Here is a 57,671-nt window from a genome sequence, read left to right as displayed (position 1 = left end):
GCCTGATGGACCTGGGCTGCTATCGCGGTTTGCGTCATCGTCGCGGCCTGCCGGTTCGTGGTCAACGCACCCGTACCAATGCTCGTACCCGTAAAGGTCCGCGCAAGGCAGCGCAGTCGCTGAAGAAATAATCCAGTCGCAGTTTGACTCGTCGGATTCAAGGAAAGAATTATGGCAAAAGCATCTAACAACGCCGCAGCAGCACGTGCGCGTAAGAAAGTTAAAAAGAACGTTGCTGAAGGCATCGCACACGTGCATGCTTCTTTCAACAACACCATCATCACGATCACCGATCGTCAAGGCAATGCCTTGTCGTGGGCTACGTCGGGTGGCGCTGGCTTTAAGGGTTCGCGTAAATCGACCCCGTTTGCTGCGCAGGTTGCCGCTGAAGCCGCCGGTAAAGTTGCGATCGAATACGGTATCAAGAATTTGGAAGTGCGTATCAAGGGCCCAGGCCCAGGCCGTGAATCGGCTGTGCGCGCACTGAACAATCTGGGCATCAAGATCACCCAGATCCAGGACGTGACGCCTGTTCCACATAACGGCTGCCGCCCTCCAAAGCGTCGTCGTATCTAATTGCTGTTCCTGCGACAGGTTTTCCTGTAGCATATCTGGCCCGCCAATGTCCTTGGCGGGTTTTGTTCTTAAGCCCACTGTCTGATTGCACGCTGATCAGACTAGCGCCTGATGAATTGTGTTTTCGCAAGAAGATTCATTCCGAGGCGTCATCGATAAATAAAGGAAAAACTCGTGGCACGTTATATCGGACCTAAAGCCAAACTCTCCCGCCGTGAAGGCACTGATCTGTTCCTGAAGAGCGCACGTCGCTCGCTGGATTCCAAGTGCAAACTGGATTCCAAGCCAGGTCAACACGGTCGCACTTCGGGTGCACGTACTTCGGACTACGGCAACCAGCTGCGCGAAAAGCAAAAAGTGAAGCGTATGTACGGCGTCCTCGAGCGTCAGTTCCGCCGTTACTTCGCTGAAGCAGAACGTCGCAAAGGCAACACCGGTGAAACCCTGTTGAAATTGCTGGAAGCCCGTTTGGACAACGTCGTCTATCGCATGGGCTTCGGCTCGACCCGCGCTGAAGCGCGTCAGCTGGTGTCGCATAAGGCGCTGACCGTCAACGGTATCGTTGTCAACATCGCTTCGTACCAAGTCAAGGCTGGCGACGTGGTTGCCATCCGTGAAAAAGCCAAGAAGCAAGTGCGTATTGTTGAATCGCTGTCGCTGGCTGAGCAAGTCGGTTTGCCATCGTGGGTGTCGGTTGATTCCAAAAAAATGGAAGGCACCTTCAAGGCTGCTCCTGATCGCAGCGAAATCGCTGGCGACGTCAACGAATCGCTGATCGTCGAACTGTATTCGCGTTAATCCCCCGTTTCTCCGGCCCACCGTCTGGTGGGCTTTTTTCGTAATGCCGTCAGCCTTATCGGTGTAATGAGCCGAGGGTATTGAAAAGGACATTTCATGCAAAACAGCTTGTTGAAGCCTCGTATTATTGAAGTTGAAGCACTCGGTGCCGGTCACGCAAAAGTCGTGATGGAGCCGTTCGAACGTGGTTATGGCCACACGCTGGGCAATGCACTGCGTCGCGTACTGCTGTCGTCGATGGTTGGCTACGCGCCGACCGAGGTGACGATCGCGGGTGTCGTGCACGAATACTCGTCGCTCGATGGCGTGCAGGAAGACGTTGTTGATCTGCTGCTGAATCTCAAGGGTGTGGTGTTCAAACTGCACAACCGTGATGACGTGACGCTGACCCTGAAGAAGGAAGGCGAAGGCGCCGTGTTGGCGTCGGACATCGAATTGCCGCACGACGTTGAACTGATCAACCCGGATCACGTGATCGCTCACCTGACTGCCGGTGGCAAGCTGGACATGCAGATCAAGGTTGAAAAAGGCCGTGGCTACGTTCCAGGTAACGTGCGTCGTCTGTCGGAAGATGCAAACAAGACCATCGGTCGCATCATCCTCGACGCATCGTTCTCGCCAGTCCGTCGCGTGTCGTACGCTGTTGAGTCTGCTCGTGTTGAACAACGTACCGATCTGGACAAACTGGTCATCAACATCGAAACCAACGGTGTGATCACGCCCGAAGAAGCGATCCGTCAATCTGCTCGCGTGCTGGTGGATCAACTGAATGTGTTCGCTGCCCTGGAAGGCACGGAAGCGCCTGCAGATGCACCATCGCGTGCACCGGCTGTCGATCCGATCCTGCTGCGTCCAGTCGACGATCTGGAACTGACGGTTCGTTCGGCAAACTGCCTGAAAGCCGAAAACATCTACTACATCGGCGATCTGATCCAGCGCACCGAAAACGAACTGCTCAAGACGCCAAACCTCGGCCGCAAGTCACTGAACGAAATCAAGGAAGTGTTGGCATCCCGCGGTTTGACGCTGGGCATGAAGCTCGAAAACTGGCCACCAGCCGGTCTCGACAAGTAAGAAATCAAGGGAGCGGTTTGTGCTGCTCCCTGATGCCGTACCAGGGTAGTGCAGTGTGTGCCATCCTGTATAATTCGCAATTCACCGGTCCGCGTTGCCCGCAAGGGTAACGATAGAAGAACTGGATACAAACTAACTGAAAGGAAATACCATGCGTCACCGTCACGGCCTTCGCAAGCTGAACCGTACTTCTTCCCATCGCCTTGCGATGCTGCGCAACATGACCGTTTCCCTGCTGCGTCATGAAGCCATCAAAACCACGTTGCCAAAAGCCAAGGAACTGCGTCGCGTCGTCGAACCGATCCTGACTCTGGGCAAGACCGATACGCTGGCAAACAAGCGTCTGGCTTTCAACCGTCTGCGCGATCGCGAGATCGTCGGCAAACTGTTCTCGGAACTGGGCCCACGCTACGCAAACCGCAACGGCGGCTACCTGCGTATCCTGAAAATGGGTTTCCGCGTTGGCGACAATGCACCAATGGCTTTCGTTGAACTGGTCGATCGTCCAGAAACCACCGAAGCAGTGGAAGACAACAGCGCAGAATAATCGGGTTACTTACCGATCATGAAAAAGCCAGGCATTGCCTGGCTTTTGTTTTTTCGGAGCGCCCGGTTTCTTGTGGCAAGATAGTTCGTGCATTCGCGCTGCTATGAACCGATAGCGTGTTTGCTCATCTATCCACAAAGACTGTCTCCACCGAGGAAATCCATGCCGGCTGATACTGCCACGCTGCTTGTTTTGACCACGATGCCGGATCGCGCTGCGGCAATGCAACTGGCACGACACTTGGTTGAACAGCGCTTGGCGGCGTGCGTGAGCCTGGGCGCCCCCATGCAATCGATCTATCGCTGGCAAGGCGTCGTGGCGGAGAGTGCGGAAACACCTGTGCAAATCAAGACCAGCAGTGTCGCTTATGCTGCCGTGGAAGCGGCGATTCGAGCCTTGCATCCCTACGAACTACCAGAAATTATTGCTGTGCCTGTCGTCGCCGGATTGCCGGCTTATCTGAACTGGGTACATGAAGAGAGTACACCGCCAAACAATGCCTGAAAGTCGCCATTTGCTTTGTCTTTTAGAAGCGCGTTTTTACATACATAACTTGCACATGCCAGTCATGAAGTTCGCAAAAGTTCTTGTTCTGCACCTGTTGGCTATCGTGACACTATGCTTGGGATTTTCTGCAGCGCAGGCGGAGGATTTTCTTGCGCCGGAAAAGGCATTCGTGTTGTCGGCGCGCATGAGTGATGCGCAAACCGCCACGATCACCTACCGTATTGCGGACGGCTATTACATGTATCGCGAGCGTTTCGATTTTCGCTCGACCGATGCCGTGCTCGGCGCACCCGTCATTCCGCCGGGGAAAATCAAATTCGATGAAACCTTTCAAAAGGACGTGGAGACGTATCGTGGCGAAGTGACGATACGCGTACCGGTGCAAACGTCCGCGCCTTTCACCTTGATTGCGACTAGCCAAGGGTGTTCGGATCAGGGATTGTGTTATCCGCCGATGGATACGGCTGTGCGTCTGACGCTAGACGGCAGCCCTGCGTTACTGACGACAGCAGATGCGTTGCCGGCCGGTATATCGGCCAGCGAAGCAGCGATTGCGGAAACGGATATGGGGCGCATTGAGCGCTCCTTGCAAAGCGGTCGTTTGCTGGTAATCGTGCCGCTGTTTTTCCTTTTGGGTCTCGGATTGGCCTTCACACCATGCGTATTGCCGATGCTGCCTATTCTGTCGAGCATCATCGTCGGCGAAGGCGCCACTGTCAGCCGCCGTCGCGGCTTTACATTGGCGCTGGTGTATTCGTTGGGCATGGCGATTGTCTACACGGCGCTGGGCACGGCGGCAGGCTTGATTGGTGAGGGATTGGCCGCGACATTGCAAAAGCCCTGGGTGCTGGCGACATTCGCGCTGATGATGGTTGGGTTGGCATTGGCAATGTTTGATGTCTACCAACTGCAGATGCCGAGCGCGATTCAATCACGGTTGAGTGGCGCCTCGGGACGCCAATCGGCCGGTAAATTGCCGGGCGTATTTGTGATGGGGGCGCTGTCGGCGCTGATCGTTGGGCCTTGCGTCGCAGCGCCATTGGCAGGTGCGCTGGTATATATCAGTCAAACGCGTGACGTTCTCATCGGCGCCAGTGCATTGTTTGCCATGGCGATGGGGATGAGCGTGCCGTTGCTATTGATTGGTTTGTCGGCTGGTACCTTGCTGCCGCGAGCCGGGGCGTGGATGGATGCGGTGAAACGTCTCTTTGGTGTACTGATGCTGGGCGTCGCCTTGTGGATGATTTCGCCCATTATTCCAGCCGCGGTTTTCATGCTGGGCTGGGCCGCACTGGGCATGGCTTATGGCGGCTATTTGTTATGGGGAATGAAAGGTGCCTGGTTCGCCAAGGCGGTCGGGGTATTTTTGCTGGCCTGTGGTTTATTGCAATTGGTCGGGGTGGCAACCGGTGGACGCGATGCTTTGTCGCCATTTGCCCATTTGAGAGAGTCATCGCATGAGGAAGTGCGCTTTGTACGCGTCAAAACGGTGGACGATCTTGATCGTGCCCTGCAGCAAGCTGCAGGCAAAAACGTGATGCTGGATTTTTATGCGGATTGGTGCGTCTCATGCATCGAGATGGAGAAATTCACATTCACCCACGCCGACGTACGTGCGCATCTGGACCAGATGGTGTTGTTGCAAGTCGATGTCACAAGGAACGATGCCGATGACAAAGCGATGTTGCGTCGCTTCAATCTGTTTGGGCCGCCGGGCATCATCTTCTTCGACAAGTCAGGGCAGGAAATTCGTGGCGGTCGTGTGATTGGGTTTCAGAATGCAGCAAAATTCACGCAATCGCTGGAGCTGGTCCGTTCGTTCTGAATCGGGCGGTGATCATAGCCAGTCGTTATTTGTTTAATGCATATTTGTTGTTGGGAAAAGCGTCCAACGCTTCTATAGTCAAACATTCATCAAACCAAAGGAGAACGCGATGACATTACGTTTAGGTGATACTGCCCCTGATTTCGAGCAGGATTCGTCGATTGGCAAGATCAAGTTTCACGAATGGGCTGGGGATTCCTGGGTCGTGCTGTTCTCGCATCCAGCAGATTTCACGCCAGTTTGTACCACCGAACTTGGCCTGACGGCCAAGCTCAACCCCGAATTTGACAAGCGTAACGTCAAGGCGATCGCGCTGTCTGTCGATCCAGCTGACAAGCATGTATCCTGGATCAAGGACATTGAAGAAACGCAAAAGACTGTGGTCGGCTTTCCGATCGTGGCCGATGCCGACAAGACAGTGGCAACGGCGTATGACATGATTCATCCGAATCAATCGGCGACGGCAACAGTGCGTTCGCTGTTCGTGATCGATCCGCAGAAAAAGATTCGCCTGACGATCACGTATCCAATGAGCACCGGCCGCAATTTCGATGAAGTGTTGCGTGTGATCGATGCGCTGCAACTGACCGATGGCTATTCCGTTGCTACACCTGGCAACTGGAAGGATGGCGATGACGTCATCATCCCGCTCACGATCCAGGATGAAGAGGTGATCAAGCAGAAATTCCCGAAAGGTTACAAGGCCGAGCGTCCGTATCTGCGTGTGACGCCACAGCCGAATAAGTAATATCGGTTGGTAAAACAAAAGCGCCCGGCAGTTTTGCCGGGCGCTTTTGTTTTAAGTCTTCACTTTCGATCGAGAATGCGGTCTTCCAGATAGTGTTTTCGCCGAAAGAAAATCAGCAAGCCGATCATGATCGCGAGCATGCAGCCAACTGTGATCCAGAAGCCGTAATGGTCCTGCAGCAAAGGCATGGTGATGAAGTTCATGCCGAAGATGCCGGTGATGAGCGTTAGCGGCATGAACAGGGCGGTGATGACTGTCAGTGTGCGCATGATCTCGCTGGTCCGATGCGCCATCGCGGAAAAGTGGATCTGCACGGCGGACTCCAGCGACGATTCGAGCCGCCTTGCATGATTGAGTGTACGGGTGATGTGTTCCATCACGTCATGCACGCGGACCAGCAGCAAATCCTTGGCGCGGCCATGTATGCCGTCCCCGGTACTATCGACAAAATAATCACGTAGTTCTTGCAGGGCATCATGTTGCTCTTCACACAGGTGGTCGAGCTTGCGCAATTCGATGCGTGCATCGAGCAGCGCATTCCAGTCGCGAAACGGGCGGCGCGGGTGCAGCAGGGCACGTTGCCAGCGATCGATCTGTGCTGTCAGTGGTTGTCGCAGATCCAGATACTGATCAACCATGGCATTCAATAAGCGCAAGGCCAGTTCGGCAGGCGAGGCGGGTGGACGATTGTATTGCGTGCCGTTCTCCGGGCGATAACGATAATCGAGCAAGCGTGTGCGCATTGCTTCGATGGTGCGGCTATTGGCGGCATGGACGGTGATGACGACGTGATCGGCCAGTACGAAGGTGACAGGTTGCGTGCGCAACTTGTCGAGAATCGGGACGCTGTCGTTTGCGCTTGCGGTGCTATTTGCGGTTGTCGCTTGCTCGACCGGCAGCGCAAGTTTGCGGAACACGACCATTGCATAATCCTGCGTCGAATCGAAGTAGGACGGATGCTTCTGATTCAGCGCGTCCTGCAAATGCAGATCGTAGGGACGAATGCCGGTGATCTGTTCAATCGCACTGCGCCAGCCTTCAGGATCGGCACCGATTTCGTCGTGCGTCGAAGTAATCCATAGATAACCTTGGGTCGGCGGAGCGATGTGGGCACTGTCGAGTACGGAAGTCTGGCGCTCTTCGATGTGATAGATGTGCATGTCGGGCGATCCGTTTGGGCGACGCAAGCGGTCGCCGCCATTTGACAAAAAACAGTCAGCCTTGTTTCAGTCGTCGCGCGATGTCGAGTGCGAAATACGTGAGTACGCCATCGGCACCGGCACGCTTGAACGCAATCATGGATTCCATCATCGTGCGATCGTGGTCGAGCCAGCCATTCTGAGCTGCCGCCTTGATCATCGCGTATTCACCGCTGACCTGATAAGCGAAGGTCGGGACGCGGAATTCATCTTTCACGCGGCGCACGATATCCAGATAAGGCATGCCGGGTTTGACCATCACCATGTCCGCACCTTCGGCGATATCGAGGGCGACTTCACGCAGTGCTTCGTTGCTGTTGGCCGGGTCCATCTGATACGTCATCTTGTCGCTCTTGCCGAGCGTGGCGGAGGAGCCGACGGCATCGCGGAACGGTCCGTAAAAGGCCGACGCATACTTTGCCGAGTACGCCATGATGCGCGTGTGAATGTGATGATGCGCTTCCAGCGCGTGGCGGACCATGCCGATGCGGCCATCCATCATGTCCGATGGCGCGACGATGTCCACGCCGGCTTCGGCTTGCGTCAGCGCCTGGCGCGTCAGGATGGCGCAGGTTTCGTCGTTGAGGACATAACCATGCGCATCGAGTACGCCATCCTGGCCGTGACTGGTATAGGGATCAAGCGCGACATCGGTCAGGATACCAAGTTCGGGAAAGCGCTTTTTCAGTTCGCGCACGGCGCGCGGCACCAGACCATCGGGATTGGTGGCTTCGATGCCGTCCGGCGTTTTCAGCGATGCCTGAATGACAGGGAACAGGGCCAGCACAGGAATTTTCAACGCCACACACTCTTCGGCGACGCTCAACAGTTCATCAATGGAAAGGCGCTCGACACCAGGCATCGAGGCAACTTTTTCGCGATGGTTCTGGCCTTCGGTAATGAAGACGGGATAAATCAGATCGGCCGGTGACAATGTATGTTCGCGCATCATGGCGCGCGAGAACGCATCTTTGCGCATGCGACGCATGCGGACGGCGGGAAAGGCAGGAGAAGTCGGTTTGGTCATGGCGTTGTCGCAAAGGAAAGGAACATGAAGAACAGTGGAAAGCTTGGTATCGATGGTAATTCGATCACAAAAAATATGCGAAAAAGCCGAAACTTTTTTGCAGTAGCTTCATCCTAGTAGCAGATGCTTTGCATCTCCCGCTTCTCCTCCCTGAGCGGGGCCAGATCGCACTGCGAAATGGCGTTATTGCCCTGGAGATACTCCCCTTTCTCCAGGGCCTTTTTTTATCCGGCGTCGGAATCGTGGTCCGGCTCGCGGGACGCCGCCATATCGGTCGTAGTTTCCGATTCGTCTTTATCCAATCCCAGCAGCGACAGGATTTTTGCATCGGCTTCCTCAATCCCGGTTCGCTTGAGCGAGGAAAATAGTTGTGCCGTGAACGGGAAGGGCTGGCCATCCTGATCGACGTAGCTCTTCAACAGGTCGCGCGCTGCACGCAAGGCATTGGTGCCATCGTTGCGATTGAGCTTGTCGGCCTTGGTCAGCAGGCAGTGGATTGGCTTCCCGGTTGGTGCAAACCATTCGAGCATCTGGATGTCGAGATCGGTAAACGGCCGGCGTGCGTCGACGATTAGGATTAATGCAGCGAGTTGTTCGCGACGTTGCACGTAATCGCCAAGCAGAGCTTGCCAGTGCAGTTTGGCGGAACCGGACACTTCGGCGTAGCCGTACCCTGGCAGATCGACCAGCAAAGCCTGAATCTCGTCGACACGCGTGGCATCCTTGCGATGCTGGCCGACGTGTGCGCCGCCGATCGAAAAGAAGTTGATGTGCTGCGTACGGCCCGGTGTTTTCGACGCGAACGCGAGTTTCTTCTGGTTGGCGAGAATGTTGATGGCCGTCGATTTGCCGGCGTTCGAGCGCCCGGCGAAAGCGATTTCGGGAACTTGCGTATTTGGCAAATCACGCAGATGATTGACTGTAGTGAAAAAGCGGGCTTGCCAAAGTCGGGACATAGGGACGGGGATAAAAAGCTGCGGGCTGGCAAAAATGCCGAAAAGCTATTGTACAATGCGGCGTTACATCGCGTAGCTCAGGAGAACCAGTCGCACCTAAGTAGTTGCTAAAACGGTTGCCAACTTGGCAGATTTTAATAATAAGTCTTCAAGGTGTCCGAATGAATCGTGTTTGCCTACCGGTCGTACAGTCTTTCTTTTTCGCCCTCTTGACGGTGTTTTCTCTGGCGCATGCCGCCGAGCCGAAACCTGCCGTCAAGCCAGACCCCGCCAAGGGCGAAATGCTTTACAACATGGGCGACAATGCCCGCAACGTGACTGCCTGCATTACTTGTCACGGCCCTTCCGGTAATGCCTCTCTGCCAGAAAACCCCAAATTGTCGGCCCAGCATGGTGCCTACATTCATAAGCAATTGCTCAATTTCAAGAATGGTGACCGGCACAGTCCCATCATGGAGCCGATTGCCAAGGGCATGACCGAAGAGGATATGCAAAACATCGCTGCCTATCTGGTGAAATCCTCCAAGCCTTCTCCTGGCGCCGCACATAACAAGGATACGGTCGAGCTGGGCAAGAAAATCTTCCGTGCCGGCATCGCCGAGAAGCACGTGCCAGCGTGTGCTGCTTGTCATAGCGCCAATGGCGCCGGCATTCCTGCGCAGTTTCCGCGTTTGGCCGGTCAGCATCAGACCTATACCGAAGCGCAGTTGATGGCATTTCGCTCCGGTGCCCGCAAGAATAGCGAGCAGATGACGCAAATCGTGCAGCGCATGTCGGATGCCGAAATCAAGGCAGTGGCTGATTACGTGGCCGGTCTCAAGTAAGTTTCCCCTCGGATCAATCAAGGGCAGCGATGCTGCCCTTTTTTGCGCCCTTTCCATGTTGAGGCGCGTGACAAGCCAGTAAAATGCATCGGCATAACGAAGCGGCAGGCAGCATCAGAGGAGTGGCATAGCGGATGACGATGGAAACGGAAACGAATACCGGCGGCTGGCAACTGAATACGCAACGTCGCTGGCTGGCGGAGAGCGTCGAATTGTTGTCCTCGATGCGTTTTGCCATCAGTCTGCTGACGCTGATTTCCATCGCTTCCGTCATCGGTACCGTGCTCAAGCAGGGCGAGCCGATGACCAACTACGTCAACCAGTTCGGCCCGTTCTGGTTTGCGCTGTTCGGCAAGCTGCATCTCTACAATGTCTATTCGGCATGGTGGTTCATGGTCATCATGGGCTTCCTCGTCATATCGACTTCCTTGTGCCTGATCCGCAATACACCCAAGATGCTGCGCGACATGCGCAGTTGGCGCGACAATGTGCGCGAGCAATCATTGCGCAACTTCCCGCATCGCTGCGAATGGCAGGAAAGCACGTCGCGTGAGGTGCTTGTGGCACAGACCATTGCTCGCATCGGTCATCACGGCTATCGCGCCAAAGTTGTCGAAAAAGAGGGCGCTACCTTGATTGCCGCCCGAAAGGGGACAAGCAATAAATGGGGCTACATTTTCGCGCATGCCTCCATCGTCATCATCTGTATCGGCGGTTTGCTGGACTCCGACTTGCCGATTCGCGTACAAAAGATGTTGTTCGACAAGACGCCATTTGCCGGCAATGGATTGATTGCCGAGATTCCGGCGACACATCGTCTTGGTGCTGGCAACCCCAGCTTTCGCGGCAACACCATGATTCCGGAAGGCGGTGCCAGCAGCACGGCGATCATTCCGCAGCAGGATGGCGTGCTGATTCAGGATCTGCCTTTCTCAATTCAACTGTCGCGCTTCATCATCGAGTACTACTCGACTGGCATGCCGAAGTTGTTTGTTAGCGAAGTGAGCGTGACCGATCATGAAACCGGCAAGCGTTTTCCCGCAACCATCAAGGTGAACCAGCCGCTCATCTATCGCGGCATCGCCATCTATCAGTCGAGTTTCGAAGATGGCGGCAGTCATCTGCAGGTGCGTGCTTTCCCGATGCGTGGCAGTAGCGAGAAAGCCTTCGAATTAAAAGGCGAAGTAGGCGGTGCAACGCCTTTGGACAAGCGTGCAGGCGGCGATTACACCATCGAGTGGTCGGGCTTCCGACCTTTCAATGTCGAGAACCTGGCGCATCAGGGGCAGGATGTGCGAGCCGTGAATCCGGCACAAGGTTTCAATCAGCGTTTCTCTGCGAGTCTGGATCGTCATCTGGGTTCTGCTGCCAAGATGGCCGATGTGCGCGAGTTCAAGAATGTCGGCCCCAGCGTGCAATACAAGCTGCGCGACCGTAACGGTCAGGCACGTGAATATCACAACTACATGCAGCCGGTCGAAGTCGATGGTGCCTATGTGTTCCTGGCAGGCATGCGCGAATCGCCTGCTGAGCCGTTCCGCTTTTTGCGCATTCCGGCTGACGACAACGATTCGGTCGAAGAGTGGATGCGCTTGCGTGCCGCGCTCATGACGCCGACCATGCGCGAGCAGGCAGCGGCGGCCTATGCACGTCGTGCCTTGCCGGATGTGCGTTCCGGCAGTCATGGCTTGCGCGAACAGTTGCAGGCATCGGCATTGCGCGGTTTGACGATCTTTGCCGGCGATGGTGACAGCGCCGGTTATCTGGCGGTATCGCAATTTCTTGAACGCATCCCGGCAGCGGAGCAGGAAAAGGCTGCCGACATCTTCATGAAGATCCTGAATGGCAGTCTCTGGGATTTGTGGCAATTGGCACGGCAAAAGGATGGCTTGCCAGCCATGCCGATAGATGAGCGACACGGCCGCTTCCTGCAACTTTCCGCCAATGCGTACTCCGATGCCTTTTTCTATGGTTCCCCCGTGTATCTGCAATTGCAGGGTTTCGAAGAGGTAAAGGCTTCGGTATTTCAGATCACGCGCTCGCCCGGGAAAAACATTGTCTATCTTGGCTGCCTTTTATTGACGCTCGGGGTATTCTCGATGTTCTATATCCGCGAGCGTCGCATGTGGATCTGGATTCGTGCCGCAGGCGAACACCAGAGTCATGCTTTGATGGCCATGAGTACGCAACGACAGACCCTGGATTTCGAGAAAGAATTTGCTGTGCTGCAAACACAATTGCAACAACCGCCAGCATCGTGACGTGTTGTCATGCCAGGATGAGCGGGTAGCACCGGAGTTACCAAAAAATGCGCGCTGCACGAAGCGCAATAAGGCAGGTGTCGCAGACACGTTACCGAAAGGAGATGGCATGGATGTCGCACAGAAACAGGCTTATGCACAGCCGGCAGGATTTTTCAAAAGGCTGACGGCATTCGACTGGCTGTATGCATTTGCATGGCTTGCCGGCGCGCTGTTTGCCTTGCGTCGGTATGGACATCACATGGATGTCTACGAAGAGGCGATCCTTCTGTGCGCCGTGCCGACTTTTACGTGGCTTGGCTGGCACTGGAAATCGGTGCGCTGGCTGACGGCGATGATGGCGGTGCTCGCCCTGTTTGCGATTTCACTGTACGACGGCTCGCTGGCGGCGGCCGAGCAGAAATTCTTTCTCAAGTATCTGTTTTCGAGTCAGTCCGCGATTCTGTGGATGAGCATGCTGTTCATCCTGTCCACCTTGTTTTACTGGGGCGGTTTGATTGCGCGTTCGCAAACTGGTGGGGCCATTGGTAGCCGGTTGTGCTGGGCGGCGGTCGTCATGGGCTTTACGGGCATGCTGGTGCGCTGGTACGAGTCGTATCTGATTGGTCCCGATATCGGCCACATTCCAGTATCCAACCTGTATGAAGTTTTCATCCTCTTCTGTCTGGTAACGGCACTGTTCTATCTCTATTACGAACAGGAATACGCCACGCGTCAGCTTGGTCCGTTTGTCTTGCTGGTGATTACCGCCGCCGTGGCATTTTTGCTGTGGTACATGGTGTCGCGCGATGCCGGTGAAATTCAACCTCTGGTGCCAGCCTTGCAAAGTTGGTGGATGAAGATTCACGTGCCGGCCAACTTCATCGGTTACGGCACGTTTGCCTTGGCGGCGATGGTGGCGATTGCCTATCTGCTCAAGGCCAAGGGAATTCTGGCCGATCGCTTGCCTTCGCTCGAAGTGCTGGACGACATCATGTACAAGGCGATCGCCGTCGGGTTTGCCTTCTTCACGATTGCCACGATTCTCGGTGCCTTGTGGGCGGCCGAGGCCTGGGGGGGCTACTGGTCATGGGATCCCAAGGAAACCTGGGCGTTGATCGTCTGGCTCAACTATGCGGCATGGCTGCACATGCGGCTCATCAAGGGCTTGCGCGGACAGGTCGCAGCATGGTGGGCCATCGTCGGCTTGCTGGTGACGACGTTTGCTTTCCTTGGCGTCAACATGTTTCTCTCCGGCTTGCATTCCTACGGTGAACTCTAGTCATCCGGCAAGCGTTCAGCGGACATGGGAATGTGGGCGCATGATGGGAGCGATGGCTGCGTCACAATGAACTTCCGTTCCGCGCAGCAAGTCTGAAGCATATTGTCTTGTCTTCTAAAAGGTGGCGCCATGCTGATCCCACGTAGACCCAACGGAATCGACCTTCCGTATGCATCCGAAATCACGCCGCGTGCCATTGTCGAATCGCGCCGTGCCTTCATGCAGAAAATGGCAGTCGGGGCTGTGGCTGGCACCGGCTTGATGGAAATGTTGTCACGCGAAGCTTTTGCCCAGACAACGGCGACCAAGCTGGCCGCTAAAAGCAACACTGTCTATCAGGTGGCCGACAAGCAGACGCCCTACAAGGACGCGACCACTTACAACAATTTCTATGAATTCGGCACCGACAAGGAAAGCCCGGCGCGCTATGCCAAGGCAATGAAGACACGGCCATGGAGCGTGCGCATTGAAGGCGAAGTCGGCAAGCCGATGACGCTGGATATCGATAGCCTCTTGAAACTGGCGCCTCTCGAAGAGCGTATCTATCGGCTGCGTTGCGTGGAGGGCTGGTCGATGGTGATTCCCTGGATCGGTTATTCGTTTTCCGAAATCATCAAGAAAGTGCAGCCGACTTCCAATGCGAAGTATGTCGAGTTCGTGACCATGGCTGACAAGGAAAGCATGCATGGCTTGCGTCGTCCCGTGCTGGATTGGCCCTATGTGGAAGGATTGCGCATCGACGAAGCCAATCATCCGCTGACGTTGCTGACGCTGGGCATGTATGGCGAAGTCTTGCCTAATCAGAATGGCGCACCGGTGCGACTGGTGGTGCCGTGGAAATACGGTTTCAAATCGGCCAAGTCCATCGTTGCGATCCGCTTCGTACGCGAGCAACCGCGTACTGCATGGAATCGGGCGGCGCCGAGTGAATATGGCTTCTATTCGAACGTCAATCCGCAGGTCGATCATCCGCGCTGGTCGCAGGCCAGTGAGCGCCGCATTGGCGAAGATGGTTTCTTCACCAAGAAACGTCCGACATTGATGTTCAACGGTTACGAGCAACAGGTTGCTTCGCTGTACAGCGGCATGGATCTGAAAAAATTCTACTGATCCTGATCGCTTCTTCCATCAGTCAAACGCGCTTGCCATGTTTCCTGCCCAGCTTTCGCCACGTCAGATCACTTTGTTCAAAGTGGTGGTATTCATGGCAGCCTCGTTGCCTTTCCTGCGATTGGCATGGGCCATCTATGCCGATGCCCTCGGGGCGAATCCGATTGAATTCATCACGCGCAATACCGGTGACTGGACGCTTTATCTGCTCTGCATCACGCTGGCGGTCACGCCCTTGCGCCGCGTGAGTGGCTGGAATTGGCTGCTGCGTTTGCGCCGCATGCTGGGGTTATTCACCTTCTTTTACGCCACGTTGCATTTCACAACCTTTCTCTGGTTCGATCACTTTTTCGATCTGGCCGAGATGTGGAAAGATGTCATCAGGCGGCCATTCATTGCGGTCGGTTTCGCTGCCTTTGTCTTGCTGATTCCGCTAGCGGTGACGAGCACGAATGCGATGGTCAAGCGTCTGGGAGGCAAGCGCTGGATATGGTTGCATCGCCTTATCTATGTGATCGCACTGCTGGCGATCTTGCATTATTGGTGGATGAAGGCCGGCAAGAATGATCTGGAGCAGCCGCTGATCTTCGGTGTGATTGTCTTATTGCTGCTGGGGATGCGCGTCGTGTGGTCGCTACGCAAACCGGCAAGAACGTGAATGGTGCCGTGCCATGTAAAAAGGCCGATCATGCGAACGGCCTTTTTCGTTTGCAATACATTGATGAAGACGTTCAGGGCAGTAGGGATTCCAGTGCAAACAGATCGGCAGCCTGTTCGCGCTTGCGGATCAAATGCATATTCTTGCCATCGACCATGACTTCGGCAGCACGGCCGCGCGTGTTGTAGTTGGAAGACATGGTCATGCCGTAAGCGCCGGCAGACATGATGGCCAGCAGATCACCCTGTTCGATCTGCAAGGCGCGCTGGCGTGCCAGCCAGTCACCCGATTCGCAGACGGGGCCGACTACATCGTATTCGGGCGCGTTGGTGATGCTCGTTTCCTTGACGGTTTGTACGCCGTGCCAGGCCTCGTACATGGCAGGGCGCATCAGGTCGTTCATGGCAGCATCGACGATGGCGAAATTCTTGGTTTCGCCATGCTTGATGAATTGCACTTCGGTCAGCAATACGCCGGCGTTGCCGACGATGGAGCGACCTGGTTCGAACAAGACCTTGATCGGCGCGCCATTATATTTTTGCTTGCGCCATGCGTCGATCTTGGCGAACAGACGCGTCAGGTAGTCGCCAACGGCAACGGGTTTGTCGCCGTTGTAGTCGATGCCGATGCCGCCGCCGATATCGAGATGGTGAACATGGATACCTTCAGCGGCCAGCGTATCGATCAGCTCAATCAGCTTGTCGACGGCTTCCAGCAGCGGTGCATCATCCAGCAGTTGCGACCCGATATGGCAATCGATGCCGGTGACGTCGATATGCGGCAAGGATGCGGCAACGCGATAGGTTTCCAGCGCATCTTCATAGGCCACGCCAAACTTGTTGTCCTTGAGGCCGGTGGAAATATAAGGATGGGTTTTCGCATCGACATTCGGATTCACGCGCAGCGAGATAGGCGCGCGTTTGCCGAGTTCGCCAGCAACTTCGTTCAGGCGATGCAGTTCGGGAATCGATTCGACGTTGAAGCAGAGAATGTCGTGTGATAGTGCCAGACGCATTTCGTCGCGCGATTTGCCTACGCCGGAAAAAATCACCTTGCGTGGCGAGCCGCCTGCTGCGAGTACGCGCAGCAGTTCACCGCCCGAAACGATGTCGAAGCCCGAGCCCAGTTTGCCGAGCAGATTCAGCACGGCGATATTGGAATTGGATTTGACGGAGTAGCAGACCAGTGACGTCGTCTCGTCGCGACCATTGTTGCGACAGGCATCGGCATAGGCGCGGAAATTCTCGCTCAGCGCAGCCTTGGAGTAGACGTAAGTTGGCGAACCGAATTGGCTGGCAATGTCGGCTAGCGACACGCCTTCGGCGTGCAGCGTGCCTGCTTGATAGGAAAAATGCGGCATGGTGAATGTATTGGCAGAAAATCAGCGCGCATCGACGTCGGTCGAAGACGGTGTTGTCGCTGGTGTTGTCGTCGTGTTACTGGTATTCGTGCTTGAGTTGGTCGTGTTTGTGCTGGTGGTTGCCGGCGGCAGTGTCGGGATGGCGTTTCTGGATTGTCCCGACGGCATTTTCGTGCCGGGCAGGTAGAGCGGTCCCTTGATGCCGCAACCGCTGAGCAGGCTGATTACGGCAATGCCCAGCATGATGGTAAAAGAGGGCATAATGCGGCGCAAGCCGGATGCAGACTTCACGATGAGAATCCCGGTTTGGATAAATTAACGAAAAACGTGTTGGAGTGTAGCATGACCGAATCGGAATTCCTGGAGCAGGCAGAGGCCACGCTGAACCAGATCGAGGCCGCGCTGGAAGCGCTGGCAGACGATGATGTGCTGGATATTGAATGTTCGCGTAGCGGCAATGTGTTGGAGATTGAGCTCGTTGATAACGGTTCCAAGATCATCGTCAACAGTCAGGCACCGATGCAGGAATTATGGCTGGCTGCGCGTTCGGGTGGGTTTCACTTCAAGAAACAAGGTGAGGATTGGATCAATACCCGCGATGGTTCGGAATTGTTTGCCGTCTTGTCGCAGGCAATCAGTGCGCAAAGCGGTGTAGAAGTGACGGTACGCAAGGCGGGGTGACGCAAGGCCGTCGAGAAATTTGCGCTAAAGCAGCTGTACAAAAGAAAAGGGACGCCGTGGCGTCCCTTTGTTGTTAATGCAGGTACTCACTTAAAACAGTTCGTTTTTCACTTCATCACGAGTCGGTGCAGTGCCGGAGCCAGGTGCGCCCGGCACATCCAGACTACGCACACCCAGGCCGGGTGGGTTCTCGGCGTAGAAGTAATCGCCATTCGCCTGAATGATGCCTTCCGGGATTTCGCGCTCTGCCATTGGCACACCTTTCAGCGCTTTTTCCATGTAGCCGATCCAGATCGGCAAGGCCAGACCGCCACCAGTCTCACGACTGCCGAGGTTGCGCGGCTGGTCGAAACCGATCCAAGCGACGCCCACCAGATTCGGTTGGTAACCGGCAAACCACGCATCGAAGGAATCGTTGGTCGTACCGGTCTTGCCGGCCAGATCGGTACGCTTGAGCGAGAGCGCGCGCGTGGCCGTACCGTGGTTGACGACATCTTTGAGCATGCTGTCCATCAGGAAGGCATTGCGCACATCGATAACGCGGTTGTTTTCATCGCCGGCCAGATCGGGTTTGGCCTGTGACAGCATGCGTCCTTCGGCATCGGTAATACGTGAGATTAGATAGGGATTGATCTTGTAGCCGCCATTGGCGAATACTGCGTACGCACCTGCCATTTGCAACGGTGTGACGTTGCCGGCACCCAGCGCCAGCGTTAGATAAGGTGGATTCTTGGCCGGATCGAAACCGAAGCGCGTGATGTATTCCTGGCCGTATTTGGCGCCGATCTTGTGCAGGATGCGGATCGAAATCATGTTCTTGGATTTCGTCAGACCCTTGCGCATCGTCATCGGACCATCGTACTTGCCGTCATAGTTCTTTGGTTCCCAAGGCGGGCCGCCGGTGGTGCCGCTACTGAAGCTGATCGGTGCATCGTTGATGATGGTCGATGGCGACAAGCCCTTTTCCAGCGAAGCCGAGTAGATGAACGGCTTGAACGACGAACCTGGCTGACGCCATGCCTGCGTTACATGGTTGAACTTGCTGCGGTTGAAATCGAAACCACCAACCAGCGCGCGAATGGCGCCATCCTTGGTGTCCGCCGCAACGAAGGCTGATTGCACTTCCGGCATTTGCGTCACGCTCCAGGTTTTGCCTTCCTGCATGACACGAATGACGGCGCCACGACGCACGCGGCGATTCGGCGGTGCCTTCTCATTGAGCAATTGCGCTGCGAAGCGCAGGCCTTCGCCCTGAATATTGATTTCCTCGCCAGAGATCAGCACGGCACGGATCAGTTTGGGATTCGCTTCAAGTACGACGGCGGCGACCAGATCGTCGCTGTCAGGATGATTGGCGAGCTCGACTTCGATCGTGTCTTCTGCTTCTTCCTTCTTGTCGGGAATCTCGATATAGCTTTCCGGGCCGCGATACGCTTGGCGTTTTTCATACGCCATGATGCCACGGCGCACGGCCAGATAGGCGGCGTCCTGATCGGCCTTGGTGATCGTGGTGAAAACGTTTAGGCCGCGGGTATAGGTTTCTTCCTTGAATTGCTCGTACACCAGTTGGCGCGCCATTTCGGACACGTACTCGGCGTGAATGCCGAATTCGCTGCTGCTGGTCTTGACCTTGAGTTCCTCTTCGCGCGCCTGGTTGTATTGTGCTTCACTGATGTAGCCAAGCATGTACATGCGTTGCAGGATGTATTGCTGGCGCGCCTTGGCGCGTTTGGGATTCACCACCGGGTTATAGGCAGATGGTGCTTTGGGTAGGCCAGCCAGCATCGCCGCTTCGGCGACCGAGATATCTTGCAGTTTCTTGCCGAAATAGATTTGTGCCGCAGACGAAAAACCATAGGCGCGTTGCCCCAGATAGATCTGGTTCATGTACACCTCGAGAATCTGGTTTTTGGACAGATTGCGTTCGATCTTCCAGGCCAGCAGCACCTCGTAAATCTTGCGCTTCAGCGTTTGTTCGCTGGATAGAAAGAAATTGCGGGCAACTTGCTGGGTGATGGTCGATGCGCCCTGGCGCGCGCCGCCACTGAGGTTGTGCACGGCCGCGCGAATGATGCCGACGTAATCGACGCCACCGTGTTCAAAAAAACGGTCGTCTTCAATCGCCAACACGGCTTTCTTCATGACATCCGGGATCTCATTGATCCGCACTAAATTACGTCTTTCCTCGCCAAATTCGCCTATCAGGACGTTATCTGCAGAGAAAATGCGCAAGGGGATCTTGGGGCGATAGTCGGTCAGTGAGTCCAGTGCAGGCAAATTGGGATAAGCCATCGCCAGAGCGAAGACCAGAATCAGCGCACAGATGGTGCCTAGGCCGGCAAGCAATCCGAAGAAACCAAGTGTCCATCGCAGAATGGTAGACGAGGTACTGCGCGCTTTTTTCGGGGATTTGTCGTCTGATGCGGATTGTTTGGAAGCCATGCGGGAAAAGAAAATTCGTGTTTGGACATTATAGCGGGCTGCCTTCTATCCTTTGCTCAATCCACCCTAAAGTCAGCCGTGACTGTTGGTTTCTGTCGAGTGGACTTTTGGCAACGCATTTGCAAATTGCTGAGTGGAAATTGCTTTACAGTTTGCAAGCCATGCGGCACGATTTGAAGCAATGTTTCATCAAGGCACGCTAATTATCAGTTTTTAAACGCTTTTGCTGCGTCTTGTTCGCGCAATCGAGCTTGGAAGTTTCGACAAGGCAAAAGGCGTCACGTTCCATCCACAGACGAAATCCCGGGAGAATTGGCTTGGCCATCGATTTTGGCGCCTTGTTTGGTCGGAAAAATCCGCCCATGATTGGCCTTGATATCAGTAGTTCGGGGATCAAACTCGTTGAACTCGTGGAGTCCGGCAGGAACGAACTCCGTCTCGAATGCTATGCCTCGGAACCGCTGCCGCGTGGCGCAGTGGTAGATGGCAATATTGAAAACATCGATCAGGTTTCCGATGCCATCGCCCGCGCCTGGAAGAAAAGTGGCACGCGCGCCAAGCTGGCGGCGATGGGCATGCCGCCAGCATCCGTCATTACCAAAAAGATCATCCTGCCAAGTCATTTGTCGGAAGAAGGGCTGGAGTTGCAGGTTGAAACGGAAGCCAGTCAGTACATTCCCTTTGCATTGGATGAAGTGCGTCTTGATTTCGATGTGATCGGTCCGCTCGAGAGTTCGCCGGACGACATGGAAGTCATGCTCGCAGCTACGCGCAAGGAAAAGGTCGAAGACCGTGTTGCGGTTGCAGAAGCGGCCGGGCTGAAACCGACGGTGATGGATATCGAGTCGTATGCAGCGCGTGCTGCCATCAATCGTGTCGTGCGGCAGAAAAAGACCGACGGTCAGATTCTCGGACTGTTTCAGATCGGTACCAATGTCACGCATATGTCCATTCTGCAGGATGGGCAACTGATCTACGAACGCGAACAGCCGTTCGGCGGCCATCAACTGACACAGGACATCGTGCGCAACTACGGTTTCTCCTATGAAGAGGCCGAGATCAAGAAACGCACGGGCGATCTGCCTGAAGGTTATCAGGCAGAGATTCTTGAGCCCTTTCTCGAAAATGCGGCCCTCGAAATCACGCGAGCCATTCAGTTCTTCTTCACCTCCACGCCATACAGTCGTATTGATCAGCTTTTCCTGGCAGGCGGTTGCGCCAACATTCCGGGATTGGTCGAGATGATTGCCAACCGTACGCGCATTTCGACATCGGTGGTCAGCCCGTTTGCCGGTATGCAGCTCGGTCCCAATGTGCGTGAAAAGCAGTTACGTGCGGAGGCACCTGCCTATCTGGTTGCCTGCGGCCTGGCTCTGCGGAGGTTCGATCAATGATCAAGATCAATCTGCTGCCACACCGCGAAGAAAAGCGGCGCCTGCGCAAGCAGGCATTTGTTGCACTGATGCTGTTTAGTGCCCTGGCCGGCGTGTTGATCGTGGCGATCGGTGGCGGCTATTTCGGCAACAAGCTATCGAATCAGGAAGAGCGCAATCAGTTCATCAAGTCTGAAAATGATCGCCTCGATGTGCAGATCAAAGAGGTTTCCAACCTCAAGCAGGAAATCGAAGCCTTGAAGGCGCGCCAGCAAGCGGTCGAGGATTTGCAGAGCGACCGCAATCAGCCCGTTTATCTGCTCGACGAGTTGGCGCAGCAGGTACCGGAAGGCGTGTACCTCAAGTCGTTCCAGCAGGAGGGGCAGCGCGTGAAGTTGAATGGCATTGCGCAATCCAACGAGCGTGTCTCGGAGTTGCTGCGCAATCTGGGAAATCGTTCTGCGTGGCTGGAAAAACCGGACCTCATCGAAATTCGGTCGATTGGTATCGGCCAGGGCAAGGATGCCAAACGCGTTTTCGATTTCATCGTCAATGTCGATATTCGTCGTCCGCGTGACATCGAGGCGGCTTCTGCCGGTGCGGCAATCGCACCGGTGCCGGCTGCGCGTCCTTGATGAAAGATTGATCATGGCAGATTTGAAAAACATCGGCGAAAACATCAGCGCGCAATTCCGCGGACTGAACGGTTTGCATCCAGGGCAGTGGCCGTTGATTCCGCGTGCCTTGTGCGCGGTTGGGGCGGCACTCGCGGTTGTGGCGGTGGGCTGGTTTTTGTACTGGAGCGATCAGATGGACAGCATCGATCGTGCAGTGGCAGAAGAAACCACGTTACGCGAGGCGTACAAAATGAAGGTCCAGCAGGCGGTGAATCTGGGTGCGCTGCGCAAGCAGAAAGAACAGGTCAATCAATACGTCTCGACGCTGGAGAAACAACTGCCGAGCAAGGCCGAGATGGATGCCTTGTTATCGGATATTAATCAGGCCGGTCTCGGACGCGGACTGCAGTTTCAGTTGTTCAAGCCGGGTCAGGTTGTCGTGCGTGATTACTATGCCGAACTGCCGATCAACATCAAGGTCACGGGCAGTTACCACGATGTCGGTGCTTTCACGAGTGATATCGCCAATCTGCCGCGTATCGTCACGCTGAACAAACTCAATCTGGTGGCTGGCAAGGACAACGTCCTGACCTTGGATGCTGTGGCCAAGACTTTCCGCTATCTGGATGATGAAGAAATCGCCGCACAGCGCAAGGCCGAAGCCGACAAGAAAAAGGGAGGTCGTCAATGAGCTTCCGATTGTTGTCAGTCCTGGTGCCGATACTCTTATTGGCGGGATGTGGTGATAACGGCACGGATGAGGTGCGTCAGTGGATGGACAAGACCCGGGCAGAAAGCCGTGTCTTTGTGAAGCCATTGTCGGAGCCGAAGAAATTTGCGCCTTTTACCTATGACGCCAAGGGCAGAGAAGAACCCTTCAGCCCGAACAAGCTGGCCATTGCCTTGGCCAAGACGGGCAAGAGTAGTGGCGTGCAGCCGAATTTTGATCGTCGTCGCGATCCTCTCGAAAGTTACCCGCTCGACACCTTAAGCATGGTCGGTACGCTGGCCAAGCCAGGATTGACCTATGCCTTGATCCAGGTCGATAAGATGATTTATCAGGTCAAGGTCGGCAGCTATCTGGGGCAGAACATGGGGCGTGTGACCAATATCACCGAAAACGAAGTGCAGTTGAAGGAAACGGTTCAGGATGCGTCCGGCGAATGGGTCGAACGCGAGGCCACGCTAGAGTTGCAGGAGACGCAAAAATGATGGCGCATCACCAGAAATATTCCCGCATGGACGCATTTTTTTGCGGCATGCGCCGTGCGATGGTCGTGATGTGTTGCGCCATGATCGGCAGCGCCGCATATGCGGCCTCCAACGAGATTCAGTCGATTACATCGCAGCAGCAGGGCACGAATGTTGTCGTCAAGATCGGTCTCAAGAATCCGGTGACGACACCACCGATTGGTTTTTCTGTCACCAGCCCGGCACGAATTGCGCTGGACTTTGCCGATACTGCAAATGGCACAGGCAAGGGATTGCAGGACATTGGCCTGGGCGATGTGCGTAATGTGAATGTGGTGCAGGCAGGTGAGCGTTCGCGTCTGGTATTCAATCTGATGAAGTCGCTCAACTATGCGACTGCGGTCGATGGCAACGCGGTCATCGTGACGATTCAGGGCTCAGGTGGTCCGGCGACGCCACTTAACGCATCGGGTTTGCCGGTGACGCCACCGGCTGCACCGATCGTCGCGACCCGACCGGCTTTGCGTGATATCGATTTCCGTCGCGGCAATGATGGCGAGGGGCGTGTCATTGTCGATCTGCCGGGTAATCAGATTCCTGTCGATGTACGCCAGGTTGGCAAGAAAATCGAAGTGGATTTCGCTAAGGCTGATTTGCCACAAATCCTGCGTCGCCGTCTTGATGTCGCCGATTTTGGTACGCCCGTTACCGCCATCACCACGCAGCAGCAAGGCGATAACGTACGTATGGTGATCGAGCCCAAGGGGGCGTGGGAACACAGTGCCTATCAGAGCGATTCGCAACTGGTGATTGAGGTCAAGCCGATACGCGAAGAGCCAAACCGTCTGGGTGGCGGCAAACAGAATTACAAAGGCGAAAAACTTTCGCTGAATTTCCAGAACGTGGATGTGCGTGCCGTGTTGCAAGTGATTGCAGATTTCACCGGGCTCAACATCATCACCAGCGATACGGTCAGCGGCAATCTCACCTTGCGTCTTAAAGACGTACCATGGGATCAGGCGCTCGATATCGTCATGCAAGCCAAAGGTCTGGATATGCGTCGCAACGGTTCGGTACTGTGGATTGCACCGCGTGACGAATTGTTGACGAAGGAAAAGCTCGAACTCGAACAACGTTCGCAGATTGCTGAGTTGGAGCCGCTGCGCACCGAAACCTTCCAGCTCAATTATCAGAAAGCGGAATCCTTCAAACAGGTATTCGGTATCGATGGGGCCAATCGCAGCATTTTGAGCAAGCGCGGCAGTGCCGTGGTTGATCCGCGGACCAATCAATTGTTCGTGACCGATATTCCTTCAAAGCTGGAAGAGATTCGCGCACTCGTGCAAAAAACGGATATTGCAAGCCGCCAGGTCATGATTGAAGCGCGTATCGTCGAAGCAACCGATACATTCAGTCGAAATCTGGGCGCCAAGCTGGCTTTCGGATCCACCAGCACGAATTACACTTTGGGTGGTAACCAGTCTGCGCCTAATACAAGCGGTACGTTGCCGACGGTTGGTAATAGCTCAGTCAGTCTGCCAGCCGCTGCCATCAGCGGCAATGCCGCTGGTACGGTTGCATTGACACTGTTCAATGCCGCGGCGACGCGATTCATTGGTTTGGAATTGTCAGCGCTTGAAGCGGATGGAAAGGGCAAAATCATTTCCAGTCCGCGTGTAATTACGGCTGATCAATTAAAAGCGCTGATCGAGCAAGGTGAAGAACTGCCGTATCAGCAAGCCACGAGCAGTGGCGCAACTAGCATTTCTTTCCGCAAGGCAAACTTAAAGTTGGAAGTCACTCCACAAATCACGCCGGATGGTAATGTCATTCTGGATGTGGATGTGACAAAAGACAGTGTTGGACGTACCACGCCTGCCGGTTTTGCGATCGACACCAAGCATGCGAAAACACAGGTGTTGATCGAAAATGGCGGCACCGTTGTCATTGGCGGCATTTTCGTGCAGACAGAAAATGATACGGTATCCAAAGTGCCGGTTCTGGGTGATGTGCCAGTACTCGGGAATTTGTTCAAAACGACTGGGAAAGTCAGCAACAAGACAGAATTGCTGATCTTCCTGACGCCTAAAATCCTGAACGACAAGGTAGCAATCAGGTAGGATGCGGGGTGTAGCGACGCCATGTTGGCGTGCATCTGGCTGGAAAGAATACGGTAGTGGCGGGAAACATTTTTCTGGTCGGCCTGATGGGGGCCGGCAAAACGACAGCTGGCAAGGCGCTTGCCAAGAAGCTCAACAAGCGCTTCATCGATTCCGATCATGAGATCGAGGCACGAACCGGTGCGACGATTCCGCTGATTTTTGAAATCGAAGGCGAGGAAAGTTTTCGTCGCCGTGAAGCCGAAGTCATCCGTGACTTGACTGCGCAGGATGGCATTGTGCTGGCGACCGGCGGCGGTGCCGTACTGAACGCTGAAAGCCGTGCCTATCTGAAATCGCGCGGTACAGTGATTTATCTTCGTGCCAGCGTGCATAGCCTGTTGCAACGCACCAGCCATGACAAGAATCGTCCCTTGCTGCAAAAGGGCGATCCGCGCAAGACGCTTGAAGAACTGACCCGCAAGCGCGACCCGCTGTATCGTGAAGTGGCGCACTTCATCGTCGATACCGGGCGTCCTAACGTACAATTCCTGATGCACGCGATTCTGTCGCAACTAGGGCCCGAGCACGGTGCCGTCGTTGCCGGTGCTTCTGAAAATAAAACTGCGGATTCCGCAAGCAATGCCATGATGCCTCCACCTTCCAAATCCCAGGTTCTGCAAGTCGATCTTGGGGACCGCAGCTATCCGATTACGATCGGCCAATCCCTGCTCGACAATCCCGAGATCGTTGCCGCGAAGATCCCTGGTTCTCGCGTGGCAATCGTCACCAATACCGTGGTAGCGCCTCTGTATCTGGAACAACTGAACTTCACGCTGGCGGCTGCCGGCAAGAAGGTGACGACAGTTGTGCTGCCCGATGGCGAGGAAGAAAAAAACTGGGAAAACCTGATGAAGGTCTTCGATGTGCTGCTGTCTGAGAAATGCGATCGCAAGACCACGCTGATCGCGCTTGGTGGTGGTGTCATCGGTGACATGACGGGTTTTGCTGCTGCCGCTTACATGCGCGGTGTGCCTTTTGTGCAGATCCCGACCACGCTGCTGTCGCAGGTCGATTCGTCAGTCGGCGGCAAGACGGGCATCAACCATCCGCTCGGCAAGAACATGATCGGTGCGTTTTATCAGCCGCAAGCCGTGATTGCCGATACGCTCACGCTCAACACGCTGCCTGATCGCGAACTGTCGGCAGGTTTGTCTGAAGTCATCAAGCATGGTGCGATCATCGATGCACCATTCTTTGACTGGATCGAAACAAACATGGGCAAGTTGCGCGCGCGTGATCCAGAGGCCTTGGCTTACGCGATCCGTCGCTCGTGCGAAATCAAGGCAGATGTGGTGCGGCAAGATGAGCGTGAAGGCGGCTTGCGTGCCATCCTCAATTTTGGTCACACCTTCGGTCATGCCATCGAAGCCGGCATGGGTTACGGTGTCTGGTTGCATGGCGAAGCCGTGGGCTGCGGTATGGTGATGGCGGCCGACATGTCGCATCGCCTAGGCTTCATTGATATGGCGACACGGGATCGCATTGCGGCGGTCGTCAAGGATGCGGGCTTGCCAACCGTTGCGCCGAACCTTGGCAACGAACGTTGGCTTGAGTTGATGGAAGTGGACAAGAAAAACGAAGGCGGGCAGATCAAGTTCATCCTGCTGCAACCTCTTGGTAAAACCGTCATCATGCCAGTGCCGCAGGATATCCTGTTGCAAACACTGGCAGCCTGCACGAGTTGAATCAAGGAGCGGACCGGATGGATATCGAAGCGCATCTCGCCTCCTATGCGGCCCGTTCCGATCAATCTGCCGGTCGTCGCTACGACGAGCCGTCACCTTCTTCGCGTACCGAATTCCAGCGCGACCGCGACCGCATCATTCATTCGGCGGCATTTCGCCGGCTTGAATACAAGACGCAAGTCTTCGTCAATCACGAAGGTGATCTGTTCCGCACGCGCCTCACGCACAGCATCGAGGTCGCACAGATTGCGCGTTCGATTGCGCGTAATCTGCATCTCAACGAAGATTTGGTGGAAGCGATTTCGCTCGCTCATGATCTCGGACATACCCCTTTCGGACATGCCGGCCAGGATGCGCTGAACGCCTGCATGCAGGATTACGGCGGCTTCGAGCACAACCTACAAAGCTTGCGAACCGTCGATGCGCTTGAGCAGCGTTACGGCGCTTTCGATGGCCTCAACCTCACGTTTGAAACACGCGAAGGCATCCTCAAGCATTGCTCGCTCAAGAATGCGCGCAAGCTCGGTGATGTCGGTTTGCGTTTCATTGAAAAGCAGCAGCCTTCGCTGGAGGCCCAGCTTGCCAACCTCGCCGATGAAATCGCCTACAACAATCACGATATCGACGATGGCTTGCGTTCGGGTTTGCTGACGACAACGCAACTCGACGAGATCGATTTCTATGCGCGCCATCGCGATGAAGTCGAGCTTGCCTATCCGGGTATCACCGGACGCCGCGCGATCAATGAAACCATACGACGCATGATCAACGCGCTGATCGTCGATTTGATCGATACCTCGCGGCGGCGGATTGTCGACGCGGGCGTTGTCACCTTGAGTGATGTTCGGAATGCGCCGCAACTCATCGCCTTTTCTGATCACATGCAGGTCGAGGCATCTTTGCTCAAGCGCTTCCTGCGCGAGAATCTGTACCGGCACTATCAGGTCAATCGTATGACGAGCAAGGCGCGGCGTATCGTTACAGAACTGTTCGATGCCTTCATGGAAGAGCCGATGCTCTTGCCGCCGGATTATCAGGTGACGATTACCGATGATGCGGAAAAAACACGCCACTCCCAGGCGCGACAGATTGCCGATTACATTGCTGGCATGACGGATCGCTACGCGATCCGTGAGCATAAGCGGTTGTTCCTCATCGACGAAATGTAAGCCCGCAATGGGTTTGCAGGAGTAGATCGGATGTTGTCAGCGCAATTCGCGCAGCGGATGTGCACTTCGCGGCCATGCCGGTTCAAAGAAGTGTTCGACCATTTCGGACGTGACTTTTTCGAATGAAGAAGGATTCCACTTCGGCTGTTGATCCTTGTCGATGGCGAGTGCACGAATCCCTTCAATGACTTCCCCATGTTCAAAACAGCGCCGCACCATCGTGCGCTCCATGCGCAGGCAATCAGCCAGTGCCATGTTTGCCGAGCGACGTATCTGCTCCAGTGCGACGTGCACGAGCAGCGGCGAACGCTGGTGCAGATTGTTCAGCGTCTTCTTCGCGAAATCACTCTCGTCTTCCGCCAGCGACGCAACAATCGCAGGCACAGTGCCGTATGCAAAGTGGCGGTCGATCGCGTCGCGATGTTTGGCCAGCAAACTTTCATCAGGTCGTAACTGTGCCTTGAATGGCGCAGCAAAATTGTTGATCGCATCGCGATAATTACCAACGCTAACGTTTTCGAGCATAGTCAACAAATCAGGCAAAGCCTTGCGTGGCACGAAAACATCCGCAAGGTCGGCATAGAGCGCTTCCGCTGCGCCGATGATCTCGCCCGTCAGCCCGAGATAGGTACCAAGTTTTCCAGGTAAGCGTGACAGGAAATAGCCTCCTCCCACATCGGGAAACAATCCAATTTTTACTTCCGGCATCGCCATGCGCGTGCGTTCCGTCACGATGCGAATACGATTTGCTGCACTACTTTGCGAAATGCCCATGCCGCCGCCCATCACGATGCCATCGAGTAGCGCGATATAAGGTTTCGGGTAGTGATGAATCAGGTGGTTGAGCGCGTATTCCTCAGTGAAAAAATCTTCGAGCAAGGCACTACCACCCGTAACGCCGGCAGTGGCGACATCATGGAAAAAATGAATGTCGCCTCCTGCGCAAAAAGCCTTGGGCGTACTTGAGTCAATGACGACGGCATGAATGGTTTCATCGCTTTGCCATTCATGTAATTTTTCAGCGAGCGTACGTACCATGCCTAGTGAGAGGGAATTCATGGCGTCCGGGCGATTCAGCGTGAAGCGGGCTAGATGGCGATGCGTGGTAGAGAGAATCTCGTTTTGCATAACGGCGTGTTGGTGAAATGTGGCGTATCTTGCTACCGTTCGGTGGCGCAAAAATGCCGTTCATCGGATGGGAGATGGCATTGTAATGGCATTGCCATAGAGTAATTGCAGCCAAGCTATTACTCCCATTATGTCTTTTTCTTTCTCATATAAGCGCCGCACAGATCTGGGCTTCACCTTGGTGGAAGTCATGATTGTGGTGGCGATTGTCGGCATCCTAGCCGCCGTAGTTATCCCTAGTTACTCCGATTACGTCAGGCGTAGTGCGTTAAATGAGGGCTTTTCGGCGCTGTCTCAGGCGCGTGTTGCCCTTGAACAGTTCTACCAAAGCAATCGTAGCTATGGAACCGCGGGGCAGGCATCGCCGTGCGGGCACGACGGTACCGCAAATCGCATCGTCTTCGGCACCGAGAGCCCGCATTTTACCGTTACGTGTGCGCTCGCCGGGGGAGGTAACCAAGCCTATCTGCTGACAGCAACCGGTTCATCCGGGAATGCCACTGGACATACTTATACGTTGAATAACAATAATGTCAAAGGAACGACTCTTTTCAAAGGAACGACTGCCGCGAAGTCTTGTTGGTTGATCAAAGGGGGCGAGTGTTGAAGTTCCGATTCATCATTCGTTTGCAGCGAGGTTTTACACTCGTTGAAATGATGGTTGTGGTTGCCATCATGGCAGTCTTGTTAGGGGTCGCAGCTCCAAGTTTCCAGACGTTCGTTGCTAACGCAAAAATTCGTTCCGTCGCCGAAAACATTCAAGCGGGCTTGATGCTTGCAAAGAGCGAAGCATTACGCCGTAACGAAAACATTTCGTTCTGGCTTGTCGATGGTTTAGGGGCAACGTGTGCACGCAGCAGTTCGGGGAATACTTGGGTCGTCAGTTTCGACAATCCAACGGAGGCGTGTGGCAGTACGCCGTCGGACACGGTGAGCCCTCGTTTAATTCAGACTGGGCCACCCATATCCGATACGCAAGGTGTCACGGTTGCGGCCGTCAATAGTGACGCGCCAGCAGTGGCGGCCAGTTGCGTCACCTTTAATGGATTTGGTCGGGTGCTGACAAATTGCACAGGTGGGACAACGCGCATGGCACGGGTTGCGATTTCATCGACAACGCAAGCCGCAACGACACGCGCCTTGGATGTCCGTATTGATAATGGCGGAGGTGTGCGTTTGTGCGATCCCGCCAAGACTGGCGTGGCGGGGTGCTAATAATGAAGACGCCAAAAATATCGGAGCAGCGACCACACAAGTATGGTCATGGTTTTGCCATGATCGAAGTGCTGGTTGCCGTCTTGTTATTCATGCTTGGCATTTTGGCCTTGGTTGGGTTGAATGCCACGATGAATAAGAATGTCACGCAGGCCAAGTTGCGGGGCGAAGCATCGTTTCTTGCGAACGAGTTGATCGGGCGTATGTGGGCAGATACGCCAAATCTTGCGAAGTATGTTGTTACTGATGCCGCATGCAGTGATACGAGTTATGCCAACTGTACCCAGTGGGTGGCAAAAGTGCAGCACGCCTTGCCCAGTGGGAGAGCCACTGTCGAGTTGGCTGGCAGCACAATCGATATCACCTTGAACTGGGCTATGCCCGGGGAAGCTCCCAGCGCGCTACAGGTCTCCACCAATATCAATCCGTAGGCAATCATGATGAAACGTGCTTACGGATTTTCTCTTGTCGAAATCATGATTGCCATCGTGATTGGTATGGTGACGCTACTTGCTGTCACGCAAATGATGGCCTCTTCAGCGGCACAGCGACAATCGGCAACGGCCGGGGCAGATTCCACCATCAATGCCGCTCTAGGTTTGTATAGTATCGAGCGCGACGGCAAGAATGCAGGTTACATCATAGGCAGCGTACGATCGATACTCGGTTGCCAGGTGCGAGCGATTCGTGGTGGCACGAGTCGCAATTTCAGCTTGTTGCCAGTGCAGATTGCAGATGGCGCAAGCGGTGTCCCGGATACCATTCAATTCCTTGCCGGGAACAAAAGTGGAATAGCGTTGCCGACGCGCGTCGCTGCCGATCATGCGCAAGCGGCCAGCAATTTTTATGTTGATTCTGATGTCGGCATGCAGGCCGGTGATCTGGTGATTGCTGCGACGGCAGCGCTTGATACAACGGCTACACCATCACGCTGGTGTACCTTGTTGGCCGTAACGCAACCACCATCCGGTGCCGCAACCAATATGGTGTGGCATGAAACAAGCAATGCGTGGAATCCCAGCACATCCATCATGCCAGCGACGGGGTATGTGGTTGGTGACTATCTCATCAATGTCGGATCCCTCTCAGATCAAACCTACAGCATCAATTCGTCCAATCATCTGCAAGTTGTGACATACGACTGGGTGGCAAATCAATCGGTTACGCAAGACTTGCAATCCAATATTGTGCAATTGCAGGCGGTGTATGGCATGGATACCAATGCAGACGGCGTTGTCGATCGATGGACTGCTGATGCACCGGCCAGCCCGACAATCTGGCAGCAGATTCGTGTGATTCGTGTAGCAGTCGTTGCACGCAGCACGCAAAGAGAGTCGGCAATCGTCACGCTCGATGGTGCAGCGGATGCCTCTACTTGTGCAAGCACGACGCCACATCCCGCCGCATTGTGCTGGCGCCCTGATCCTGGCGGCGATGGTGTCAAGATCGATGTAAATATCAACAACGCCAATCCCGATTGGCAGCATTATCGCTATACCGTCATGGAAACGACGATTCCATTACGCAACGTGATCTGGCAGCAATGAAGAGGGCAGCCATGGCACAACATCTCAATACATCCTTTCCCACGCTGTTTCGGCAACGTGGTGTGTCGTTAATCGTCGTCATGCTTGCATTGGTCGTCATGGCAGTCGGCGCGATCGGCATGATTCGCATGGTCGATACCAGTTCTCTGGTGGCGGGTAATCTGGCCTTCAGGCAAAGCACGACGATTTCGACAGATGCCTCTGCCGAACGAGCAATTCTCTGGATTCGTAACGCGACTGATCTCACTCTCGATAGTGAAAGTGCAGGCTATTACGCGACCAATCTCAGTACTCTCGACGTCACAGGAAAATCGACGTCGAGCACGCGTGTTCTGATTGATTGGAATGGCGATTCCTGCGCTTATGCGACAGCGGGAACTTATGCTTCTTGCAAACGCCCTTCTGAGGAAAATGAGTCTGATGGTTACAAGACTCGCTATCTGATTACGCGTATGTGCAAGACGACGGGGAGTGTCAATGCATCAGGAAATGGATGCGCCAAACCGGTGGCCTTGAGTTCACAAAGTACCAGCAAAGGCAGTCTCGATTATGCGAGCGCTGGCGTCTCGGCAAAATCCGCGTTGCCCTACTACCGTATCATCGTGCGTTCGGTAGGTCCGCGCAATGCCGTCAGCTTTACCGAAACCTACGTGCATTTCTATCCCCTTTAATCGGCCACTATCATGACCGTCCTGATCTCACCAACAAAATCATTGCGTCGCGTTGCCTGCGTATGTTTGATGCTGGTTCCTCTCGTTGCCGGTTCAGCCGTGACCGATATTGCCAATGCGCCGTTGGCAAATGGCTTGAGCAGCAATAACACGGTCAAGCCCAATATTGCATTCATTGTTGATGATTCCGGCTCCATGAATTTTGACGACATGCCAAATGATAGTGAGGAAGACAACACGAGCAGAATTGGAAATCGGGGAAATCGATGTTTCGGGTGGAGCAAGTACAACACGCTATTTTACGATCCTACTTTTACGTACAAGCCTCCTTTCAAAATTGGTGGGGCTGTGTATTCCGATGGCGTGACCCGTTATCCCAATGCCAATTTTTCTGCAGCCCTTAAAGATGGCTACTTTGGCTCTGGTGGTTATACGTTGGCTGGAAGTTCGTCCAGCAATACGGCCCAAAATCTGGGCACGTTGACCAATCTCACAACTGGCGCAGTGGCATGTGTTACGCCTCCTCTTGCGAGAGCAACCATCACCGTTTCTGGGACTGGTAACACTAGTGTGAATAACGTTCAGGTGGGTGGCGTAACGATTACCTCGGGGGCGACTTCTGCCAATAACAATGTAAATACAGTTGCCAGTCGGCTGGCTAACGCGATTACTGCAAATGGCTACTCCGCCACGGCAAGCGGGGCAGTGGTCACCATCACAGCACCTTCAAGTACGGTCACTGCGACACCCGTGATCAGCAAAAATGGCAGTATGAATTTTGCGGCTTCTGCATTCGCGAGTTCCGGGCCATCGGAATGTGCCACTAGCCCCAGCAAATATTATTATTCGACGCATAAAACGTCGACGACCTCAAACACATGCGACGATGATTCTGAATACAACATCGTTGTAGATCCCAACCAAATCGCAGGACCTGCAGATCCCGCCACAGGCATACGGACTGCAACGCAAGTTGAAGCTGCCAAAACAAACTATGCGAATTGGTATAGCTACTATCGTAAACGCGGCATGATTTTAAAGGCTGCGGTTGGTGAGGCATTCAAAGACCTGGATGAAAGCAAATATCGCGTCGGGTTATTTTTCATCAATAGCATTGACGTGGGAGTAGGGACTCGCAACAACGATTTTAAGATTGCGGATTTCAGCGGAACGACCAGCGGGACACAACGTTTCGACTGGTATAGCAAGCTTTATGCTGGCAGAGCAAATGGCGGAACGCCATTGAGGGGCGCTGTCTCAAGGGTTGGCAGGATGTATGCGGGTCAGATCAGTGGCTGGGATCCGGTTCAATATTCCTGTCAGCAGAATTTTGCAATTCTGTCGACCGACGGCTTTTGGACATCGGCGGGTGAGGGCGATAATTATGGTCCGAAGCAAGTCAATGGCTCTTCGAATGTGGGTAATACAGATGCGGCTGGGACGGCTGCTGTGCCAGCCAAAGCCACTATCGATGTCAGCAACGACAACCGGAATGGTGCAATCGCTCAGATCACAGTCGGCGGACTGAATTTGATGGCAAGTGCAAGCTCCCCAACTACTAGCAGTTCTTCTGTGGCAAGCAGGGTAGCAGCACTGATCAATCAGAATGGATTTTCCGCTACGTCTTCTAATCGCCGCATTACCGTAACGGCCCCTACTAGTCAGCCAGAACTGAGGTCTACACCTCTAGTTGTGAATGGACTCAGTGGCACTGTCAAAACGTATTCTGCGAGCGCATTTTCCGGTTATGTTGCAAGCACCACGGGTGCGCCATTGCCTTATACAGACAACCTGGGGCAATCCAATACATTGGCAGATGTAAGTTATTACTTCTATCAAACAGATCTTAGAACTGCGGAGCTAAGCAATTGCAGTAACACAATCGGTTCAACCAGCTATACCAATCTTTGTGACAATAATGTGCGAGGTAGCGGTCGAGATCAGAATCCCAAGCAGCATCTCACCACTTTTACAGTGGGGTTGGGCGTGAGCGGAACGGTGCAATACCAAAGCGATTATGAAACAGCTGCGGAAGTGCCTGGGCAGACGACTTATTTCAATATAAAAAACGGGACGGCAAATTGGCCGGCCGTCAGCGCAAGCAACGATAACGACATAAGAAAGATTGATGATCTGTGGCATACCGCGGTGAATGGACGCGGTACGTATTACAGCGCATCGAACGCGAACACACTGCGAGCAGGTTTGCAGTCTGCGCTTGCAAGTGTTCAGGCCCAAACTGGCTCTTCGGCGGCGGCTGCAACGTCGAGTCAGCAACCAGTTGCTGGCGATAATTTCGCCTATGTCGCCTTATATCGCACGTTGAAGTGGGATGGCGATCTGCAAGCCTATGCCATTGATCCCAATACCGGTAGCAAGACGGGTGGTGTGCTCTGGTCAGCGAAAGAGCGACTCGATGCTCAGGTTGCGGAAGCTACGTCTGGCGAGGGACGTTCAATTAAGTATTTCAGTAGCGGGGAATTGACCAAGCTAAAAGATTTCACTTATGCAAACCTGACGACAGATGGATTGCAGGCCAACTTCAATAATCTTTGCAACAAGACACCATTGATTGCGCAATGTGCGACAAATAGCGGTTTTAGCGACGCCCAGAAGGCAACGATGAATTCGGGTTCCAACCTAGTCAACTATTTGCGTGGCAATGCCACCTACGAGGACGAGACATCGAACGCAACAGTCGCAAACCGTCTGTACCGTGGTCGTGAGCACGTGCTCGGCGATATCGTCAACTCGGAACCCGTCTACGTGAAGAAGGCTCCCTTTCCTTACGACAAATACGATTTGACATACGGAACATTCAAAACGAATTCCGCTGGGCGTTTAGCAACGGTTTATACAGCGGGCAACGATGGCATGTTGCATGCCTTCAAAGCGGGTGCGGCAAGCGGAACAGATGGTACGGAAGGTCAGGAGCGGTGGGCCTATGTGCCACGCCTCGTCATGTCGAATATGTGGCAACTGGCCAATAGCGCGTATGGTGACAATCACCGTTATTACGTAGATGGTTCGCCGACCCTCGCCGATATTTGTACCTCGCTCGCTACAGCGGATGCTGGCTTATGTGCTAACACGGATAGTTGGAAGACGATTCTGGTGGGCGGACTCAATAAGGGCGGGTGTGGTTACTATGCGCTGGATGTAACGAATCCTTCGGCGCCTAAAGGACTCTGGGAATTTACCAATGCCAATCTCGGTTACAGCTTCGGCAAACCGATTGTGACCAAAAACAAAAACGGTCGTTGGATCGTGCTGATTGCATCGGGGTACAACAATTATTCGAACAATGGTTGTGGCAGTACCGGCGACGGTAACGGTCACTTGTTTGTTCTTGATGCGGCGACCGGCGATCTTCTTGATGACATTCCAACGTACACCACTGGCACCACGCCGGCCGGCACGCCCAGTTCGCCGAGCGGTCTGGCTTATCTGAATGCATGGGTGGAGGATCCGGAGCGCCCCATTGCCAAGCGCGCGTACGCTGGCGATTTGCTGGGAAATGTATGGCGGTTTGATTTTGATCTTAATTACGGGACGGAGAAGAAAGCTTATCTCATGGCGACATTGCAGGATGGCGCCTCAACGCCGAATCGGCAACCAATCACCACTCGCCTTGAGCTGGCCTCTGTCACTTCAGCGGGAACGACCTATCCCTTGGTGCTTGTCGGCTCTGGGAAATATCTTGGTGATAGTGATCTCTCGGATACGAAACAACAATCTCTGTATGGTTTGAAGGATAACTTGAGCAGTACGACCTTGAATGTGCGTGACGGTACGCTCAAGTCGCGCACGTTCACCGAGGTAGCAGGGACCACTGGTGGTGCATTGGATGGCCGAACGATTCGCAAAATTACAGGAGATACGCTGGACTGGAGTACCGACAACGGTTGGTATTTTGATTTCAATCCCTCCAATTTGTCACCGGGAGAGCGTCTCAATATACAAATGTCGCTGGATTCGAGCATTTTGACATTCGCGACGAACGTGCCTTCAGCCAATGCATGCAATGTCGGTGGTTATGCATATCTATACTCTGTTGATGTCAATAATGGTAAGGCTCTGGCAAATGCGATAGAGGGGGCCGCTGGTGTGAAACTGGTAGGCAATGCGTTGGTCGCCGGCATTCGTACAATCACGCTGCCTTCCGGCAAAAAAGTTGTGCTGATTACGGATACCGCGGGTGGATTGAGTAGTGATGCCTTACCGTCGAGCGGTGATGGCATCGTTGGTACTGCCCGTCGCACCAGTTGGCGAGAAATCATCGATTGATACGGACAGGTTTGCAGTGTCAGGTGTGCGCTCCATAAAATCTTCGACGTGGCTATGTGCGGGCATCGTTTTACTTTTGCATGCGTTATTGCTCAGCTCTCTGTGGTTCGATGGCAAGCCGGCTGCAGCACGTTTGGCGGCACCTGTAGTCGAAGTGATGTTGGCGCCGCCCGCAGCAAATAGCGAGGCATCGAGCAGTAGGGCGGAAGCAGAATCCTCAGATTCCTCTGTTTCTGCCAAAATTGGTCAGGACGCGCCTCATGACGATGTCGTGCTGAACGCTACACCGCCTGATTTTTTTTCGGCGCGCGAATTGGATGAGCGACCCTATCCGCAACAACCGGTTGTGGTGCCTTATCCAGAGTCAGCACTCGGTAAGCCTCATGGCAGCGTTGTTCTCCTTTTGCATGTTGACGCACGAGGACGTGTGCAGCAAGTATCGATTGTTCAGTCGGATGTGCCGTCCGCATTTGAGCAAGCTGCGGTGAATGCCTTTTCTGAGGCCGTCATGGTCCCGGGATCGCGCCATGGTCAGGCGGTAGGGGCCGCAATGAAGATTGCTGTTGATTTTGGACAGCCTTAAGGGCAGGCTGAAATCAAAAAAGGACGCCGCAGCGTCCTTTTCTACAGAGATTCGAGAATCAAGCAGTTTCTATGGCATCAGAATTCGGATCCGGCATGCGTTTGATCGCGGCCTTCGAGTGATCCTGCAACTTGGTTTTGTATTTGATGACTTGGCGATCGAGCTTGTCGATCAGCGCATCGATGGCGGCATAGAGGTTGGTCGCAATGCTTTCCGCATGCAGATCCTTGCCGCGTACACGCAAATTGATTTCCGCGCGCTGGCGTTTCTCTTTTTCTGGAAGATGGTCCACGGTCAGGATGACGGCAATGTCGATGACTTGGTCGAAGTGGCGTTTGATGCGCTCCAGTTTTCCTTGTACGTATTCACGTATGGCTGGAGTCAGTTCGAGATGATGTCCGCTGATGGTGAGATTCATATAGTGCTCCTATGATGACTCACTGGAGGTTCTTGCGCCGATTGCAGTGCAGGAACACAGCAAGGTAGAACAAACTACAAAGGACGTATCAACAACGCGTTGCTACAAAGACTTGCGCAGATTCACCGGGGGGATTTTGAGGGCTTCGCGATATTTGGCAACGGTGCGCCGTGCCACCACCATTCCCTGTTCCGCCAGCATGTCTGCAATCTTGCTATCGGATAATGGGCTTTTCGGGTTTTCGGCTCCTATCAGTTGCTTGATCAAGGCACGAATCGCAGTCGATGATGCTTCGCCGCCCGTTTCTGTTGCCACATGGCTACCGAAAAAATATTTCAGTTCGAACATGCCGTGCGGCGTGAGCATGTATTTCTGCGTCGTCACACGAGAAATGGTGCTCTCGTGTAAACCCAGTGTATCAGCAATTTCGCGCAAGACAAGCGGCCGCATGGCCACTGCACCGTGCGAGAAGAAATTGCGTTGACGTTCGACAATGGCCTGTGAAACACGCAGGATGGTATCGAAGCGCTGGCGCATGTTTTTGATCAGCCACTTGGCTTCCTGCAGTTGCGAACCGAGTGAGCCCTCACCCTTGCTTTGCTTGAGGATATTGGCGTACATGCTGTTGACGCGCAGGCGTGGCATCACGTCATGATTGAGCGTGACTTGCCAGCCGCTGCGTGTACGTTTGACGATCACATCGGGCACAACGTAATCGGAGGCATTGCTGGCATACGGTGCGCCGGGGTGTGGATTGCATTGCTTGATGACGGCCTGTGCTTCGCGCAAGTCTTCGTCATCGCAATTGAGAGCCTTGCGCAATTTGTTGAAATCGCGTTGCGCGAATAGTCCGAGATACTGCTCGACGATTTCCAGCGCCATGCGGCGCGTGACGAACGGCACCTTGGGCATGCGTCGAATCTGCAATGCCAAACATTCGGATGCATTGCGTGCGCCGACGCCGGCCGGATCAAAACTTTGCAGAAGGTTGAGTGCAATGCGCAATTCCTCCGGTTCGATCTCGAGTTCTTCGGGCAGGCGGACGTGAATTTCATCGAGTGATTCTTCGAGATAGCCGTTGTCGTCGAGTGCATCGATGAGCAGTTCGAGCAGGGCACGATCGCGCAGTTCACGTACCGTCAGCGACACCTGTTCAAGCAGGTGTTCGCGCAGTGTCGTTTCATGTGCTTCGAGCTGTGGGCGGCCATCATCATCTTCCGGTGCCTTGGAGGTGCGAGCAACATCGTCGAAGCTCCAGTCGGTATCGCCACCACTATCGCCAACATCGTTGCTGCCTTCGCTCCCGCCATCGAACTCTGTGGTTGGTGTATCGCCGCTTTCCGTGTTCGCTGGGCTGTCGGCAGTCGTGCTGGATGCTGTGCTGATGGCGCCGTCTGCCAATAGACGTGTGGCATTGTCGAGCGGATCGTCAGTGCGTTCCAGCATCGGATTTTCTGCAAGGATTTGTTCCAGTTCCTGATGCAACTCGAGCGTCGACAGTTGCAGCAGGCGAATCGATTGCTGCAACTGGGGCGTGAGTGCCAGATGCTGGGAAACGCGTAATTGCAGGGATTGCTTCATGAGTCCTGTTCTTCGCGATTACATGCGGAAGTGTTCGCCGAGATATACGCGGCGTACCGATTCGTTTTCAATGATGTCGTCAGGGCGACCGCTGGCCAGCACGGCGCCCTGATTGATGATGTAGGCGTGATCACAAATGCCGAGCGTTTCGCGTACGTTGTGATCGGTGATCAACACGCCGATGCCGCGTTCCTTGAGGAAGCGCACGATACGCTGAATCTCGATCACGGCAATCGGATCGACGCCGGCGAATGGCTCATCAAGGAGCACGAAGCGAGGATTCGTCGCCAGCGCGCGTGCAATTTCCACCCGGCGGCGTTCACCACCCGACAGCGACATGGCTTGATTGCCGCGCAGTTTTTCGATCTGCAGATCGGCGAGCAGTTTGTCGAGACGGTTTTCGATTTCATCGCGGCTGATGGTCTTGCCATCGACACGCTGCAACTCCAGCACGGCGCGGATATTGTCTTCGACGCTGAGTTTGCGGAAGACCGATGCTTCCTGCGGTAGATACGAGAGGCCGAGCACGGCGCGTTCGTGAATCGGGCGACGCGAGATGTCGGTGCCATCGAGTTCGATCACACCGGCATCCGACGGCACGAGGCCGACGATCATGTAGAACGACGTGGTCTTGCCGGCGCCATTCGGCCCCAGCAGACCGACGACTTCGCCGCTTTCCACTTGCAGGCCGACATCACGCACGACCTGGCGTGCACCATAGCTTTTTTGCAGTCCGTTGACGATCAGCTTGCTCGACATCAGTTGCCTCCTGCCGGTGCTGTCGTGCGCGGCTGGATCACGGCGCGAATACGTCCGCCGCCATCCTTGCTGGTGCCGCTCGGCGAATTGTGGACGGTGAAGAATTCGGCGCGCGTGTCGTAGGAGATGTATTCGCCCTGGACTTCATCGGTGGACTTGCCGTTTTCCAGGCGACGCATTTCGGCGCGTACGAACAACTTCATGATTTCGGTCTTGTCATCGTATTCGATGCGCTCTGCCTTGCCTTCGATCCATTGGTCATTGCCGCCGTCGCGGCGCTGGCGAAAGGTCGCAAGGCCGTTCGGCGGTGCGTACATGGTGACGAATTGATAGCCTTCCGGATCTTGTCGCACGATCATGCGGGCCGAGGTCATGCGAATCGTGCCGCGCGTCAGCACCACGTTGCCGGTGAAGGTGTTGATCTGCTTCACGTCGTCGTATTCCATCTTGTTGGCTTCGACGTTAGTGGGTTTGGTGGAGTCTGCTTTTTCGGCGTGCGCGAGCGGAATGGCAAGGCAGGTTGCGAGAAAAAGAGAGGGCAGCAAACGTTTCATGGCTTGTCTCTGAAAAGCGTTGGACGCTAGGCGTCAGTTTCTGGATGCGGGCTGATAGGTGCCGCGGACATCGCCGGACAGCTTGAATTCGCCCGTTGCATTATTGGCGACCATACCGACGCCGTTGAGTACCGAACCGCCCAGTTGCAATTCGACTGGCTTGGGCGTCTTCATGATGTCTTCATCAGGCAGCAACAGCAGGTAAGACGTTTTCAACTGAAAGCGCTGCGATGTCGCCGAGGCAGGACGGTCAATGTGCACGTCGTCATACATGTGCACTTCGGTGTTGTTGTTCTGAATCGTGGCGCGCTTGGATTGGCTCACCATCGGCGGACGATCAGCGCCATAGCTATGCATCACGGGATTCTGGATCAGGTACGAATTGTCGCCGGGATAGTGCTGCATTTGCGTACCAGTGACGTTGTAGCGGGCGGAACCATTCTTGTCCATGCGCACGAAATTGAATTTCTCGACATAGAAATCCGGATCGGTGCGTGCGGCTTGCGGCAGCGTATCTTCGGTTTGGCGACGCATCACTTCGACCAGCCACAGACTGCCGAGCGCGAGACTCGCGGCCAGCACGATCAGAATCACCAGCTTGACGGTATTGGTCGGGCGCGCTGCCTTCATGCCAGATACGGCGCCAGTGCCGCCTCGTATTTGTTTTGTGCATGCAGGATGAAATCGCACAATTCGCGTGCCGCGCCACGACCGCCCTGTGCCGTGGTTACGTAATGTACGCGCTTGCGTACTTCCGCGTGGCCATTGGGCACGCTGGCGGCAAAGCCGACGCGCGACAGGATGGGCAGATCGATGACATCGTCACCAACGAAGCCGCATTCGTCTGCGGTCATGCCGGTTTTGCCCAGTAGCGCTTCGAAAATGGTGCGCTTGTCGTGTGCATCCTGAAAGACATGCTGCACGCCGAGATCGGTCGCACGCTTGAGAACGATCGGCGACTGGCGCGCGCTGATGATGGCAGTGGCAATGCCGGCTTGTTGCAGCAGCTTGATGCCATGACCGTCGAGTACGTTGAAGGTCTTCATGACTTCGCCATCGGCGCTGAAGTGCAGACTGCCGTCCGTCAGAATGCCATCGACATCGAAAATCATCAGGCGTACACGTGCAGCGCGTGCCGCAGTCTGCTCGCTTGCTTCGTGCAAAGCGTCGGTGATGGTGTGAGACGGGTTGCTGCTCATCGTTCAGATCACCTTCGCGCGTGTCAGGTCGTGGATATGGAGCGCGCCGACGAGGCGCTGCTCTGCATCGGTTACCAGCAACTGGTTGATGCGATGCTGCTCCATCAGTTCGACGGCTTCGACGGCAAGCTGGTCGGGATGCACGCTACGTGGATTCGGATGCATGACTTCGGCAATCGACAGCTTGGAGAAATCCTGCACGCTTTCGATCAGGCGGCGCAAATCGCCATCGGTGAAAACGCCGATGGCACGTCCTTCCTTGTCGACAATCGCCGTCATGGCCATGCCCTTGCGACTGATTTCAAGCAGGGCGGTATACAGTGTGGCGTCGGCATCGACGGTTGGAATGGCATTGCCCGTGCGCATGACGTCGCGCACATGGGTCAGCAGGCGACGGCCGAGTGCACCGCCCGGATGCGAGCGCGCAAAGTCTTCGGCACCGAAACCGCGGGCGTCCAGCAGTGCGACGGCCAGCGCATCGCCGAGTGCCAGCGTGGCAGTGGTGCTTGCGGTCGGTGCCAGATTCAATGGACATGCTTCTTTTTCTACTGCGACGTTCAGGTGCACGTCCGCCAGCTTGGCGAGGTTGGATTGGTCATTGCCGGTAACGGCAATCAGGCTCGCACCCATGCGCTTGAGAATGGGCACGATGGACAGCAATTCACCGGCTTCGCCCGAATAGGAAATGGCGATCAGGGCATCCTTGGCCGTGATCATGCCCAAATCGCCGTGCGAAGCTTCGGCTGCGTGTACGAACAAGGCGGGGGTGCCGGTCGAGGCCAGCGTCGCGGCGATCTTGCGTGCGATATGCCCCGATTTGCCGATGCCGGATACCACGACGCGCCCTTCGCAGTGCAGCAACAAATCGACGGCGCGCATGAACGGGCCGGCATTGCTTTCGAGACGTTGTTTGAGCGACAGAATTTCGTCGGCTTCGATTTGCAACGTCTGATGGGCGTACCGCAGGGCGCGTTCGGCTTGCGCCTCATCAAGGCGGGAAGCCGAAGGGGAATAGGGAGCTTTGGGCGCAGTCATGGCCCAAAGTATATGCGTTAAGCAAAAAACCTGCCAGACCTAAACGCAATAGAATGTCGCCGCACGGTGTTGCTTGCATCAAGTGCGGCACCGCGTCCTGGCAGATAGATGCGCCGAGGTGCTGTGCTGCCGTTAAAGGTTGACGCTGTTTGCGCGAAATTGGAAAATTGCCGGCCGACCATGTGGCGGCACGGCTTGTCTTCTTAATAGCTGGCACCTGATATCCCGATATCCCGATGGCAGATGTGTTGTGTGACTTGCGGCTGCCATGACTGCGGGTGCACCAACCGACAACCCCTTCCTTGTGATCCAACTTTGCTTCCAGGTGGTGATTTGAGCGTTTCTCCGGACATTCCCTTGCATGCCACGTCCGCCATGCCGACCAATGTGGCGTCGGCTGATACCGTGTCGCATCAGGGTTTGCCGATCTATGTCGATCTCGACGGCACGCTGACGTACAGCGACCTGCTGTTCGAATCCTTCCTGCTGCTGATCAAACGCAATCCTTTCTATTTGTTTGCCTGTTTCGCCTGGCTGCTGCGCGGGCGTGGCTTTCTGAAAGCGCAGATTGCTCAACGTGTGACGCTCGATGTTTCCTTGTTGCCTTACAACCAGTCCTTGCTGACGTGGTTGCGCGAGCAGCGGCAGGCAGGCCGTCGACTGGTGTTGGCGAGCGCTTCCAACAAGGTATTGGTGCAGCAGGTGGGCGCGCATCTCGAACTGTTTGATGCGGTCATCGCCAGCGATGCCCACAACAACCTCAAGTCCCACGCGAAATTGCAGGCGATTCAGGCCGATGCCGGCGGCAAGGGATTTGCCTATTGCGGTAACGACACGCCCGATCTGGCTGTCTGGGCGCAGGCCGGCGAGATCGTGGTGGTGAATGCGTCGCCATCGGTGCTGCGTCGCGCGGAGGCATTGCGCACGCCGACACTGGTTATTGATCCGCATCCGGTACCCTTGCTGCTGACTTTCAAGGCTTTGCGCCTGCATCAATGGGCGAAGAACGTGCTGATCTTTGTGCCGCTGCTGGCCGCGCATGAGCTCGATGCGCAGCGTTGGTTGATCACGCTGGTGGCATTTGTTGCCTTTGGCATGTGTGCTTCGGCAACCTATGTCATCAATGACTTGTTTGATCTGGCATCGGATCGAGCGCATCCGCGCAAGAACAAGCGCCCCTTTGCTTCGGCCCGTTTGTCGATTCCATTCGGGATGGGGCTGGTGTGCGTATTGCTGCCCTTGTCACTGCTGTTGGCATTGTGGATCGCGTTGCCGTTTTTCCTGCTGATGCTGCTGTATGTGGCGGTGACCCTGCTGTATTCGGCGCGCCTCAAGCAGATTGCGATTGTCGATGTCTTGGTACTGGCTTCGCTGTATACGCACCGCATTCTGGCTGGCGGTGAGGTCAGTGATGTCGTGATTTCCAACTGGTTGCTGGCGGTATCGCTGTTCATGTTCCTGAGTCTGGCATTGGTCAAACGTTGTGCCGAACTGGAATTCATGAACGAGGACGGGCGGACCTCTGCCGCCGGTCGCGGTTATCGCACCAGCGATTTGTCGTACCTGATCTCGATGGGCATTGCCAGCGGCTTCGTCGCAGTGATGCTGTTGGCGCTGTATATCGACCGTCAGGACAATGGCCGGCTTTATCCGCATTCCGACATCCTGTGGCTGATTCTGCCGCTGATGCTGTTCTGGATCATGCGCTTGTGGCTTAAGATTTCGCGCATGGAAATTCATGACGATCCGCTGCTGTTCGCCATCACGGATCGCGCCAGCTGGGTTGTCGGTTTCCTCGCCGCAGCGGTAGCGCTGGCGGCATCGATTGGAGGCTGGAAATGAGCCAGTTGGGTGCGCTGGGCCTGGCCCTATTCTGCGTTTGTCTGACGGCAGCAGCGCAGGTGCTGCTGAAAATGGGAATGTCTACCGCGACGATGCAGCAGGCAATGTCGCAAGGGTTGCCGGCAGTCGTTTTGCCGGCACTCTACAGTCCGCTGATCTGGGGCGGCATGTTCTGCTTTGGTGCCAGCGCGGGCTTGTGGTTGCTGGTGCTGGGCAAGCTTGAAGTCAGCATGGCGTATCCGCTGGTCTCGCTCGGTGTGGTGCTGACCACACTGGCAGGCATTTTCTTCCTCGGTGAATCGATCAGCGTGGCGAAAATAGTGGGCGTGACACTGATTGTCGTTGGTGTGCTCGTTCTTGCCGTAAAGACGTAGCCAAATCTGCAATAAAGCGTTTCGTCGTAAAAAAGTTTTCAAGGAAATCAATGAATTTGGATTTGACGCGCGCGCTCTACGCCGACGCCGACCCCGTACATGCACGCAAGGTGTTTTTCCGCGTTTTCGCGGTGACCCTGCTCATCAAGATGTGGCTGGCTGCCTGCTTCCCGATGACGGGTGACGAAGCCTTTTTCTATCAATGGGGTGTGTATCCCGATTGGGGCTATTCCGATCATCCGCCGATGGTGGGCTGGTTGCTGTACGTACTGAACAGCATTTCACCGAGCCCGCTCTCGATCCGCTTTTTCACCGTGTTGCTCTGGAGCCTGATTGCGTTGGGCATGGTCGATCTGCTGCGTCGCATGGCGCCGCGCCAGGAAGGTACGGCATGGTGGCTGGGCACGTTGTTTCTGCTGTTGCCGTTCACACTGCTGCTGAATCTGGTGACGACCGATACACCACTGATCTTCTTCGTTTTCCTGTCCGGCTACAGTTTCTTGCGTGGCGTGTTGTCGAATCGCCGCCTGTGGTTTGTCGCCGCCGGTATTTTTCTGGGTTGCGCGCTACTGTCCAAGTATTTCGCCGGCTTGCTGGCGATTGCCTATTTCGTTTATTTCTGCCGCTCGCGTCGCGGTTGGATCAACTTGCTGATCATCGCTGCCTGCTCCGCACCGTTGTTTGCGATCACGATTGCATTCAATGCACACAATTGCTGGACCAATGTGATGTTCAATCTGATCAATCGCAACGAGAACGTTGAGTGGTCGTGGACGACGATTGCCGAATATGTGGCGATGATGATTTATCTGATCACGCCATGGGTCTTGTGGCGTATCGTCAGTTCGGGTTCGGCGCTGGTACGGCATGGCGCGATCGTGACACTGATTGTGGTGCCATTCGCCTTGTTCCTGTTGCTGTCGATGGAGAAGTCGATCGGCCTGCACTGGGTGTTGGGTTTCATGCCGTTTGTCTTCCTGTTTCTGGGGACGATTGCCGGTGCTGGCGATCTGCGTCGTTATGCGATCTGGACGGCTTTGTATTCCGTGCCACCACTGCTTTTCCTGGTGGCGCTGATGGCGGCACCGACTTCCATGTGGAAGGGCTATGCCTTGCATGACGATATCGTGTTCCATCGCGAAACCGATACCATCGTTGCCACCTTGCGCAAGGATCTGCCAGCCGATGGCTTGATCATGGGGCGCGCCTTTACGCCGTCCTCCATCCTCGCCTATCACGCTGGTGAATATTTTCCGACTTTCGGAGTCGGCAAGTTTCATGCGCGCCAGGATGATCTGCTAGTCGATTTCCGCATGTTTGAAGGCCGGAATATCCGCATCTTTGATCGTCGTGCCATTGATGCGGCGGAGCTGACACCTTACTTCTCCAGCGTGACCGTGCATCGCTTCGAAATCGATGGCGTGCCATTCTGGTTTGCGGATGGCGAGGGCTTCAAGTACGACGTCTATCGCGAACGAATCCTGAAAACGATTGCCCAACGGTATTATCGAATTCCGTCGTTCCTGCCGGTCTACGGCTGCCAGTTCCTTGAGCGTTACGAGCTGCCACGCCCCTGATTAGCAAGGGCGTCCGGATCCGTTCGACGGATGCTTGCTTGAAAGGCGCCCTGCAATGACCCGACTTTTCCTTACCTTGTTGGCCGCCTTGCTGGTGCTGGGCGGACTTGCTGCCTGCGCGCCGCTCAAGGCAATTAATGCCATCACGACCTCAGCGACCTATACCAAGAAAGCGGATGTGCCATTCGGTGACGATCCGCGCCAGAAACTGGATGTCTATATACCGCGTGATTTGCAAGGCCCGGCCCCGATCGTTGTTTTCTTTTATGGCGGTAGCTGGAATCAGGGCGATCGGCATGATTACGCTTTTGTCGGTGAGGCGTTGGCGGCTCGCGGCATCATTGCCGTAGTCGCCGACTATCGCGTTTATCCGCAAGTGCGCTATCCGGCGTTTGTCGAGGACGGCGCCAGTGCGGTCGCCTGGACTGTCAGGCAAGCCAAAAACATCGGCGGCGATCCTAAGCATGTATTTGTAATGGGGCACAGCGCCGGTGCCTACAACGCGGCGATGGTGGCGCTCGATAAGCGCTGGCTGAACAAGATGTCACTGTCGCCCGGCGTACTGCGCGGCTGGATCGGATTGGCTGGGCCTTACGATTTTCTGCCGATTGAAAATCCCGACGTCAAACCAGTGTTCTTGCATCCCAACAGCCCGCCCGACTCACAGCCGATCAATCATGTGACCGCAGGTGCGCCACCCGCTTTGCTTCTGGCCTCGAACAAGGATGATCTGGTCGATCCCAAGCGCAACACTGGCGGATTGGCGAAGAAGTTGCGCGATGTCGGCGTGCCGGTCAGGGAGCTGTATTTCAACAATACCAGCCACGCCACGATCGTGGTCAGCATGGCGTGGCCCTTCCGTCAGTTGGCGCCGGTGCTCCACGAGGTCGAACAGTTCGTCAAGACCGATGGTGGCCGGCAAACCATACCGCTGAAAAAATAAAGATGCAGTAAGCTGTGCATGCAGTTGCCGGGACGGCATTCGTTCCCGGCAATTTTCATGTCGCAAGGATCGGAATGGACCTTTTTGAACGCATACTCGGCATCATCCTGCCGGTTTTCGTCATCATCGCACTGGGTTATGGCTATGGCCGTTTGCGGGGTGAGGGTGTGCGTTCCGACATGCTGGCAGTCAATCGCGTCAGCATGGATGTGCTGTGTCCCTTGCTGGTCTTCACCGCACTGGCCGCGAAGGATTTCGATCTCGCGCACAACGGCACGCTGATCCTTGCCGGCGTGCTGATGTCGCTGGGGTCGGGCTTGCTGGCATGGCCGGTGGCGCGACTGTTCGGCTATGACGTGCGCACCTTCGTACCGCCGATGATGTACAACAATTGCGGTAACATGGGGCTGCCGCTGGCGATGCTGGCCTTCGGTGCCAGCGGCCTGGGCGCCGCCGTCGCGCTCTTCATGGCCTGCAACTTCATCTATTTTTCGGTAGGTATCAAGATTCTGGAAAGTGGCCGCGCATCCAGCGGCACGCATGTCTCGCGCTGGAAGTTTCTCGCCAATCCGATGATGATCGCGATGATCGTCGGCATGCTGTTTGCACTCTGCCGCGTGGCTGTGCCGCAGCCCTTGTTCCTGGCGATGAAAATGCTGGGCGATGCCTGCATTCCCTTGATGCTGTTTGCTCTTGGCGTGCGCATGCTGGATGTCAGTCTGAAGAGCTGGCACATTGGCTTGGTTGGCGCAGCGGTTTGTCCTCTGGCGGGCCTGGCGATTGCGTGGCTGCTCGATCAGATATTCGGTTTGACGGCCGATCAGCGCGGGCAGATGTATCTGTTTGCGGCACTGCCGCCGGCCGTGTTCTGTTTCATGATGGCCGAACAGTACAAGCAAGAGCCGGACAAGGTCGCCTCCATCGTCTTGCTCGGCAATCTGGCGGCGCTGCTGTTCGTGCCGCTTGGTTTGTGGATGGGGTTGCCAACTTGACGCTGTCGACAATCAATTAACAATAAAAGCCGACAATAAAAAAGCGCACACAAGGCGCGCTTTTTTATTTGACGATGCATCTATTTCTTGAGCAACGGTCCGAGATATTTCCCGGTAAAACTCTTCTCGTTCTTCGCCAAATCTTCCGGCGTGCCGGCACCAATTACCTGGCCGCCGCCAGCGCCGCCTTCCGGTCCCATGTCGATCAGCCAGTCTGCCGTTTTGATCACATCGAGGTTGTGTTCGATGATGACGACGGTGTTGCCCTGATCGCGCAGGCGATGGATCACCTTGAGCAGCAGGGCGATATCGTGGAAGTGCAGGCCGGTGGTCGGTTCATCGAGAATGTACAGCGTGCGGCCCGTATCCCGCTTCGACAGTTCAAGCGAGAGTTTGACGCGCTGCGCTTCACCACCCGATAACGTCGTCGCGCTTTGGCCGAGTCGAATGTAGCCGAGGCCGACATCGAGCAGGGTTTGCAGTTTGCGGGCGATAACGGGGACCGGCTCGAAGAATGTATGCGCATCTTCTACCGTCATGTCGAGGATTTCGGTGATGTTCTTGCCCTTGTACTCGACTTCCAGTGTTTCGCGGTTGTAGCGTTTGCCGTGGCAGACGTCGCATGGCACGTAGACGTCCGGCAGGAAGTGCATCTCGACCTTGATCACGCCATCGCCCTGGCAAGCTTCGCAGCGACCGCCCTTGACGTTGAACGAAAAACGTCCGGCTGAATAGCCGCGTTCCTTGGCGGCAGGCACGGTGGCGAACAGATCGCGGATCGGCGTGAACAGGCCGGTGTAGGTGGCGGGGTTGGAGCGTGGCGTACGACCGATTGGTGCCTGATCGACCGAAATCACCTTGTCGAAATGTTCTAGCCCGCTGATCGATTCGTGCGCAGCCGGTTCGGCTTGTGAGCCATACAGATGGCGCGCCGCCGCCAGATACAGCGTGTCGTTGACGAGTGTGGACTTGCCCGAACCCGAAACGCCCGTCACGCACGTCAGCAAACCGACCGGTAGTTCAAGCGTGACGTTCTTGAGGTTGTTGCCGCGTGCGCCCGTGATGGCGAGTTGTTTTTTCGGATTGGGTGCAGTGCGCTTCTTCGGCACGTCGATGGCGAGCGTGCCGTTCAGATATTGCGCGGTCAGCGACTTCTTGTTCTTGAGGATGTCTTGCAGCGTGCCTTCGGCGATCACTTCGCCGCCATGCACACCGGCGCCGATGCCCATATCCACCACGTAGTCGGCGCAGCGGATCGCATCTTCATCGTGTTCGACCACCAGCACGCTGTTGCCGATGTCGCGCAGGTGCTGCAGCGTGGCGATCAGTCGGTCGTTATCGCGCTGGTGCAGGCCGATCGAAGGTTCATCAAGCACGTACATGACGCCGGTCAGGCCGGAACCGATCTGTGAAGCGAGACGAATGCGTTGTGCCTCGCCACCCGACAGCGTATCGGCACTGCGTTCCAGTGAGAGGTAATCGAGGCCGACGTTATTGAGGAAGGTCAGACGCGAAACAATTTCCTTGATGATGCGGTCGGCAATTTCCTTTTTCGCACCGGTCAACTTCAGCTTCTGGAAAAATTCTAGCGTGTCTCGCAGCGGCGTGGCGGCCACTTCGTAGATCGCGCGTTGTTGCTTGCCGCTACCGACCTTGACGTTGCGTGCTTCCACGCGCAGGCGCGCGCCGTGGCAGCTCGGGCATTCTTTCTCGTTGATGAATTTGGCGAGTTCTTCCTTGACCGCCATCGAATCGGTTTCGCGATAGCGGCGCTGCAGGTTGTGTACCACGCCTTCGAATTCATGTTCACGCACGACGGCGCGGCCCTTTTCATTGATATAGCTGAACGGCAGCTTTTGCTTGCCCGAGCCGTAGAGCACGACTTCCTGCGCCTTTTCCGGCAGTTGCTCGAACGGTAGGTCGAGATCGAATGCGTAAAAGTCGGCAATCGCCGTCAGCATCTGGAAGTAGAACTGGTTGCGTCGATCCCAGCCTTTGACCGCACCGCTGGCCAGTGACAGGTTGGGGAAGGCGACGATACGTTTCGGATCAAAGAATTCGATATGGCCGAGGCCGTCGCATTCCGGGCAGGCGCCCATCGGGTTGTTGAACGAGAACAGGCGCGGTTCCAGCTCCTGCAATGCGTAACCGCATACCGGGCAGGCGAACTTGTTGGAGAACAGGTGCTCTGCACCGCTATCCATCTCAACGGCCAGCGCACGGCCTTCGGCCAGACGCAATGCGGTCTCGAAACTTTCAGCCAGCCGCTGCTTGATATCGGCCTTGACCTTGACGCGGTCGATGACGACATCGATGGTGTGCTTTTCGGCCTTCTTCAGTTTGGGCAGCGCATCCACATCGTAGATATGGGCGTTGCCAGTCCCGCTCTGCACGCGAAAGCGTACGAAGCCTTGTGCCTGCATCTGCTCGAACAGATCGAGATGCTCACCCTTGCGATTGGCGACCACGGGCGCCAGGATCATCAGCTTGGTGTCTTCCGGCATCGCCAGCACGGCATCGACCATTTGCGAGACCGATTGCGCCGCCAGCGGATTCTCTGGATGGTCGGGGCAGTAGGGTGTGCCCACGCGCGCATACAGCAGGCGCAGGTAATCGTGAATTTCGGTGACCGTGCCGACTGTCGAGCGAGGATTGTGCGACGTCGCCTTCTGCTCGATGGAAATCGCCGGCGACAGACCTTCGATCAGATCGACATCGGGCTTTTCCATCAATTGCAGGAACTGGCGCGCATAGGCCGACAGCGATTCGACGTAGCGACGCTGGCCTTCGGCATACAAGGTGTCGAACGCGAGCGACGACTTGCCGGAACCGGACAGGCCGGTGATCACGATCAGCTTGTTGCGCGGGAGATCAAGATTGATGTTCTTGAGGTTGTGCGTGCGCGCACCACGGATGCGAATTTCTTCCATTCACTCTTTCGTTCTGGCTGGTTCGGCGCCACCGCTCTTTTATGAAGAAGGGCAGCCGGTAGAAACGGGTCAACCTGATACTATAGCGGGTTTTAAAGACACCCGTAAAAGCCGGATGACAAAGGTTTTTGCCGGGTTGACGCGTCATTGTTAATGCGACCACTTCCCCAGTCCGCCTTGATGACAATCCCTTCTGCTTCCACCAGCATGACTTCCGAAGAACGCCGTTCCTGCCTTTCGCTGGCCGGCATCTTTGCGCTGCGCATGCTCGGGTTGTTCCTGATCTTGCCGGTGTTTGCCGTCCATGCGAAAACCATGCCGGGCGGTGACAATGCCGTGCTGGTCGGACTGGCGCTGGGCATCTATGGATTGACGCAGTCGTTCGGCCAGATTCCTTTTGGAATTGCCTCCGATCGTTACGGGCGCAAGCGCGTGATCGTGATTGGTCTGATCCTGTTCGCGGCCGGTTCCTTTGTCGCTGCGGCTGCCGACAGCATGTTGTGGGTCATCATCGGGCGCGCCTTGCAAGGTGCCGGTGCGATTTCTGCAGCCGTGACCGCATTGATTGCCGACACCACGCGTGAAGAACAGCGCACCAAGGCGATGGCAATGGTGGGGGCCTCAATCGGAATATCGTTTGCGACATCCTTGGTCGCTTCGCCTTTGCTGTATCGCGCCATCGGCATGTCGGGGATTTTTGCACTGACGGGCCTACTGGCGTTGCTGGCGATCGTGGTCGTGCTGCGCGTCGTACCGCCTGCGCCGCCACTACCGGGAACAAGGGCGGGGTTTCGCGACATTCTATTCAACGTCGAATTGATGCGCCTGAACTACGGCGTGTTCGCCTTGCATCTGATGCAGATGGCGATGTTCGTCGTCATGCCATCAGCCTTGATCCGCTTTCTGCAGTTGCCGCTGGCGCAGCACTGGCAAATCTATCTGCCTGTTGTGCTTGCGTCTTTTGTGCTGATGTTGCCGCCATTGCTGGCAGCCGAGCGGCACGGTAAATCCAAGCACGTTTTTCTGGCGGCGATCGTGTTGCTGTTGCTGGTGCAGTTCGGCATGTGGCATTTGCTGCGGCAAACACAAGTTAGTTGGCTGCTGCCGTTGGGCCTGTTGCTGGCCTTCTTTGTCGCCTTCAATCTTCTGGAGGCGAGCCAGCCTTCGCTGGTATCGCGCATCGCGCCGCCAGCCAGCAAGGGGGCGGCGCTAGGCATTTACAACACGCTGCAATCGCTGGGCCTGTTCTGCGGCGGTGCCGCGGGCGGGATGCTGGTGCAGTACGCGGGGCCCTCGTCCGTGTTCATCATGGGTGGGGCCTTGTGCCTTGGCTGGCTTATAATTGCGGCCAATATGAAAAACCTGTCGCGACGGCATCCGGCTCCTGCCACCGTCGCCTAATCGGAGAAATTGAATGGCGTCAGTCAATAAAGTCATCATCGTCGGTAACCTCGGTCGCGATCCCGAAACGCGCTATATGCCCAATGGCGATGCCGTCACCAATATCGCCGTGGCAACCTCCGAAAGCTGGAAAGATAAGAACACTGGCGAGAAGAAGGAGCTCACCGAATGGCACCGTATAACCTTCTACCGCAAGCTGGCCGAGATCGCCGGACAGTATCTGAAGAAAGGTTCGTCGGTCTACGTTGAGGGGCGCCTGCAGACGCGCAAATGGACGGACAAGGAAGGTGTCGAGCGCTTCACCACCGAAATCATCGCCGATAGCATGCAAATGCTGGGTGGTCGTTCGGGCGGCAGCGTTGGCATGGATGACGAATACGGTGGTGGCATGCCTGCACCACGTCAGAGTGCAGCCCCCGCACCGGCCAGCCGTCCGGCGCCACGCCAGCAGCCAGCGTCGAACTTCAGCGACATGGACGACGATATTCCGTTCTGATCGCTGTTAGCGCCGATTAAGAATCCCCAGCCAGCTTGCGCTTCTGGGGATTTTTCTTGTCTTCTTGATTTAGAGAAATGCATGCAATTGACGTTTAGCCATGTTGATGTGCTGGTTAATGACCTGGAGGAGGCATGTGCTTACTACGCGCGTGTTTTTCAGGCCCGTATTTCCAAAGAGCAGGTCTGGCAGCGCGATGGCTTGCATGTGCGTTACGCCGTGGTGATGTTCGGTCGCGAACGTTTCATACTGGTTCAGCCAATTGCCGGCAATTTGTACGCATTGCTGAAACAGCAAGGGGAGGGGACGATTTACCGGCACTGCTATGTCACGCCGGATATCGAGCTTGCATACGATGAACTGGTTGCGACAGGCGTGCAGCCGGAAAACGAAAATGGGAAACCGTTAGCACGCGACGATCTATCTTCTCCCAGCGGCGCGCGCATTCTTTGGTTGCCCAAACGCTTTGGACATTTTTCCATCGAGATATTGGAACAGCGATCGCTCGACGTGTTCCTTCGAGAGGCATTTGCCGACTAAGAGTGTTCTATCTGTGCCGGTTTTGTGGCGGCAAACTGTTGTGAGAATGGCACACGATTTCTTGTTCGTCGTACAGCGATTCGGACCCATGCGTGGGGTCGACATGTCAAATCGGCGATGTGGATATGGGAAAAGGGAATGCACCAGATGATCGATTGGTCGCATGGCAAGGAATCGTGCCGACACTTGTCGATCTTGATGATCTCTATATGTGTTCAATGACGGCGTTGCAAGGCGTAGTCATCGTCGTTTGCCGTTTCACCACTTTGCATTGTAGTTAGCAGTATTTCTGCCGATAGACTGGTATGACTGAGGGGTTGTGAGTCGCGTTGAAAAACCTGTCATCTATGCATTCTCGTGTACTTGATTGCGAGCAATAACCTGGAAAATTTCCTCCATAAACTTTTCTACTCTTTTCTCTTGGCGTGGATTAAGATTTGGAAATTGTATTTGGCAATATTTTACATTTCTGTGCAAAATATTTATCAATTTGGTGCCCTGTCGGTGGCTTCGCTGCGGATCAGTGGCTGGTGATAATGCTTGCACTGTTCGATGGCTTGAAAGTCATGTTTATTCTTTTTGAGCCGTTCCATGTTTTCTAAGAAAACTCCCCTTGAGGAAAAGCGATTGCATAGCCTGATGGAGCTGGCTGGCGAATTGGCTTTTCGCTTGAGTTTGCAAGGGGAAATCATTCAGGCCAGCAAGCGCGCCGCCAGCATGCTGGCACCGGGCACACCTTTGGCTGGTATGAGTTTGTTCGAGCTGGTACGGCTGTCCGATCGCCATGCCATCGAAGCGGCATTCATGCAGGCTGTACAAACACGGCAGATCACGCGTGTCAGCGTTCGACTTTCGACCAGAGCGGGTGCCGTTTGGTTTGAGCTGGAAATGGTCGCGGTAGACGAGCCGGATGCGGAAGTGCTGGTGGCTGGCCGTGATGTGTCGGCCCAGCATGCGACCGAAGAACGTCTGCGCCATATGGCGACCCATGATGAGTTGACGGGGTTGCCGAATCGCTCCCTGTTGACCGATCGATTGCGCATGGCGATTGCCCAGGCGCGCCGCAGCGATAGCGGTTTCACCGTGGTCGAGCTCGATCTCGATGGCTTCAAAAAAGTAAACGATGCGCTCGGTCATGGCGTTGGCGATTCGCTATTGCGTATTGCTGCCGATCGTTTGCGCGTGTTGTTGCGCGACGTCGATACCTTGGCGCGCGTTGGCGGCGATGAGTTCGTCGTCGTGTTGCCTGGCGTGATCGAAGAAGCTGAAATCAACGCCATCGCGCGACGCATGATTTCGAGTATGCAACTGCCCTTCGAAATCGACGGTAATACCCTCTACGTGAGTACGTCGATCGGTGCGGCCGTTTACCCGGTGCATGGCGATACCGACGTCAAATTGCTGGCGCATGCCGATACTGCGCTTTATCGTGCCAAGGAAACCGGCAAGGCGCGCTGCGTCATTTACAACCAGATTGTCTTCAATCGTCTCGAACATGATGTGTCGATGGAAGCGGCGATGTTCGAAGCGGTACGCAATGGCGAGTTCCTGCTGCATTACCAGCCGATCGTTGATGCGCGCACGCGCCAGATCATGGGTTTCGAAGCCCTGATGCGCTGGATGCGTCCTGACATGGGCATGGTGCCGCCCAATCAGTTCATTCCGATGGCTGAAGATAATGGCCTCATCAATTTGCTGGGCGCATGGGCGCTGAAAGTGGCCTGCGTGCAAGTCAAGCGGTTTCAGGAAGCGGCCGGTCGTACGCTATATGTATCGGTCAACGTCAGCCCGCGCCAGTTCCGCAGCGATCAGTTCATTGACATGGTCGATGACGCGCTCAAGCTGTCTGGGCTCGACGGCAGTCAGTTGCTGCTCGAAATTACCGAGGGCATCCTGATGTCCGACCCTGAGCACGCCGAACAACTTTTGACTAAAATCACCAGCCGCGGCGTGCGCATCGCGATTGATGATTTCGGTACCGGCTATTCGTCGCTGGTCTATCTGAAGCGTTTCCCGATTGCGGCATTGAAGATCGATCGCACCTTCATCAAGGATTTGCCGGAGTCGGTCAAGGACGCTGCTATCTGTAACGTTGTGCTCAGCCTTGCCAGCCACTTGGGTTTGTCCACCGTGGCGGAAGGTGTGGAAAACGAATTTCAGTTGAAGTTTTTGGCGATGCAAGGTTGCTCGCTGATACAGGGCTTCCATACCGGTCATCCGATGGTGCCAAACGCTGTCATCGACGTGTTGCAATCCGAGGCGGCGCTGCAAAACTAATCAGGCAACCAGAACAGATTCATGACGAAGCAAGAAACGCCATCGCTCAACGCCGAAAAGACGCTCGAATTGCTGATGACGCGTGTCCGGCAGCGCGGCGATTTGCCCGGATTTTCCAAAGTCGTCAGCGCCATCGTCGGCGCCATGCAGGGCGAGGACGACCGCGAATTCAGCATGACGCGTACTGTGCTGTCCGACCCCACGCTGACCCAGCGCGTTTTGCGTCTGGCCAATAGCGCTATGTATTCCGCCTTCGGGCAAAGCATCAATACCGTTTCCAAAGCCGTGATCGTGCTGGGGACCGAAACGATCGGCCATCTTGCATTGGGTTTGAAGCTGATCGATGGCTTGTCGGTCGCTTCTCTGGGTACGTCCAGCACGCGGCATGAAATGGAAAAGGCTGTGCTGGCCGGCCAAATTGCACGTCAGGTTGCTTCGACCTCGACCCGTCGAGATACCGAAGAAGCCGTGGTGTGCTCGATCCTGCATTCGTTGGGTCGGCTCATGGTGTCGTTTTATCTTCCCGAGCACTGGGCGACCGTGCAGCAGCTTGCCACCGATGATCGCATGTCGGAAAACGACGCGGCACAGCAGGTGTTGGGCTTGCCGCTCGATGAACTTGGGCGGCTGATTGGTGCCCGTTGGGGGCTGCCGAGCGAACTCGTGGCCAGCCTCAAGGAATTGCCGCCGCGTGTCACCGATGTCGATAACGAGCCTCTCGCGCATGCGGATTGGTTGGCGGCTGTTTCGACCATGTCTACGCGTTGTGCGACCGTGTTGTGTGAGAATGCATCGGCTTCGATAGAGGGGCTGACACTCGGTTATGCCGATATGTTGGGGCTGGATGCTGATGTGCTGCTGGCTGCGGTCGAATCTGCCCATCGCACGGCGAAGGAAGATACGCCGCCAACTCCAAAGGCCGAAGAAGCCGATACGCAAATGCAACTGCCGTTGGGCAAGCCTGCCGATTCCGTCAATATTCTCAAACGTGGTGTCAGTGATTTGCGTGGTGACCTGATTACGGCCAGCACCAGTCAGTTGATGACGGTGGCGCTGGAAACGGTCTACAAGGGACTTGGCTTGAGTCGCGCCGTGGCATTTCTGCGCAATCACGAAGAAAGCAAGTACATGGCGCGCATGTGCTTCGGCGAGTGTCTCGAAGAATTGCTGCCGCGTCTGGCCTTTAACGATGCCTACCAGCCGGATGTATTTCATGCGGCGCTGGCCAATAACAAGATGATTTTCGTCGAAGACGCGCACGCGCCTGGCTT

53 protein-coding genes (2 of these 53 cut by a window edge) are annotated in these 57,671 nt (G+C 55.3%); 38 read left to right on the top strand and 15 right to left on the bottom strand.

Annotated elements, in window-relative coordinates:
• The 8 genes from rpsM to QZ725_RS07075 form a co-directional block, all read left to right on the top strand.
• Window positions 1-131: the 3' end of a 30S ribosomal protein S13 gene (gene rpsM / locus QZ725_RS07110; RefSeq protein WP_293777848.1), read on the top strand. Its footprint begins 235 nt before the window's first position; only the last 131 of its 366 coding nucleotides appear in the window; the start codon falls outside the window, past its left edge; the stop codon is at window positions 129-131.
• A 40-nt stretch (window positions 132-171) separates the two neighbouring features.
• Window positions 172-576, top strand: a complete 405-nt coding sequence (rpsK, locus tag QZ725_RS07105; protein WP_188381176.1) for a 30S ribosomal protein S11 — start codon at window positions 172-174, stop codon at window positions 574-576.
• Window positions 577-750: 174 nt separating this feature from the next.
• Window positions 751-1,374 carry a 30S ribosomal protein S4 gene (gene rpsD, locus QZ725_RS07100; protein ID WP_293777843.1) on the top strand — a complete coding sequence of 208 codons (624 nt, stop codon included), beginning with the start codon at window positions 751-753 and terminating at the stop codon, window positions 1,372-1,374.
• 96 nt (window positions 1,375-1,470) lie between these two features.
• Window positions 1,471-2,448: a DNA-directed RNA polymerase subunit alpha gene (rpoA, locus tag QZ725_RS07095; RefSeq protein WP_293777841.1), complete on the top strand. Its 978-nt coding sequence runs from the start codon at window positions 1,471-1,473 to the stop codon at window positions 2,446-2,448.
• A gap of 151 nt (window positions 2,449-2,599) precedes the next feature.
• Window positions 2,600-2,995: a 50S ribosomal protein L17 gene (gene rplQ / locus QZ725_RS07090; protein ID WP_293777838.1), complete on the top strand. Its 396-nt coding sequence runs from the start codon at window positions 2,600-2,602 to the stop codon at window positions 2,993-2,995.
• Window positions 2,996-3,157: 162 nt separating this feature from the next.
• On the top strand, window positions 3,158-3,499 hold the full coding sequence (cutA, locus tag QZ725_RS07085; RefSeq protein WP_293777835.1) for a divalent-cation tolerance protein CutA: 342 nt from the start codon (window positions 3,158-3,160) through the stop codon (window positions 3,497-3,499).
• A gap of 64 nt (window positions 3,500-3,563) precedes the next feature.
• Complete coding sequence (gene dsbD, locus QZ725_RS07080; protein ID WP_293777833.1) at window positions 3,564-5,327, top strand: protein-disulfide reductase DsbD; 1,764 nt, start codon at window positions 3,564-3,566, stop codon at window positions 5,325-5,327.
• Window positions 5,328-5,436: 109 nt separating this feature from the next.
• Window positions 5,437-6,075: a peroxiredoxin gene (locus tag QZ725_RS07075; RefSeq protein ID WP_293777831.1), complete on the top strand. Its 639-nt coding sequence runs from the start codon at window positions 5,437-5,439 to the stop codon at window positions 6,073-6,075.
• Window positions 6,076-6,134: 59 nt separating this feature from the next.
• Here the strand turns inward: QZ725_RS07075 and QZ725_RS07070 are convergent, their stop codons facing one another.
• From QZ725_RS07070 to yihA, 3 genes are all read right to left on the bottom strand, one after another.
• On the bottom strand, window positions 6,135-7,235 hold the full coding sequence (locus QZ725_RS07070) for a magnesium transporter CorA family protein (protein ID WP_293777829.1): 1,101 nt from the start codon (window positions 7,233-7,235) through the stop codon (window positions 6,135-6,137).
• Window positions 7,236-7,290: 55 nt separating this feature from the next.
• Window positions 7,291-8,301, bottom strand: coding sequence for a porphobilinogen synthase (gene hemB, locus QZ725_RS07065; protein ID WP_293777827.1), 1,011 nt, complete (start codon window positions 8,299-8,301; stop codon window positions 7,291-7,293).
• A gap of 224 nt (window positions 8,302-8,525) precedes the next feature.
• On the bottom strand, window positions 8,526-9,257 hold the full coding sequence (yihA, locus tag QZ725_RS07060; RefSeq protein WP_293777825.1) for a ribosome biogenesis GTP-binding protein YihA/YsxC: 732 nt from the start codon (window positions 9,255-9,257) through the stop codon (window positions 8,526-8,528).
• 161 nt (window positions 9,258-9,418) lie between these two features.
• On the opposite strand from yihA, the gene QZ725_RS07055 reads away from it, so the two are divergent.
• From QZ725_RS07055 to QZ725_RS07035, 5 genes are all read left to right on the top strand, one after another.
• Window positions 9,419-10,081, top strand: a complete 663-nt coding sequence (locus QZ725_RS07055; RefSeq protein ID WP_293777823.1) for a c-type cytochrome — start codon at window positions 9,419-9,421, stop codon at window positions 10,079-10,081.
• Window positions 10,082-10,221: 140 nt separating this feature from the next.
• Complete coding sequence (locus QZ725_RS07050; protein ID WP_293777820.1) at window positions 10,222-12,342, top strand: cytochrome c biogenesis protein ResB; 2,121 nt, start codon at window positions 10,222-10,224, stop codon at window positions 12,340-12,342.
• 109 nt (window positions 12,343-12,451) lie between these two features.
• Entirely contained in the window at window positions 12,452-13,603 is a 1,152-nt protein-coding gene (ccsB, locus tag QZ725_RS07045) for a c-type cytochrome biogenesis protein CcsB (protein ID WP_293777817.1), read from the top strand.
• 129 nt (window positions 13,604-13,732) lie between these two features.
• Complete coding sequence (msrP, locus tag QZ725_RS07040; RefSeq protein ID WP_293777814.1) at window positions 13,733-14,713, top strand: protein-methionine-sulfoxide reductase catalytic subunit MsrP; 981 nt, start codon at window positions 13,733-13,735, stop codon at window positions 14,711-14,713.
• A gap of 37 nt (window positions 14,714-14,750) precedes the next feature.
• A complete protein-coding gene (locus QZ725_RS07035) occupies window positions 14,751-15,371 on the top strand; it encodes a protein-methionine-sulfoxide reductase heme-binding subunit MsrQ (protein WP_293777811.1) in 621 nt (206 codons plus the stop codon).
• 73 nt (window positions 15,372-15,444) lie between these two features.
• On the opposite strand, the gene lysA is transcribed toward QZ725_RS07035, so the two are convergent.
• Window positions 15,445-16,731: a diaminopimelate decarboxylase gene (gene lysA / locus QZ725_RS07030; protein WP_293777808.1), complete on the bottom strand. Its 1,287-nt coding sequence runs from the start codon at window positions 16,729-16,731 to the stop codon at window positions 15,445-15,447.
• Window positions 16,732-16,752: 21 nt separating this feature from the next.
• Entirely contained in the window at window positions 16,753-17,022 is a 270-nt protein-coding gene (locus tag QZ725_RS07025; RefSeq protein ID WP_293777805.1) for a lipoprotein, read from the bottom strand.
• 51 nt (window positions 17,023-17,073) lie between these two features.
• Between QZ725_RS07025 and cyaY the strand changes: the two genes are divergently transcribed.
• Window positions 17,074-17,412 (top strand): iron donor protein CyaY, encoded by a 339-nt coding sequence (gene cyaY, locus QZ725_RS07020; RefSeq protein ID WP_293777803.1) that lies wholly within the window; start codon window positions 17,074-17,076, stop codon window positions 17,410-17,412.
• 90 nt (window positions 17,413-17,502) lie between these two features.
• Here the strand turns inward: cyaY and QZ725_RS07015 are convergent, their stop codons facing one another.
• Entirely contained in the window at window positions 17,503-19,854 is a 2,352-nt protein-coding gene (locus QZ725_RS07015; protein WP_293777800.1) for a penicillin-binding protein 1A, read from the bottom strand.
• Between the two features lie 317 nt (window positions 19,855-20,171).
• Between QZ725_RS07015 and QZ725_RS07010 the strand changes: the two genes are divergently transcribed.
• Genes QZ725_RS07010 through QZ725_RS06980 form a run of 7 tightly spaced genes read left to right on the top strand, consistent with a single transcriptional unit; the run spans window position 20,172 to window position 28,051 of the window.
• Entirely contained in the window at window positions 20,172-21,248 is a 1,077-nt protein-coding gene (locus QZ725_RS07010) for a pilus assembly protein PilM (RefSeq protein WP_293777798.1), read from the top strand.
• On the top strand, window positions 21,245-21,862 hold the full coding sequence (locus tag QZ725_RS07005) for a PilN domain-containing protein (protein WP_293777796.1): 618 nt from the start codon (window positions 21,245-21,247) through the stop codon (window positions 21,860-21,862). The genes QZ725_RS07010 and QZ725_RS07005 overlap by 4 nt, the downstream gene beginning before the upstream one ends.
• A gap of 13 nt (window positions 21,863-21,875) precedes the next feature.
• A complete protein-coding gene (locus tag QZ725_RS07000) occupies window positions 21,876-22,535 on the top strand; it encodes a type 4a pilus biogenesis protein PilO (protein WP_293777794.1) in 660 nt (219 codons plus the stop codon).
• Complete coding sequence (locus QZ725_RS06995) at window positions 22,532-23,056, top strand: pilus assembly protein PilP (RefSeq protein WP_293777791.1); 525 nt, start codon at window positions 22,532-22,534, stop codon at window positions 23,054-23,056. The genes QZ725_RS07000 and QZ725_RS06995 overlap by 4 nt, the downstream gene beginning before the upstream one ends.
• A gap of 59 nt (window positions 23,057-23,115) precedes the next feature.
• Window positions 23,116-25,155 carry a type IV pilus secretin PilQ family protein gene (locus QZ725_RS06990; RefSeq protein ID WP_293777915.1) on the top strand — a complete coding sequence of 680 codons (2,040 nt, stop codon included), beginning with the start codon at window positions 23,116-23,118 and terminating at the stop codon, window positions 25,153-25,155.
• A 56-nt stretch (window positions 25,156-25,211) separates the two neighbouring features.
• Window positions 25,212-26,882: a bifunctional shikimate kinase/3-dehydroquinate synthase AroKB gene (aroKB, locus tag QZ725_RS06985; protein WP_293777788.1), complete on the top strand. Its 1,671-nt coding sequence runs from the start codon at window positions 25,212-25,214 to the stop codon at window positions 26,880-26,882.
• Between the two features lie 17 nt (window positions 26,883-26,899).
• A complete protein-coding gene (locus QZ725_RS06980; protein ID WP_293777785.1) occupies window positions 26,900-28,051 on the top strand; it encodes a deoxyguanosinetriphosphate triphosphohydrolase in 1,152 nt (383 codons plus the stop codon).
• A gap of 36 nt (window positions 28,052-28,087) precedes the next feature.
• On the opposite strand, the gene QZ725_RS06975 is transcribed toward QZ725_RS06980, so the two are convergent.
• Window positions 28,088-29,179 carry an enoyl-CoA hydratase/isomerase family protein gene (locus tag QZ725_RS06975; protein WP_293777782.1) on the bottom strand — a complete coding sequence of 364 codons (1,092 nt, stop codon included), beginning with the start codon at window positions 29,177-29,179 and terminating at the stop codon, window positions 28,088-28,090.
• A 130-nt stretch (window positions 29,180-29,309) separates the two neighbouring features.
• Between QZ725_RS06975 and QZ725_RS06970 the strand changes: the two genes are divergently transcribed.
• From QZ725_RS06970 to QZ725_RS06940, 7 genes are read left to right on the top strand one after another with little or no spacing between them, the layout of a single operon-like run.
• Window positions 29,310-29,786, top strand: a complete 477-nt coding sequence (locus QZ725_RS06970) for a type IV pilin protein (protein WP_293777780.1) — start codon at window positions 29,310-29,312, stop codon at window positions 29,784-29,786.
• Window positions 29,783-30,394 carry a GspH/FimT family pseudopilin gene (locus QZ725_RS06965; RefSeq protein ID WP_293777778.1) on the top strand — a complete coding sequence of 204 codons (612 nt, stop codon included), beginning with the start codon at window positions 29,783-29,785 and terminating at the stop codon, window positions 30,392-30,394. The genes QZ725_RS06970 and QZ725_RS06965 overlap by 4 nt, the downstream gene beginning before the upstream one ends.
• Window positions 30,395-30,453: 59 nt before the next feature.
• The gene (locus QZ725_RS06960; protein ID WP_293777775.1) at window positions 30,454-30,825 is read left to right on the top strand and encodes a pilus assembly protein PilV; all 372 of its coding nucleotides are present in this window, start codon (window positions 30,454-30,456) and stop codon (window positions 30,823-30,825) included.
• Between the two features lie 9 nt (window positions 30,826-30,834).
• A complete protein-coding gene (locus QZ725_RS06955; RefSeq protein ID WP_293777772.1) occupies window positions 30,835-31,941 on the top strand; it encodes a PilW family protein in 1,107 nt (368 codons plus the stop codon).
• An 11-nt stretch (window positions 31,942-31,952) separates the two neighbouring features.
• Window positions 31,953-32,612 (top strand): hypothetical protein, encoded by a 660-nt coding sequence (locus QZ725_RS06950; RefSeq protein WP_293777769.1) that lies wholly within the window; start codon window positions 31,953-31,955, stop codon window positions 32,610-32,612.
• Window positions 32,613-32,624: 12 nt separating this feature from the next.
• Window positions 32,625-36,899 (top strand): PilC/PilY family type IV pilus protein, encoded by a 4,275-nt coding sequence (locus tag QZ725_RS06945; protein WP_293777766.1) that lies wholly within the window; start codon window positions 32,625-32,627, stop codon window positions 36,897-36,899.
• A complete protein-coding gene (locus QZ725_RS06940) occupies window positions 36,847-37,482 on the top strand; it encodes an energy transducer TonB (RefSeq protein WP_293777763.1) in 636 nt (211 codons plus the stop codon). The genes QZ725_RS06945 and QZ725_RS06940 overlap by 53 nt, the downstream gene beginning before the upstream one ends.
• A gap of 58 nt (window positions 37,483-37,540) precedes the next feature.
• Here the strand turns inward: QZ725_RS06940 and raiA are convergent, their stop codons facing one another.
• From raiA to QZ725_RS06905, 7 genes are all read right to left on the bottom strand, one after another.
• Window positions 37,541-37,900, bottom strand: a complete 360-nt coding sequence (gene raiA, locus QZ725_RS06935; RefSeq protein WP_293777761.1) for a ribosome-associated translation inhibitor RaiA — start codon at window positions 37,898-37,900, stop codon at window positions 37,541-37,543.
• Between the two features lie 102 nt (window positions 37,901-38,002).
• Window positions 38,003-39,481, bottom strand: a complete 1,479-nt coding sequence (locus QZ725_RS06930) for an RNA polymerase factor sigma-54 (protein WP_293777759.1) — start codon at window positions 39,479-39,481, stop codon at window positions 38,003-38,005.
• A gap of 18 nt (window positions 39,482-39,499) precedes the next feature.
• Window positions 39,500-40,240: an LPS export ABC transporter ATP-binding protein gene (lptB, locus tag QZ725_RS06925; RefSeq protein ID WP_293777757.1), complete on the bottom strand. Its 741-nt coding sequence runs from the start codon at window positions 40,238-40,240 to the stop codon at window positions 39,500-39,502.
• Complete coding sequence (gene lptA / locus QZ725_RS06920; protein ID WP_293777755.1) at window positions 40,240-40,794, bottom strand: lipopolysaccharide transport periplasmic protein LptA; 555 nt, start codon at window positions 40,792-40,794, stop codon at window positions 40,240-40,242. Before lptA ends, lptB begins: the two co-directional genes overlap by 1 nt.
• A 33-nt stretch (window positions 40,795-40,827) precedes the next feature.
• Window positions 40,828-41,424, bottom strand: a complete 597-nt coding sequence (gene lptC / locus QZ725_RS06915; protein WP_293777752.1) for an LPS export ABC transporter periplasmic protein LptC — start codon at window positions 41,422-41,424, stop codon at window positions 40,828-40,830.
• Window positions 41,421-41,906 (bottom strand): HAD hydrolase family protein, encoded by a 486-nt coding sequence (locus QZ725_RS06910; protein WP_293777913.1) that lies wholly within the window; start codon window positions 41,904-41,906, stop codon window positions 41,421-41,423. The genes lptC and QZ725_RS06910 overlap by 4 nt, the downstream gene beginning before the upstream one ends.
• A 90-nt stretch (window positions 41,907-41,996) precedes the next feature.
• A complete protein-coding gene (locus QZ725_RS06905; protein ID WP_293777749.1) occupies window positions 41,997-43,028 on the bottom strand; it encodes a KpsF/GutQ family sugar-phosphate isomerase in 1,032 nt (343 codons plus the stop codon).
• 333 nt (window positions 43,029-43,361) lie between these two features.
• Between QZ725_RS06905 and QZ725_RS06900 the strand changes: the two genes are divergently transcribed.
• From QZ725_RS06900 to QZ725_RS06880, 5 genes are all read left to right on the top strand, one after another.
• Window positions 43,362-44,870, top strand: coding sequence for a UbiA family prenyltransferase (locus tag QZ725_RS06900; RefSeq protein WP_293777746.1), 1,509 nt, complete (start codon window positions 43,362-43,364; stop codon window positions 44,868-44,870).
• Window positions 44,867-45,244 (top strand): SMR family transporter, encoded by a 378-nt coding sequence (locus QZ725_RS06895; RefSeq protein ID WP_293777744.1) that lies wholly within the window; start codon window positions 44,867-44,869, stop codon window positions 45,242-45,244. The genes QZ725_RS06900 and QZ725_RS06895 overlap by 4 nt, the downstream gene beginning before the upstream one ends.
• A gap of 50 nt (window positions 45,245-45,294) precedes the next feature.
• Entirely contained in the window at window positions 45,295-46,821 is a 1,527-nt protein-coding gene (locus QZ725_RS06890; RefSeq protein WP_293777742.1) for a glycosyltransferase family 39 protein, read from the top strand.
• A gap of 55 nt (window positions 46,822-46,876) precedes the next feature.
• On the top strand, window positions 46,877-47,764 hold the full coding sequence (locus QZ725_RS06885) for an alpha/beta hydrolase (RefSeq protein WP_293777739.1): 888 nt from the start codon (window positions 46,877-46,879) through the stop codon (window positions 47,762-47,764).
• 74 nt (window positions 47,765-47,838) lie between these two features.
• A complete protein-coding gene (locus QZ725_RS06880; protein WP_293777737.1) occupies window positions 47,839-48,756 on the top strand; it encodes an AEC family transporter in 918 nt (305 codons plus the stop codon).
• A gap of 80 nt (window positions 48,757-48,836) precedes the next feature.
• On the opposite strand, the gene uvrA is transcribed toward QZ725_RS06880, so the two are convergent.
• Window positions 48,837-51,686, bottom strand: a complete 2,850-nt coding sequence (uvrA, locus tag QZ725_RS06875) for an excinuclease ABC subunit UvrA (RefSeq protein WP_293777735.1) — start codon at window positions 51,684-51,686, stop codon at window positions 48,837-48,839.
• Window positions 51,687-51,893: 207 nt separating this feature from the next.
• On the opposite strand from uvrA, the gene QZ725_RS06870 reads away from it, so the two are divergent.
• The 5 genes from QZ725_RS06870 to QZ725_RS06850 all read left to right on the top strand — a co-directional run.
• Window positions 51,894-53,087, top strand: a complete 1,194-nt coding sequence (locus QZ725_RS06870; protein WP_293777910.1) for an MFS transporter — start codon at window positions 51,894-51,896, stop codon at window positions 53,085-53,087.
• Window positions 53,088-53,100: 13 nt separating this feature from the next.
• Complete coding sequence (ssb, locus tag QZ725_RS06865; protein ID WP_293777733.1) at window positions 53,101-53,583, top strand: single-stranded DNA-binding protein; 483 nt, start codon at window positions 53,101-53,103, stop codon at window positions 53,581-53,583.
• Between the two features lie 81 nt (window positions 53,584-53,664).
• Window positions 53,665-54,123, top strand: a complete 459-nt coding sequence (locus tag QZ725_RS06860; RefSeq protein ID WP_293777731.1) for a VOC family protein — start codon at window positions 53,665-53,667, stop codon at window positions 54,121-54,123.
• A gap of 591 nt (window positions 54,124-54,714) precedes the next feature.
• Complete coding sequence (locus QZ725_RS06855) at window positions 54,715-56,400, top strand: EAL domain-containing protein (protein ID WP_293777728.1); 1,686 nt, start codon at window positions 54,715-54,717, stop codon at window positions 56,398-56,400.
• 21 nt (window positions 56,401-56,421) lie between these two features.
• A protein-coding gene (locus tag QZ725_RS06850; protein ID WP_293777726.1) for an HDOD domain-containing protein crosses the window boundary here: on the top strand, window positions 56,422-57,671 show its 5' portion. The gene runs 244 nt beyond the window's last position; 1,250 of the gene's 1,494 nt are visible here — the first part of the coding sequence; the start codon lies at window positions 56,422-56,424; the stop codon falls past the right edge of the window.

The sequence above is a fragment of the uncultured Oxalicibacterium sp. genome, from assembly GCF_913776015.1.
In the GTDB taxonomy this organism is placed as follows: Bacteria; Pseudomonadota; Gammaproteobacteria; order Burkholderiales; family Burkholderiaceae_D; genus Oxalicibacterium.
The sequence above is the reverse complement of the archived record's forward strand: the minus strand, read 5'-3'. Positions and strand labels throughout refer to the sequence as shown.

What these genes read in the sequence shown, in the direction of transcription:
- QZ725_RS06950 (WP_293777769.1), top strand. Translation starts at nt 31,953, where the DNA reads ATGGCACAACATCTCAATACATCCTTTCCCACGCTGTTTCGGCAACGT.
- QZ725_RS06980 (WP_293777785.1), top strand. Translation starts at nt 26,900, where the DNA reads ATGGATATCGAAGCGCATCTCGCCTCCTATGCGGCCCGTTCCGATCAA.
- QZ725_RS07015 (WP_293777800.1), bottom strand. Translation starts at nt 19,854, where the DNA reads ATGGCTTCCAAACAATCCGCATCAGACGACAAATCCCCGAAAAAAGCG.
- QZ725_RS06930 (WP_293777759.1), bottom strand. Translation starts at nt 39,481, where the DNA reads ATGAAGCAATCCCTGCAATTACGCGTTTCCCAGCATCTGGCACTCACG.
- QZ725_RS06905 (WP_293777749.1), bottom strand. Translation starts at nt 43,028, where the DNA reads ATGACTGCGCCCAAAGCTCCCTATTCCCCTTCGGCTTCCCGCCTTGAT.
- rpoA (WP_293777841.1), top strand. Translation starts at nt 1,471, where the DNA reads ATGCAAAACAGCTTGTTGAAGCCTCGTATTATTGAAGTTGAAGCACTC.
- QZ725_RS06970 (WP_293777780.1), top strand. Translation starts at nt 29,310, where the DNA reads ATGTCTTTTTCTTTCTCATATAAGCGCCGCACAGATCTGGGCTTCACC.
- rpsK (WP_188381176.1), top strand. Translation starts at nt 172, where the DNA reads ATGGCAAAAGCATCTAACAACGCCGCAGCAGCACGTGCGCGTAAGAAA.
- lptC (WP_293777752.1), bottom strand. Translation starts at nt 41,424, where the DNA reads ATGAAGGCAGCGCGCCCGACCAATACCGTCAAGCTGGTGATTCTGATC.
- QZ725_RS06855 (WP_293777728.1), top strand. Translation starts at nt 54,715, where the DNA reads ATGTTTTCTAAGAAAACTCCCCTTGAGGAAAAGCGATTGCATAGCCTG.
- uvrA (WP_293777735.1), bottom strand. Translation starts at nt 51,686, where the DNA reads ATGGAAGAAATTCGCATCCGTGGTGCGCGCACGCACAACCTCAAGAAC.
- QZ725_RS06880 (WP_293777737.1), top strand. Translation starts at nt 47,839, where the DNA reads ATGGACCTTTTTGAACGCATACTCGGCATCATCCTGCCGGTTTTCGTC.
- QZ725_RS07000 (WP_293777794.1), top strand. Translation starts at nt 21,876, where the DNA reads ATGGCAGATTTGAAAAACATCGGCGAAAACATCAGCGCGCAATTCCGC.
- cutA (WP_293777835.1), top strand. Translation starts at nt 3,158, where the DNA reads ATGCCGGCTGATACTGCCACGCTGCTTGTTTTGACCACGATGCCGGAT.
- QZ725_RS07075 (WP_293777831.1), top strand. Translation starts at nt 5,437, where the DNA reads ATGACATTACGTTTAGGTGATACTGCCCCTGATTTCGAGCAGGATTCG.
- ssb (WP_293777733.1), top strand. Translation starts at nt 53,101, where the DNA reads ATGGCGTCAGTCAATAAAGTCATCATCGTCGGTAACCTCGGTCGCGAT.
- QZ725_RS06975 (WP_293777782.1), bottom strand. Translation starts at nt 29,179, where the DNA reads ATGCAAAACGAGATTCTCTCTACCACGCATCGCCATCTAGCCCGCTTC.
- QZ725_RS06860 (WP_293777731.1), top strand. Translation starts at nt 53,665, where the DNA reads ATGCAATTGACGTTTAGCCATGTTGATGTGCTGGTTAATGACCTGGAG.
- QZ725_RS06990 (WP_293777915.1), top strand. Translation starts at nt 23,116, where the DNA reads ATGGTCGTGATGTGTTGCGCCATGATCGGCAGCGCCGCATATGCGGCC.
- msrP (WP_293777814.1), top strand. Translation starts at nt 13,733, where the DNA reads ATGCTGATCCCACGTAGACCCAACGGAATCGACCTTCCGTATGCATCC.
- lptB (WP_293777757.1), bottom strand. Translation starts at nt 40,240, where the DNA reads ATGTCGAGCAAGCTGATCGTCAACGGACTGCAAAAAAGCTATGGTGCA.
- QZ725_RS06955 (WP_293777772.1), top strand. Translation starts at nt 30,835, where the DNA reads ATGAAACGTGCTTACGGATTTTCTCTTGTCGAAATCATGATTGCCATC.
- lysA (WP_293777808.1), bottom strand. Translation starts at nt 16,731, where the DNA reads ATGCCGCATTTTTCCTATCAAGCAGGCACGCTGCACGCCGAAGGCGTG.
- cyaY (WP_293777803.1), top strand. Translation starts at nt 17,074, where the DNA reads ATGACCGAATCGGAATTCCTGGAGCAGGCAGAGGCCACGCTGAACCAG.
- QZ725_RS06910 (WP_293777913.1), bottom strand. Translation starts at nt 41,906, where the DNA reads ATGATTTTCGATGTCGATGGCATTCTGACGGACGGCAGTCTGCACTTC.
- yihA (WP_293777825.1), bottom strand. Translation starts at nt 9,257, where the DNA reads ATGTCCCGACTTTGGCAAGCCCGCTTTTTCACTACAGTCAATCATCTG.
- hemB (WP_293777827.1), bottom strand. Translation starts at nt 8,301, where the DNA reads ATGACCAAACCGACTTCTCCTGCCTTTCCCGCCGTCCGCATGCGTCGC.
- QZ725_RS07055 (WP_293777823.1), top strand. Translation starts at nt 9,419, where the DNA reads ATGAATCGTGTTTGCCTACCGGTCGTACAGTCTTTCTTTTTCGCCCTC.
- QZ725_RS06940 (WP_293777763.1), top strand. Translation starts at nt 36,847, where the DNA reads ATGGCATCGTTGGTACTGCCCGTCGCACCAGTTGGCGAGAAATCATCG.
- QZ725_RS06945 (WP_293777766.1), top strand. Translation starts at nt 32,625, where the DNA reads ATGACCGTCCTGATCTCACCAACAAAATCATTGCGTCGCGTTGCCTGC.
- QZ725_RS07050 (WP_293777820.1), top strand. Translation starts at nt 10,222, where the DNA reads ATGGAAACGGAAACGAATACCGGCGGCTGGCAACTGAATACGCAACGT.
- QZ725_RS07070 (WP_293777829.1), bottom strand. Translation starts at nt 7,235, where the DNA reads ATGCACATCTATCACATCGAAGAGCGCCAGACTTCCGTACTCGACAGT.
- lptA (WP_293777755.1), bottom strand. Translation starts at nt 40,794, where the DNA reads ATGAAACGTTTGCTGCCCTCTCTTTTTCTCGCAACCTGCCTTGCCATT.
- ccsB (WP_293777817.1), top strand. Translation starts at nt 12,452, where the DNA reads ATGGATGTCGCACAGAAACAGGCTTATGCACAGCCGGCAGGATTTTTC.
- QZ725_RS06885 (WP_293777739.1), top strand. Translation starts at nt 46,877, where the DNA reads ATGACCCGACTTTTCCTTACCTTGTTGGCCGCCTTGCTGGTGCTGGGC.
- rplQ (WP_293777838.1), top strand. Translation starts at nt 2,600, where the DNA reads ATGCGTCACCGTCACGGCCTTCGCAAGCTGAACCGTACTTCTTCCCAT.
- QZ725_RS06995 (WP_293777791.1), top strand. Translation starts at nt 22,532, where the DNA reads ATGAGCTTCCGATTGTTGTCAGTCCTGGTGCCGATACTCTTATTGGCG.
- QZ725_RS06960 (WP_293777775.1), top strand. Translation starts at nt 30,454, where the DNA reads ATGATCGAAGTGCTGGTTGCCGTCTTGTTATTCATGCTTGGCATTTTG.
- QZ725_RS06895 (WP_293777744.1), top strand. Translation starts at nt 44,867, where the DNA reads ATGAGCCAGTTGGGTGCGCTGGGCCTGGCCCTATTCTGCGTTTGTCTG.
- dsbD (WP_293777833.1), top strand. Translation starts at nt 3,564, where the DNA reads ATGAAGTTCGCAAAAGTTCTTGTTCTGCACCTGTTGGCTATCGTGACA.
- QZ725_RS07005 (WP_293777796.1), top strand. Translation starts at nt 21,245, where the DNA reads ATGATCAAGATCAATCTGCTGCCACACCGCGAAGAAAAGCGGCGCCTG.
- QZ725_RS06870 (WP_293777910.1), top strand. Translation starts at nt 51,894, where the DNA reads ATGACTTCCGAAGAACGCCGTTCCTGCCTTTCGCTGGCCGGCATCTTT.
- QZ725_RS06890 (WP_293777742.1), top strand. Translation starts at nt 45,295, where the DNA reads ATGAATTTGGATTTGACGCGCGCGCTCTACGCCGACGCCGACCCCGTA.
- QZ725_RS07035 (WP_293777811.1), top strand. Translation starts at nt 14,751, where the DNA reads ATGTTTCCTGCCCAGCTTTCGCCACGTCAGATCACTTTGTTCAAAGTG.
- raiA (WP_293777761.1), bottom strand. Translation starts at nt 37,900, where the DNA reads ATGAATCTCACCATCAGCGGACATCATCTCGAACTGACTCCAGCCATA.